The following is a 57032-nucleotide window of genomic DNA, read 5'->3' as shown; positions in this document are numbered from 1 at the left end:
CTTCGGGAAAGACGCAGCTCAGGGTCTGGTGCTCAGAACTCCGGGATCCACCCCGGCCCTTCAGGTCTAGACGTGTGCCCCGCCCACTGTCAAGACTTTGTCCTTACATACGGACGTCATCATCCGGGCCCGTGGGGCGCGTTATCGCCTCGTGACGTCCAGATGAAATGTTGTCATGACAAAGTCTTGACAGTGGCCACCCACGGGGAGAGGCTCCCGTTCTGCAACGGATGAGCTGGCCCAGGTCCGCGGGGTCGATGTGGACGAACTGCCGGAGGAGGTGACGGCGCCAGCTTCCTGATGGACACCTCCTGACGGACGCCATCCCTCCGACGCCTTTCCCTGACAAGACGTCCGAATGTCCTGACGAAGGCTTGACGGCCGCCCGCCCGGCCGGTGAAGCTGCCCAAAACAGTACGACGCGGGCACCCCAGCACACCGAGGAGACCCTCTGCCATGACTGCCGACGCCTCCCCCGCACCCGCCCTGGACCGCATCCGGGTCGGCTCGGCCCCCGATTCCTGGGGGGTGTGGTTCCCCGACGACGATCAGCAGGTCCCCTGGCAGCGCTTCCTCGACGAGGTTACGGAGGCCGGTTACGAGTGGATCGAGCTGGGTCCGTACGGCTATCTGCCCACGGACCCGGCCCGGCTGACCGAGGAGACCGGCCGGCGCGGTCTCACGGTCTCCGCGGGGACCGTGTTCACCTCGCTGCACCGCGGCCCCGAGGTCTGGGACGCCACCTGGGAGCACGTCTCCCAGGTGGCCGAGCTGACCCGGGCGATGAACGCCAAGCACCTCGTGGTCATCCCCTCCTTCTGGCGGGACGACAAGACCGCCGAGCTGATCGAGCCCCCGACGCTCACTGCCGAGCAGTGGCGCCATCTGTCCACCGGGATGGAGCGGCTGGGCCGTGAGGTGCGGGAGCGCTTCGGGCTCGACATCGTCGTCCACCCGCATGCCGACACCCATATCGACACCGAGGAGAACGTGGCCCGCTTCCTGGACGCCACGGACCACGACCTGGTCAACCTCTGCCTGGACACCGGCCACTACGCCTACTGCGGCGGCGACAGCGTCAAGCTGATCGAGACCTACGGCGAGCGCATCGGCTATCTCCACCTCAAGCAGGTCGACCCGGAGATCCTCGCCGATGTGGTCAAGAACGAGGTGCCGTTCGGCCCCGCGGTCCAGCGCGGTGTGATGTGCGAACCGCCGAACGGCGTTCCGGAGCTGGGTCCGGTCCTGACCGCGGCCCAGAACCTGGATGTGGATCTGTTCGCCATCGTCGAGCAGGACATGTACCCCTGCCCGCCCGGCCAGCCCTTCCCCATCGCCGAGCGCACCCGGCGCTTCCTGCGCTCCTGCGGCGCCTGACCCCTCCCCCTTCGCCCCACGGGCCATCGCCCCACAGGCCATCGCCCCACGGGCCTTCGAACCGTCCAGAGAGCAGAGAGAGAAGAGAGAGGTTTATGACCCAGCAGGGAACGCTCGGGGTCGCCGTCATCGGGACCGGCAAGATGGGCGCCGACCATGTCCGCCGCATCAACGACGTGATCAGCGGCGCCCGGGTGGCCGCCGTGGTCGACATCGACGAGGCGCGGGCCAAGGCGGTCGCCGACACCGCCGACGGCTGTCAGGCGTTCACCGACCCGGCCGCCGCGATGGCCGCGCCCGGCGTGGACGCGGTGCTTATCGCCTCGCCCGGGCCCGCGCATGAGGCCGCGCTGCTCAGCGCGTTCGAGCGCGATCTGCCGGTGCTGTGCGAGAAGCCGCTCACCCCGGACTCCGCGTCCGCGCTGCGGGTGCTGGAGGCCGAGCAGCGGCTGGGCCACCGCCGGGTGCAGGTGGGCTTCATGCGCCGCTACGACACCGAGTTCATGAAGCTCAAGGCGCTGCTGGCCGGGGGTGAGCTGGGTCGCCCGCTGCTGCTGCACTGCCGCCACCGCAATGCCTCGGTGCACTCGTACTTCACCAACGAGATGATGATCACCGACTCGGTGGTGCATGAGATGGACCAGTCGCGCTGGCTGCTGGAGCAGGAGATCGCCGCGGTCACCGTGCTCAAGCCGACCCCCAGCTCGCTGTCGCCCGAGCCGCTCAGCGACCCCCAGCTGGTGGTCTTCGAGACCACCGGCGGGGCGATCGTCAATGTGGAGATCTTCGCCACCTGCGGCTTCGGCTACCAGGTACAGGCGGAGGCGGTCTGCGAGCGGGGCACCGCCCGCGTCGGCGATGCCCACGGGATGCTGGTCAACCGGCCCGGCACCTGGGGCGGGGAGATCGCCCCCGACTTCGTGGCCCGCTTCGAGGAGGCGTACGACCGCGAGGTGCAGAGCTGGGTCAACGCCACCCGGCGCGGGGAGGTCGAGGGCCCCAGCACTTGGGACGGCTATGCCGCGACCGCCGTCAGCGAGGCGGGGGTCCGGGCCCAGGCCACGGGTCAGCGCACGGCGGTAGAGATGATCGAGCGCCCCGCTTTCTACAGCTGACGTCCGTCTTCAGCTGACACCCCGTCTCCAGCTGACGCCCCGTCTCCAGCTGACGCCCAGCGGGCCGGCCGTGGCCTTACGGCCGGCCCGCTGTGGTCATGGCGTCCGGGTCTCGTCCGGTGCGTCACCCATGCGTCACAGCGGTCACATCTCCACACGCCTCCGTCACAGATGTTCAACAGCCCCGGGCCGCCCTTCACTCACCGTCGTTGACCGGGCACAGGCTGATGGAATGTGAGCAGGCGCGCCGTGGCTCCCCCGACGGCCCCACCGGGCCGTCACCGCGACGCCCTGCGGAAGGGCATAAGAGATGACCGACCGGAGGCTGTGGTCGTACAAGGAGATCGCCGCGCATATCGGTGTGCAGACCGACACCGTACGGTCCTATCGCAAGCACGGTCTGCTGCCGCCCCCCGATCATGTGGAGGGCGGCAAACCGTATTGGTACGCGGATACGATCCGCTCCTGGGTGCTCCGCAGACCCGGCAACCGCCGCGCCCGGCGTGACGGCGAGGACTAGCGGTGCCGCCACGCCCGCGTGAGGCGTCAGATGCCCGTACTCACCCGGTCCCGCGCCTTCTCCCCCTCCCCTTGAGCCCCGTCCTCACCGTGAGGTCCGCCCTCGCCACCGCACCGGCGATCGTCGGCATCGCCGTCGGTGGCGGCATCCGTGGACTCCCCCTCGTTCAGCCCGAACCGGGTGTGCAGCCGGCGCAACGGGCCCGGGGCCCACCAGGTGGCCCGGCCGGTCAGCTTCATCACCGCCGGCACCAGCAGCCCGCGCACCACCATCGCGTCCATCAGCACGGCCAGGGCGATGCCCAGCCCCAGCATCTTGGTGTTGGTGACCCGCGAGGTGCCGATGCCCACCATCACCACGGCGAGGATCAGCGCCGCCGCCGTGATCAGGCCGCCGGTGCGCCGCAGTCCGAACTCCACCGCCGCCTGATGGTCCCCGGTGCGGTCGTACTCCTCCTTGATCCGGGAGAGCAGGAAGACCCCGTAGTCCATGGAGAGCCCGAAGGCGACGCAGAACATCAGGACGGGCAGGGTGGTCTCGATATCGCCGGAGGTGGTGAAGGCGAGCGGGCCGGACAGATGCCCGTCCTGGAAGACCCACACCACCGCGCCGAACATCGCGGTCAGACTGAGCGCGTTGAGCAGCACGGCCTGAATCGGTATCAGCACGCTTCCGGTGAGCAGGAAGACCAGCAGCAGGGTGACGGCGACGATGATGGCCGCGGCCCAGGGCAGCCGGTCGGCTATGGAGTCCTTGGTGTCCACCAGGACTGCGGCGGTGCCGGTCGCCGAGGTGGTGAACGACGGCTCCTGGGCGCGGATCGTCCGCACCAGGTCCTGGCTGGCGGTGTCCACGGCCTCGCCCTTGGGCTGCACGGTGATCTCCGCCGAGCCATTGGACAGCCGCGCCGCCTCCGCCGGACCCGGCTCGGCCACCCGCCGCCCGTCGGCGAACCGGCCCGCCGGGCTGTCCACCCGCAGCACCTGGGGGAGGGCGGAGACCTTGGCGCTGTAGTCGGCGAGGGCCTTGGTGCTGGTGCCGCCACCCTCGGCGAGGACCTCCACCGCACCCCCGGGGCCGCCGGGGAACCCCTCCCGGATGTGCTGCTGCACCACATGGGACTCGGCGCTCGACGGCAGCTGACGGTCATCCGCGGTGCCGAACTCCACCCTCAGGAACGGCAGTCCCAGCGCCACCAGACCGGCGACGGTGGCCAGCGCGAACACCGGGGCGCGCCGCATCACCAGCCGGGCCAGCCGCGCCCACCCCGCCCCGGACTCACCGCCCCGGGCCGGGCGGCCACGGCGCAGCAGCCGGGTGAGATCCAGGGCGTTGACCCGGTCGCCCAGGAGGATGAGCGCCGCGGGCAGGACCACCAGGGCGGCGGTGGCGGCGATCAGCACCACCGCGATCCCCGCATAGGCGAAGGAGCGCAGGAAGTACTGCGGGAAGACCAGCATGGCGGCGAGCGAGGCGGCGACGGTCAGCGCCGAGAAGAGCACGGTGCGCCCGGCGGTGCGCAGCGTGGCCGCGACGGCGGGCAGCTTCTCCGCGCCCCGGCCCAGCTCCTCGCGGAAGCGGCGCACGATGAACAGGGCGTAGTCGATGGCGAGTCCGAGGCCGAGCGCGGTGGTCAGGTTCTGCGCGAAGACCGAGACATCGGTGAACTCGGTGAGCCCGCGCAGCACCGCGTCGGTGCCGAGGATCGCGATGATGCCGACCCCGAGCGGCAGCAGGGCGGCCACGGCGCTGCCGAAGACCATCACGAGCAGCACCAGAGTGATGGGCAGGGCGATCATCTCGGCCCGCAGCAGATCCTCCTGGATGGTGGTCTGGAGCTCATGGCGGACCGCGACCATTCCGCCGACCCGCACCTCGACCGGGCCGTGGGCGCCCCGGTAGTGGGGCGCTATGCGCTCCAGCGCCTTGCCCGCGGCCGACTCATCGCCCAGGATCCGCGCGGCGATGATCGCCTCGCCCCGATCCCGGGCGCGCAGCGAGGACGCGCCGGTGGTCCAGTACGAGGTGACCCCGGTGACCGCCTTCTCGCCCGAGAGCTTCTTGGCCAGCGCCCGGGCCTCGGCGGCGACGGCCGGATCGTCCACGGTCTTCTTACCGCTGTCGACGAGCAGGATCAGATTGGGCTGGGAGGCGGGGAAGCGCTTCTCCAGCGCCTTGGTGGCATACGCGGACTCGGACGCGGGGTCCTCCCAGCCGCCGCTTCCCATCCGGTCGGCGACTCCGCTCCCGGCTACGACGGCCAGCGCGGTGAAGATCAAAGCGATCAGCAGGGACAGCCGAGGACGCGCCGTGACCAGGCGGGTCCACCCTCCGATCCGGTCCTCGGGTGGGCGGTTGACATCGGTCATGGCGCGGTGTCCCCTTCACCTGTGCCCCATGCCGCCACCAAATGTCCGTAGGCAGCACGGGTCGCTGATTACCATGGGCGGTAAACACGAGCGACCGCTCGCGTTTCTCAAGAATGCGAGCGGGCGCTCGTGTTTGTCAATCGAACACGGAGAGCCGGGGAAAACAGGTGACCGAGAGCAAGGCGGACCAGCCCGACGAGAAGGCGAGGCCGCGCCGCAGACAGGCACGCGGCGAGCGCCGGATCCAGCAGCTGCTCGACGCCGCGGCCAGCGTCTTCTGCCGCGCCGGCTACACCTCCGCGAGCACCAACGCCATCGCCCGCGAGGCCGGGGTCTCCCCCGGCACGCTGTACCAGTTCTTCCCGAACAAGGAGGCCATCGCCGTCGAGCTCGGCGAGCGCCTCAACCGCCGGATGCTGGAGACCCACGGGGTGGTCTTCACCCTGGAGAACGCCGCGCTGCCGCTGCGCGAGCTGATCGACGCGGTCCTCGACCCGATGATCGAGTTCAACTGTGCGAACCCCGCGTTCCTGACCCTGCTCCAGTCCTCCGACGCGCCGGGCCACTTCCTCGAGGAGCACGCCGCCCTGCACGACTCGATCCAGGACCGCATCGGCGAGCTGATCGGCGTCCGCAACCCCGACCTCTCCCCCGAGCGCCGCACCCACACCGCGAACATGGCGTTCGCCCTGTTCAAGGCCGGGCTGGGGCTGATCCTCGGCCATGAGGGCGCCGAACGCGAGGCGTACGTGGCGGAGTTGAAGACCGCCCTGTACGGCTACCTCGCCCCGGTGCTCGGCACCGAGGGAGTCCCCGCCCAGCCCTGACGCCCGCGCCGCACCCAGCCACCCGCCCCTCCCCCGCCCCGCGCAGCGGAGGGGTGCGCGCGGGCGCACCGCACCCGTCACCGACGGCGCACCACCGGCTTCCATCCATACCCCCTAGGGGTATAGAGTGAGGAGTGCCAGGAGACGCTGAGGCATTCCGGTGCCTCCTGCGCACCGACCGTCACGCTCACCCCACACAGGAGAACCCCATGAGCTCCGAGGCAGTCACCACCGTCTACAAGGTGACCGGTATGACCTGCGGCCACTGCGAAGGCGCCGTCACCGAGGAGGTCGGTGCCCTCGACGGCGTCACCTCCGTCAAGGCCGTGGCCTCCACCGGCCAGGTCACCGTGGTCTCGGCCGCCCCGCTGGACGACGAGACCGTCCGCGCCGCCGTGGACGAGGCGGGCTACGAGCTCGCCGGCCGGGCCTGAGCGAGCCCCCCACCAAACCCCCGCCGGACCGTGCCGCCCTGCTCATACAGCCGCCGCACGGCCCGGCCCTCCTCCCAGGAGACCAGACGTAACGGGATCCCCTCCCTGAAAGGAGGGGCTTTCAGCCGAACCGGCTGAGGGCCGCCGTTACCAGACCAAGCCAACACCACATTGGAGGTGAACCAAGTTGGCTACGTTCCGTGCAGGACAGAAGACCCACCCAGCTGTGCTTCCTCAGCAGCTGGCTCTGGAACTGTGGGCAGCAGACATTCCCCGGATCGGGAACGAAACGGGCCCACAGCGCCGCTCTGCGGCACCCGGTACGGAACATGGTCGAGGGGAGACTGCCAGGCGTGCACCTGCGCCTGGCGGCGTCACCACCGAGCCCCCTGCGGGGGCCGGTGCGGGGCCGTGTGAGCGGCATCCCGCCGTGTTCGTCCTGGACAAGCACGGCACACCGCTGCAGCCGACCACGCCCGCGAGGGCGCGGAAGCTGCTGAAGTCCGGCCGGGCCGTCGCCCACCGGCACACACCGTTCGTCATCCGCCTGGGGGACCGCACCGCCGCCGATAGCACGGTGGACGGTGTCGAGCTGGGCGTCGATCCCGGTTCGAAGCACACCGGTGTCGCCGTGTTCACGGCGGTCGCGGGTGAGCGTCGTGGGCGGTACAGCGTGCAGCTCGACCACCGCGGCGCGGTCATCCGCAAGAAGCTGGAGCAGCGGGCCGCCTACCGGCGTGGCCGCCGTACCCGCAACCTCCGCTACCGTGCCCCGCGGTTCCTCAGCCGCACCCGGCCGCAGGGCTGGCTCGCGCCGTCGTTGCGTCACCGTGTGGAGACCACGGTGTCGTGGGTGGACCGTCTCACCCGGTGGGCGCCAGTCCGGGCGGTACACGTCGAACGGGCCGCGTTCGACATCCACGCCATCTCGGCCGGACGGCCCCTCGAGGGCGCCGAGTACCAGCACGGCACCCTCCACGGCACGGAGGTCCGCGAATACCTGCTCGCCAAGTTCGGCCGCGCCTGCATCTACTGCGGCATCACCGGAGTGCCCCTGAACATCGACCACGTCCGACCCCGCTCTCGCGGCGGCTCCGACCGGGTGTCGAACCTCGTCCTGGCCTGCATCCCGTGCAACGAGCACAAGTCGAACCGGCCCGTGGAGGAGTTCGCGCCCAAGCGGGCCGCGGAGGTCCTGAAGCGGGCGAAGGCGCCGCTGCGGGACGCTGCCGCCGTCAACGCCACCCGGTGGGCACTGTGGCGTGCCCTCGACAGCCGGATGCCCACCCACGTGGGCAGCGGCGGCCGGACGAAGTGGAACCGCACCCGCACCAGCCTGACGAAAACCCACACCCTCGACGCCCTTGCCGTCGGCAAGCTCGACACCGTCACCGAGACTGTCGGCCAGGTCCTCGTCGCCGGATGCACCGGACGCGGCACCTACGCCCGTACCCGGACCGACAAGCACGGCTTCCCCCGCCTGCGCCTGCCCCGGCAGAAGCAGTTCTTCGGCTTCCAGACCGGCGACCTTGTCCGCGCAGTCGTCCCCACCGGGAAGTACACGGGCACTCACACCGGCCGCGTCGCAGTCCGCGCCAGCGGGAGCTTCGCCGTCCGCACCACCCACGGCCTCGCCACCGCCAGGCATCGGTACTTCACCGTGCTCCAGCGCGCGGACGGCTACGCCTACACCACCCAACCCGAAGGAGAGCCCCGTGCAGCCCGTCCATAGCGGACGCCGGTCTGCCCTGGCGGCGAACCGGCTTTCCCTGCCCCGCTCCGCGGGAGCTTCGTTTCCTCCCCCGGCTGAAGCCGGGGGCATCCACGAAGGAGAGCCCCCGATGACCAACACGGCACCCCCCGCCGGGTCCGCCGCCGACACCAGGGCGACGGCCGACGGGCCCTCGCAGGTCGAGCTCGCCATCGGCGGAATGACCTGTGCGTCCTGCGCCGCCCGCGTCGAGAAGAAGCTCAACCGCCTCGACGGCGTCACCGCCACGGTGAACTTCGCCACCGAGAAGGCCAAGGTGTCCTACGGCGCGGGGATCGAGGTCGCCGACCTGATCGCCACCGTCGTCAAAACCGGGTACACCGCCGAGGAACCGCGCCCCACCGTGCCCGAGCCCCGCACCCCCGAGGGCGCCGCCGCACCGGAGGCCGACCCGCGCGCCGAGGCCGCGCCGGACTCCCTGCGCCACCGCATGCTCGTCTCCCTCGCGCTGTCCCTGCCCGTCGCGGTGCTGGCGATGGTGCCGTCCCTCCAGTTCGACAACTGGCAGTGGCTCTCGCTCACCCTCGCCGCGCCGGTCGTCGTCTGGGGCGGCGCGCCCTTCCACAAGGCCGCCTGGACGAACGCCCGGCACGGGGCGGCCACCATGGACACCCTCGTCTCCATCGGGACCCTGGCGGCCCTCGGGTGGTCCGCGTGGGCGCTGTTCTTCGGCGACGCGGGCATGCCCGGCATGCGGCACGGCTTCGACCTCACCGTCTCCCGCACCGACGGATCGTCCTCGATCTACCTGGAGGCGGCGGCCGGGGTGACCGCGCTGATCCTCCTCGGCCGCTACCTGGAGGCGAGGTCCAAGCGGCGGGCGGGCGCGGCGCTGCGCGCGCTGCTGGAGCTCGGCGCCAAGGACGTGGCCGTGCTGCGCGGAGGAAAGGAGGTACGGCTCCCCGTCGGCGAGCTGGCGGTCGGCGACCGCTTCGTGGTGCGCCCCGGCGAGAAGATCGCCACCGATGGCACGGTGGTCGAGGGCTCCTCCGCCGTGGACGCCTCGATGCTGACCGGCGAGTCGGTGCCGGTGGACGTGGGGGTCGGCGACGCGGTGGCGGGCGCGACCGTCAACGCGTCGGGCAGGATCGTGGTCGAGGCCACCCGGGTCGGCGCGGACACCCAGCTGTCCCGGATGGCCAAGCTGGTCGAGGACGCGCAGAACGGCAAGGCCGAGGTGCAGCGGCTCGCCGACCGGGTCTCGGGGATCTTCGTGCCGATCGTGCTGCTGATCGCCGTCGGCACCCTGCTGGGCTGGCTGCTCACCACGGGCGACGCTGCCGCCGCCTTCACCGCGGCCGTCGCCGTCCTGATCATCGCCTGCCCCTGCGCCCTGGGCCTGGCCACCCCGACCGCGCTCATGGTCGGCACCGGCCGCGGCGCCCAGCTGGGCATCCTGATCAAGGGGCCCGAGGTGCTGGAGTCCACCCGCCGGGTGGACACCGTCGTCCTGGACAAGACCGGCACGGTGACGGCCGGGCAGATGCGGCTGCGCGGGGCCGTCACGGCGCCCGGAGTGGACGAGCGGGAGCTGCTGCGGCTCGCGGGCGCCCTGGAGGACGCCTCCGAGCACCCGATCGCGCGGGCCATCGCGGACGGCGCGGCCGAGCGGATCGGCGACCTCCCGACGCCCGCGGACTTCCGCTCCGAGCCCGGCCTCGGCGTCCAGGGCACGGTGGACGGCCACGCGGTGCTGGTCGGCCGCGAGAAGCTGCTCGGCGCCTGGGCCATCGAGCTGCCCGAGGACCTGGCGGCCGCCAAGGCGGCGGCCGAGTCCGAGGGGCAGACGGCGGTCGCGGTGGCCTGGGACGGCGCGGCGCGCGGCGTCCTGCTGGTGGCCGACGCCGTCAAGGAGACCAGCGCCGAGGCGGTCGCCCAGCTGCGGGCGCTCGGCCTCACCCCGATCCTGCTGACCGGCGACAACCGGCTGGTCGCGGAGGCGGTGGCCCGCGAGGTCGGCATCGACGACGTCATCGCCGAGGTGCTGCCGCAGGACAAGGTGGACGTGGTGAAGCGGCTGCGGGACGAGGGCCGTACGGTCGCCATGGTGGGCGACGGGGTCAACGACGCGGCCGCCCTCGCCACCGCCGACCTCGGGCTCGCGATGGGCACGGGCACGGACGCGGCCATCGAATCCGGGGATCTGACCCTGGTCCGGGGCGATCTGCGGGTGGCGGCGGACGCGATCCGGCTGGCGCGCCGGACCCTCGGCACCATCAAGGGCAATCTCTTCTGGGCCTTCGGCTACAACGTCGCCGCGCTGCCGCTCGCGGCGGCAGGACTGCTGAACCCGATGATCGCGGGAGCGGCGATGGCGTTCTCGTCCGTGTTCGTGGTGACGAACAGTCTGCGACTGCGGACCTTCACGGCATCCACATAGATTCACCAAGTCCCCATAAGCCGCACAACACCCATACGGCGGAGCCTCGATCTTCAAATCGAGGCTCTTGCCCTTTTATGGCCCTTATGGCAAGAGACGCAGATCACAGACAACCCAACGTAACCATCGAGGGGGGTCGCGAGTCTAATGGGACGGTGGGGATACGTCTTGGGGGACGGATCCTGCTACGCGTAGCCGGGACGACGTACTCGGGGAGCTTTGAGCGGCCCTCCCGTAGGTACGCGTCCCGGCAGATCGCGTCACCAACGGCCCGCAAGGGCCCGTAGACGCCCGGCCGGATCCCGTGGGGGGAATCCGCTCCGGGGCAAGGGAAGCGCCCCGCTCCGACCCGTGGGGGGATCGGCAGTGGGGCGCTTCTCGCTTATTTCTTGAGCTCGGTTCGCCTCCGGGGCGCGCCCCCAGCTACCGCCGGGAGGACCCCCGGCCGGAAGACCCCATGGGACGGATGCGCGAAGGTGCCCGGCTCACATACAAGTGCCCCCGACCGGCCAGGCAGCCAGGACGGGGGCACCGGAGAAGCGAAGGTCAGCGCTCCTCGACCGGGACGAAGTCGCGCTCGACCACACCCGTGTAGATCTGGCGGGGGCGGCCGATGCGGGAGCCCGGCTCTTTGATCATCTCGTGCCACTGGGCGATCCAGCCCGGCAGCCGGCCGAGCGCGAACAGCACGGTGAACATCTCGGTCGGGAAGCCCATCGCCCGGTAGATCAGACCGGTGTAGAAGTCCACGTTCGGGTAGAGCTTGCGCTCCACGAAGTAGTCGTCCGCGAGCGCGTGCTCCTCGAGCTTGAGCGCGATGTCGAGCAGCTCGTCGGACTTTCCGAGCGCGGAGAGGACATCGTGCGCCGCCGACTTGATGATCTTCGCCCGGGGGTCGAAGTTCTTGTAGACGCGGTGCCCGAAGCCCATGAGCTTCACGCCGTCTTCCTTGTTCTTCACCTTGCGGATGAAGGTGTCGACGTCGCCGCCCGCGGCCTGGATGCCCTCGAGCATCTCCAGCACGGACTGGTTGGCGCCGCCGTGCAGGGGGCCCCACAGGGCGTTGATGCCCGCCGAGATGGAGGCGAACATATTGGCCTGCGAGGAGCCGACCAGCCGGACCGTGGAGGTCGAACAGTTCTGCTCGTGGTCGGCGTGCAGAATCAGCAGCTTGTCGAGCGCGGAGACCACGGTCGGGTCGAGCTCGTACTCCTGCGCGGGGACCGAGAAGGTCATCCGGAGGAAGTTCTCGACATAGCCGAGGTCATTGCGCGGGTAGACAAAGGGGTGGCCGACCGACTTCTTGTACGCGTAAGCGGCAATGGTCGGCAGCTTGGCCAGCAGCCGGGTCGTCGAGAGGTTGCGCTGCTTCTCGTCGAAGGGGTTGTGGCTGTCCTGGTAGAAGGTCGACAGCGCGCTGACCACGGAGGACAGCATCGCCATCGGGTGTGCGTCACGCGGGAAGCCGTCGTAGAACCGCTTGACGTCCTCATGGAGCAGCGTGTGGCGGGTGATGTCCTCACGGAAGGCCGCCAGTTCATCGACGGTCGGCAGCTCCCCGTTGATCAGCAGGAAGGCGGTCTCCAGGAAGGAGGCGCGCTCCGCCAGCTGCTCGATGGGGTAGCCGCGGTAGCGCAGGATGCCCTGCTCACCGTCCAGATAGGTGATCGCGGATTTGTACGCGGCGGTGTTGCCGTAACCGGAGTCCAGGGTCACCAGACCGGTCTGGGCGCGCAGCTTGCCGATATCGAAGCCCTTGTCGCCGACGGTGCTGTCGACCACCGGGTAGGTGTACTCGCCGTCCCCGTACCGCAGTACTACAGAGTTGTCGCTCACGTCATCCCTCACCGACGTCTGGTTCTCTTCTTCGAGGTGCCCTGACTCCCCCCACCTTCCCCTACTCGGGTAGCGAACGTGCACTCGGGGTCGGCCGAAGAGCCTTTTGGCGGCACTCAGTGCCGCCTTTCACGGCCATCCTGCCCCGTTCGTCATCGTTCGGAAACCCATCTGACACGCTCGACTGTCACATCGCCGCCGAGTCGGTGATCCAGCGCGGTACAGCGCCTGCCCGCCGAGACGGTGCGCACCGCCTGCCCCAGCGCCCGGCGCGAGCCGACCAGCACCACAAGGCGCTTGGCACGGGTCACGGCCGTGTACAGGAGGTTGCGCTGCAACATCATCCAGGCCCCGGTGGTCACCGGGATCACGACGGCCGGGTACTCACTGCCCTGTGACCGGTGGATGGTCACCGCATAGGCATGAGCCAGCTCGTCCAGCTCGTCGAAGTCGTACGGTACCTCCTCGTCCTCGTCCGTCCGCACGGTCAGCCGCTGCTCATCGGTGTCGAGTGAGGTGACGACGCCAACCGTGCCGTTGAAGACCCCGTTGGCCCCTTTCTCATAATTGTTACGGATCTGGGTCACCTTGTCGCCGACGCGGAAGACCCGGCCGCCGAAGCGGCGCTCCGGGAGGTCCGGGCGGGCCGGGGTGATGGCCTGCTGAAGCAGTCCGTTGAGCGTGCCGGCGCCCGCCGGGCCGCGGTGCATCGGGGCCAGGACCTGCACGTCGCGGCGGGGGTCAAGGCCGAACTTCGCGGGGATGCGGCGGGCCGCGACATCGACCGTGAGCCGCCCGGCCTCCTCGGTGTCGTCCTCCACGAAGAGGAAGAAGTCCGACAGGCCCTGGGTGACCGGCGGCACCCCCTCGTTGATCCGGTGGGCGTTGGTGACCACTCCGGACTGCTGGGCCTGGCGGAAGATCCGGGTCAGCCGCACCGCGGGGACGGGGCTGCCGGGGGCCAGCAGATCGCGCAGCACCTCCCCGGCACCCACGCTGGGCAGCTGGTCCACATCACCGACGAAGAGCAGATGGGCACCGGGCGGGACGGCCTTGACCAGCTTGTTGGCCAGCAGCAGATCGAGCATGGACGCCTCGTCGACCACCACCAGGTCCGCGTCGAGCGGGCGGTCCCTGTCGTACGCCGCGTCCCCGCCGGGCTTGAGCTCCAGCAGCCGGTGGACGGTGGACGCCTCGGCGCCGGTCAGCTCGGACAGCCGCTTGGCGGCCCGGCCGGTGGGCGCCGCGAGCACCACCTTGGCCTTCTTGGCGCGGGCCAGCTCCACCACGGACCGCACGGTGAAGGACTTGCCGCAGCCCGGCCCGCCGGTGAGCACCGCGACCTTCTCGGTCAGCGCGAGCCGCACCGCCTGGCTCTGCTCGGGCGCCAGATCGGCGCCGGTGCGGCCGGCCAGCCAGCCCAGCGCCTTGTCCCAGTCCACGCCCCGGAAGGCGGGCAGCCGGTCCTCATCGGTGCGCAGCAGCCGCAGCACCTGGCCCGCGAGGGAGATCTCGGCGCGGTGGAAGGGCACCAGATAGACGGCGGAGACCGGCTCGCCGCCCTCCGGGCCCGGGACCGGCTCGCGCACCACGCCCTCGTCCTCGGCCGCGAGCTCCCCCAGGCAGTCGATGACCAGGCCGGTGTCCACCTGGAGCAACTTGACCGCGGCCGCGATGAGTTGTTCCTCGGGGAGGTAGCAGTGGCCCTGGTCGGCGGACTGGGACAGCGCGTACTGGAGACCGGCCTTCACCCGGTCGGGGCTGTCATGGGGGATGCCGACCGACTGGGCGATCTTGTCGGCGGTGAGGAAGCCGATGCCCCAGACGTCGGCCGCCAGCCGGTACGGCTCGTTCTTCACGACCGAAATCGAGGCGTCGCCGTACTTCTTGTAGATCCGCACCGCGATGGAGGTGGAGACGCCGACCCCCTGGAGGAAGACCATCACCTCCTTGATGGCCTTCTGCTCCTCCCAGGCGGCGGCGATCATCTTGGTGCGCTTGGGGCCGAGGCCGGGGACCTCGACCAGCCGCTTGGGCTCCTGCTCGATGACGTCGAGGGTGTCGACACCGAAGTGCTCGGTGATCCGGTCGGCGATCCGGGGGCCGATGCCCTTGATCAGCCCGGAGCCCAGATAGCGCCGGATGCCCTGGACGGTGGCGGGGAGGACGGTCTGGTAGTTCTCCACCGTGAACTGTTTGCCATATTGCGGATGGGAACCCCAGCGGCCCTCCATCCGCAGCGACTCGCCGGGCTGGGCGCCCAGCAGCGAGCCGACGACGGTGAGCAGATCGCCGGAGCCACGGCCGGTGTCGACCCGCGCGACCGTGTAGCCGTTCTCCTCATTGGCGTAGGTGATCCGCTCCAGGACCCCTTCCACCACCGCGAGTTTGAGCATGCCCCGACCGTACCGCCGGGAGCCGACAGGCGGTTCGGGCCTGTGGACAACGCCCGTGGGGAAGGAACGCGGATATGTGCCCCACGGCGGAATATCACGATCCGGTTTCACCGGGGGCCGACCCCTTGCCTCCCTCCATGTAATCGATTCCAATCTCATGTAATCGATTCCACAAGGAGGTGGACGATGCCGGCCATCAAAGATGTGGCGCGGCGTGCCGGGGTCTCCGTGGCGACGGTCTCACGGGTGCTCAATGACCACCCCTCCGTCCGCGCGGACACCCGCGAACGGGTGCTCGCCGCGGTCGCCGACCTCGGCTATCGCCCCAACGCGGTGGCCCGCTCGCTGCGCACCGACCAGACCCGGACCCTGGGGCTGGTCATCAGCGACGTGCTGAATCCGTTCTTCACCGAGCTGGCCCGTTCGGTCGAGGACGCCGCCCGCGAGCTGGACTACAGCGTGGTCATCGGCAACGCCGACGAGCGGCCCGACCTCCAGGACCACCATGTGCGTACCCTCATGGACCGCCGCATAGACGGACTGCTGGTCAGCCCCACCGACGGCGGCTCCCCGATGATGCTGGCCGCCGCCCGCGCCGGCACCCCCATGGTCTTCGTGGACCGCTGGATCGAGGGCGAGGGCCTGGACCGGGTACCGGTGATCCGCACCGACGGGCGGGGAGCCATCCGCGCTCTGGTGGCCCATCTGTGCGCCCTTGGCCACCGCCGCGTCGCGATCATCGCGGGCCCGGCGGCCACCACGACCGGCCGCGAGCGGGTGGACGCCTTCCGCTCCGCGCTGCGCGAGTTCGGTCTGGAGCTGCGCGAGGACCACATCGGCCAGGGCGACTTCCAGGCGGACAGCGGCCGCCGGGTGACCGCCCGCTTCCTCGATCTGCCGCACCCCCCGGACGCGATCTTCGCCGCGGACAACCTGATGGCGCTCGGCGCGATGGACGAGATCCGCGCGCGGGGCCTGCGGGTGCCGGACGACGTGGCGCTCGCCGCGTTCGACGACATCCCCTGGTTCGTCCACACCGATCCGCCGATCACCGCCATCGCCCAGCCGACCGGGGCGCTCGGCCACGCCGCCGTGACGGCGCTGATCGATCTCGTCGAGGGGCGGCCCGCCGAGTCGGTGACCCTGTCCGCCCGCCTGGTCACCCGCCGCTCGTGCGGCGAGCCCGAAGGGAGCAAGCCATGAGTGCCGAGTCCGAGCGGCCCTCCCCCGGCCCCGCCGACGCGGGCGCGTCGGCGGCACCGAACGCGGACCCCACGCCCTCGGGCGCCCCGCCCGCCACGGCGGCGGACCCGGCGCCCCGCTCCCACGGCTCGGCGCCGGAAGGCGCGCCCGTGGGTGACGCTGGGGCGGAGCTGCTGCGCATGGAGGGGGTCCGTAAGACCTTCCCCGGGGTGATCGCGCTGGACGGGGTGGACTTCGATCTGCGCCGGGGCGAAGTGCATGTCCTCCTGGGCGAGAACGGCGCGGGCAAGTCCACGCTGATCAAGATGGTCTCCGGCGCCCACCGTCCCGACGGCGGCCGCATCCTGGTCGACGGCGAACCGGTGCGGATCAACAGCGCGCAGGACGCCGAGCGGCTCGGAATCGCCACCATCTACCAGGAGTTCAACCTCGTCCCGGACCTCACCGTGGCCGAGAACATCTTCCTGGGCCGTCAGCCGCGCCGCTTCGGCATGATCGACCGCAAGGCCATGGACGCACGGGCCGCCGAGCTGCTGGCCCGCGTCGGGGTGGATGTCTCGCCCCGGACCCGCGTCCGCGACCTCGGCATCGCCCGGCTCCAGATGGTGGAGATCGCCAAGGCGCTGAGCCTGGAGGCCCGCGTCCTGATCATGGACGAGCCGACCGCCGTGCTCACCACCGAGGAGGTCGACAAGCTCTTCCGGATCGTGCGCACCCTGCGCGCGGACGGTGTGGGCGTCGTCTTCATCACCCACCACCTGGAGGAGATCGCCGCCCTGGGCGACCGGGTCACCGTGCTGCGCGACGGCCGCAGCGTCACGCAGGTCCCGGCCAGCACCGACCAGGACGAGCTGGTGCGGCTGATGGTGGGCCGCTCCATCGAACAGCAGTACCCGCGTGAGCGCGGGGACGCCGGTGAGCCGCTGCTGAAGGTCCGGGGGCTCAGCCGGAACGGCAGCTTCCAGGACATCGGGTTCGAGGTGCGGGCCGGGGAGGTGGTGGGCCTGGCCGGGCTGGTCGGCGCGGGCCGTACGGAGGTCGTCCGGGCGCTGTTCGGCACCGACCCGTACGACTCCGGCTCCGTCGAGGTGCTCGGCCGCCCGCTGCCCGGCCATGACGTGGTGGCCGCCATGCGGGCCGGGATCGGCCTCGTCCCCGAGGACCGCAAGGGCCAGGGCCTGGTCCTTGACGGCTCCGTGCAGGAGAACCTGGGCCTGGTCACACTGCGCGCCGCCACCCGCGCCGGGCTGGTCGACCGGGCCGCCCAGCGGCGCTCGGCGGCCGGTGTCGCCGAGCGGCTGGCCGTCCGGATGGCCGGTCTCGACCAGCGGGTGCGCACCCTCTCCGGCGGCAACCAGCAGAAGGTCGTCATCGGCAAGTGGCTGCTCGCCGACAGCAAGGTGCTCATCCTCGACGAGCCGACCCGCGGCATCGACGTGGGCGCCAAGGTCGAGATCTACCAGCTCATCAACGAGCTCACCGCGTCCGGCCACGCCGTGCTGATGATCTCCAGCGATCTGCCCGAGGTGCTGGGGATGAGCGACCGGGTGCTGGTCATGGCCCAGGGCCGGATCGCGGGCGAGCTGACCGCGCGGGAAGCGACCCAGGACGCCGTGATGGCCCTGGCAGTGAAGGACGTCAAGGACGCCGACGAAGGGGTCGGCGGCAAGGAAAAGGAGGGCTCCCGTGGCCACTGACACGATTGACGCCACGAAGGACCCCGGGAGCTCGGCGGCGCTGCGCCGCGTGCTGCTCGACAACGGCGCGCTGAGCGCCCTGGTACTGCTGGTGGCCGCCATGGCGCTGCTGTCCGGCGACTTCCTCACCACCGACAATCTCCTCAACGTCGGCGTCCAGGCGGCGGTCACCGCGATCCTCGCCTTCGGCGTCACCTTCGTCATCGTCTCCGCGGGCATCGACCTCTCGGTCGGCTCGGTGGCCGCGCTGTCCGCCACCGTGCTCGCGTGGTCCGCGAGCTCACAGGGGCTGCCGGTCTGGTTCGCGGCGCTCCTGGCGCTCACCACCGGTGTCGCCTGCGGTCTGGTCAGCGGGGCGCTGGTCTCCTTCGGGAAGCTGCCGCCGTTCATCGCCACGCTCGCGATGCTGTCGATCGGCCGCGGTCTGGCCCTGGTGATCTCCCAGGGCAGCCCGATAGCCGTGCCCGACTCGGTGTCCGGCCTCGGCGACACCCTCGGCGGCTGGCTGCCGGTGCCGGTGATCGTGATGGTCGTGATGGGCCTGATCACCGCGGGTGTGCTGGGCCGTACGTACCCGGGCCGGGCGATGTACGCGATCGGCGGCAACGAGGAGGCGGCCCGGCTCTCCGGGATCCGGGTGACCCGTCAGAAGCTGGTCGTCTACGCGCTCTCCGGCGGCTTCGCGGCCGTCGCGGGCATCGTGCTCGCCTCCCGGCTGTCCTCCGCGCAGCCCCAGGCCGCGGTCGGCTACGAGCTCGACGCGATCGCCGCGGTGGTCATCGGCGGCGCGAGCCTGTCCGGTGGCGTCGGCAAGGCGTCCGGCACGCTCATCGGCGCGCTGATCCTCGCGGTGCTGCGCAACGGGCTCAACCTGCTGGAGGTGTCCGCCTTCTGGCAGCAGGTCGTCATCGGTGTCGTCATCGCGCTCGCGGTGCTGCTGGACACGGTGCGCCGACGCGCCGGGGCCGGTCCGGGCGCGCCCGGGGCCGCGGCGGGCGGGCCGTCCGGTGGCGGCCGTAGGAAGGCCGTCAACGCGGGCAAGTTCGCGCTGGCCGCCGTGGTCGTCGCCGCCATCGCCTTCGGCGCCTCCGTGTGGCGCTCCGGCTCCTCCGGCGGCGCGTCCACCAAGGTCGGGCTCTCGGTCTCCACCCTGAACAACCCCTTCTTCGTCCAGCTGAAGGCGGGCGCCCAGGAGGAGGCCAAGCGCGCCGGTGTCAGCCTTACGGTCACCGACGCCCAGAACGACGCCTCCCAGCAGGCCAATCAGATCCAGAACTTCACCAGCCAGAACATGAAGTCGATCATCATCAACCCGGTCGACTCCGATGCCGCGGGCCCGTCCGTCCGGGCCGCCGACAAGGCGGGCATCCCGGTGCTCGCCGCCGACCGCGGCGTCAACAAGGCGAAGATCGCGACCCTGGTGGCCTCCGACAACATCACGGGCGGCAAGCTGGCCGCGAAGACGCTCGCCGAGCGGCTCGGTAAGAAGGGCACGATCCTGGTGCTCCAGGGCACCCCCGGTACCTCGGCCTCGCGTGAGCGCGGTAAGGGCTTCGCGGAGGGCCTCGAGGCGTACCCGGGCATCAAGGTCGTCGGCAAGCAGACCGCCGACTTCGACCGGGCCAAGGGACTGGATGTGACCACCAATCTGCTCCAGGCCCACCCGGGCATCGACGGGATCTTCGCCGAGAACGACGAGATGGCGCTCGGCGCGGTCAAGGCGCTCGGCTCCAAGGCGGGCAAGTCCGTCGCGGTCGTCGGCTTCGACGGCACCCCGGACGGACTCAAGGCCGTCGAGAACGGCACCCTCGCCGCGACCGTCGCCCAGCAGCCGAAGGAGTTGGGCCGGATGGTGGTGGAGAACGCCGTCAAGGCCGCCAAGGGGCAGAAGATCGACGGCACGGTGAAGGTGCCGGTGAAGGTCGTCACCACGAAGTGACAAACGAAAGGACGTGCGGATGCACGACTACGACCTGCTGGTCGTGGGGTCGGCCAATGCCGATCTGGTGATCGGAGTCGACCGCCGCCCCGGGGCCGGGGAGACCGTCCTCGGGTCCGACCTGGTGGTCCACCCGGGCGGCAAGGGCGCCAACCAGGCCGTCGCCGCCGCCCGGCTGGGCGCCCGGACGGCCCTGCTGGCCCGGGTCGGCGACGACGACTACGGCCGGCTGCTGCTGGACTCGCAGCGGTCGGCCGGGGTCGACACGGCGGGCGTGCTGGTCGGCGGCGCGCCCACCGGGGTCGCGCTGATCACGGTGGACCCCTCGGGCGACAACAGCATCGTGGTCTCCCAGGGGGCCAACGCCCGGCTGACCCCCGACGATGTCCAGGCCTCGCTACGTCTGCTGGCCGCGGCGCGGGTGGTCTCCTTGCAGCTGGAGATCCCGCTGGAGTCGGTCGCCGAGGTGGTCCGTACGGCGGCCGCGGGCTTCGACGGCCGCCCCGGGCCGCGGGTGGTGCTCAACCCCTCGCCGGTCGCGCCGCTGCCCACCGATGTGCTGGCCGTCTGTGACCCCCTGGTGGTCAACGAGCACGAGGCGCGGTTCCTGCTGAGCGACGACTCGGTGGGCTCCTCCGACGACCCCGAGGAGTGGGCCGACGCCCTGCTCTCGCGCGGTCCGCGCTCGGTCGTGGTGACCCTGGGCGGCGAGGGCGCGCTGGTCGCCGATGGCGACCGTACGGTGCTCGTGCCCAGTCCCGCGGTGACGGCCGTGGACACCACGGGCGCCGGGGACGCCTTCACCGGCGCGCTCGCCTGGCGCCTCGGCGTGGGCGACGACCTGGTGACGGCGGTGCGGTTCGCGGTGCGCGTGGGCGCGGCCGCGGTGACCCGGGCCGGGGCGCAGGCGTCCTTCCCGAACGCCGAGGAGGTGGCGGCGCTGTGAAGCGGTCCGGGGTCCTCAACCGCCATCTGAGCGCGGGCATCGCGCTGTTGGGCCACACCGACACGGTGATGGTGTGCGACGCGGGCTTGCCGATACCGGACGGGCCGTTCGTGGTGGACCTCGCCTTCACGGCCGGGGTGCCGTCCTTCGAGCGGGTGCTCACCGGGCTGCTGGACGAGCTGGTGGTCGAACGGGCCACGGCGGCGCGGGAGGTACGCGACCACAACCCCGGGGCGACCGCCCTGCTCGACCGCCTCTTCCCGGCTCCCGCGCTGGAGCTGGTCCCGCACGAGGAGCTGAAGACGCTGACGGCGGGGGCGCGGCTGGTGGTCCGTACGGGCGAGGCGCGGCCGTACGCGAATGTGCTGCTGCGGTGCGGGGTGCCGTTCTGAGGGTGTGACGAGGGAGTGGTATTTCGAGGGGCCCGGCCGTGGTCCGGGCCCCTCGCTTTCCCCTCCCGAAGGCTCCCTCTGGAATCCCCCCCCGGAATCCCCCCCAGGAAGCCCGATGCCAGGTACGACCCGCAAAGGGCCGGAACGGTTGCACGGCGATCGGCGAAAGATTTTTCCGGCGCGCGACAACCTCGGGTGGGGCCGCACGTCTGGTGGGTTGAAGGCGGGCTCCGGAACGGGTCCTCGGATCCTCGGCGCACGCCTCGCCCATCAGCGTTCGCTCAATCCTTTCGGGAGTCGTTCCGTATGCAGCACGTCCGCGCCAAGAAGCCGAACCGCCGTCTGCGCCCCTGGATCGTGGGGGCGGCCGCCGGAGTCGCCCTGATCGTGGGCGGGGGCATCGCCGCCCAGGCGGCCACCTCCGACCACTCCCGCCCGGCCAAGCCGGCCCCGGCGGCGACCTCGAAGCCGGAGCCCACCAAGCCGCCCACCAGCGTGCCGGAGCCCACGAAGCCGCCGACCAGCAAGCCCGAGCCCACCAAGCCTCCGACCAGCAACCCGGAGCCCACCAAGCCCCCCACCAGCAAGCCCGAGCCGACCAAGCCCGCGCCCACGCTGCCGCCCACCACCGCGCCCGAGCCCACCAAGCCGGGGCCGACGCCGCCGCACACCAGCGTGCCGGAGCCCACCAAGCCCGCGCCCACCAAGGCCAGCCGCTAGCCCGACCACGGGTGGGGCGGGACCGGATCCGGAGCCGGTCCCGCCGCACCGATGAGGTGAACGAGGACGATGCAGCTCACCCTTGTCCTGCCCTGGTGGGCCCGGCTGCTCCGCCGTGCCCGGACGACCGCCTCGACGCCACCGGTGGAGACACCGCGCGCCGGGCGTCGGCTGCGGGCGCTGCGGCCGGTGGGCGGCCGGGGCGACGGCGAGCCCGGCCCGACCCTGGACGACCTGTACCGGGCCCGGCGGCTGGACATGATCCGGCTGGCGGTCTTCCTGGTGGACGACCTGCACACCGCCGAGGACGTCGTCCAGGACGCCTTCGCCGCCGTCTGCCGCCGGCACGGCTCACGGCTGGACAGCCTCCAGGACGCCCACGCCTATCTGCACACCGCCGTGGTCAACGCCGCCCGCTCGGTGCTGCGCCGACGGCGTACGGCACGCGCGTACACCCCGCCGTACCAGGGGCCGGGAGCGCCGGTGGACGAACCGCTGCTGCTCGCCGAGGAGCACCGCCAGGTCCTCGACGCGCTGGCGCGGCTCACCGCGCGCCAGCGCGAGGTGCTGGTGCTGCGCTACTGGTCGGAGCTGACCGAGGCCCAGATAGCCGAAACGCTGGGCGTCTCCCGAGGCACCGTGAAGTCGACCGCGAGCCGTGCGCTCGCCACCCTGGAAAAGCTGCTGGAGGCGGCCCGATGAGCACCCCCTCCCCCGTCGAGCCCATCGAGGAACGGCTGCGCACCGCGCTCGACGCCCGTGCGCGGCTCATCGACGCCCACGATCTGTCCCCGTACCGGCCTCCCACCGGCCCGGCCTGGGGCAGGCGGCGGGTCCGGCGGGTCGTATCCGCCGTCGCCGTGACGGTGGCGGCAGCGGCGGCCGTCGCCTTCCTGCTGCTCTCCGGCTCCCCGGAGCGCCCGCGTCCGGCACCGCCCGCGCGGGACCCCAGCACCTCCCCTCCGGCCACCTCGGTCCCGTCGACGCACGGCTCGCCCACGTCCGAGCCCTCCCCCACCTCACCTCCCGAAACCCCGCCCTCGACCTCCACGGCCACCCAGCGCTGACCGGCGGCCCCGCACGCGCTGGGTGATACGCCACGCTCTCGGTCAGTCCCGGGTAGCCCCCTCCGGCCAGATCACCCGAGACCGGACACCGGTGCGCTCGGCGTAGGCCACGACATCGGCCGTGCCGCCGTATCCGCGGGCCGGCTGCCCGTCCCACACAGCGACCAACTCGTCCACCAGACCCACCAGGATTTCGCTTCCGGCCATGTGCGCCTGGGAGTCCGACTCCGCCATGCCCGTGCGGTGGATGTCGGCGGCCTGCTGGATGAGACGGTCATAGGTCTGGTGGTCGTCGCCCGGGTCCCGGACAATGCGCAGATCGCCTTCGACGACGGCCGCCTGCGGCCCCTCCGGGACAAGCGCGCGGCCGACGACCAGTGAGGCCCTTGGCTCAGAGGGCGGTATGCGGGGCGAGGAGGCTGGTGCCGCACCAGTTCTGCTGACGGAGGTGGTCGAGCACGGCCGCCTCCGCCGAACCTGGGTGGCGGCGTGTACCGACGATGACGGGTTCGGTCAGGGAAGGCAGGAACGGGCGGGCTAGCTGTTCGAAGCTTTCGGGTACGGCCGATGCCGGAACCACGGTGACGCCCAAGCCCTGGGCTGCCAGTCGCACGGCGGTGGAGATCTGTGACGCTCGGGCCACCGTGGGCGGGCTGATGCCCGCGTCGGCGAGCAGGCGGGCGAGGTATTCGTCGAGCAGGCTGGCGCGGCGGAAGCGCACCCATCCCTGTGTCGCAAGGTCTGCCATGCGCAGGGCCCTGTCGCCGGCGAGGAGCGGGTGTCCCTCGGGCAGGACGGCGACGTAGGTCTCCTCGCCCAGGGGATGGATGTCGAAGGTGCAGCCGGTGGGGATGCGGTGGACGAGGACCATGTCGAGCGTTCCCTGGCGGGCCAGCCGTTCCATATCCGCTGGATCGGGCTCCTCGTGGAGAATGACCTGGAGTTTCGGGTGGCGGTGGCGGAGCCGGCCCAGTGCCAGAGGGAGCTGTCGTGCTCCCAGGCCCATGTGGACGGCGATGATGAGTTCACCGGCCAGTTCCCCGGAGGCGGCACGGGCAGCCAGGACGGCTCTGCGGGACGCGGTGGTCGCGATCTCTGCCTCGGCGAGGAAGGCGCGTCCGGCCATGGTCACTGTGACCCCGCCCGATGTCCGAGTGAACAGCTGCACACCGAGGTGCTTTTCCAGAGCGCCGATCTGCTGCGACAAGGACGGCTGCGTGACGCGCAGACGCTCAGCAGCCGCTGTCATGGAGCCTTCTTCGGCCACAGCCAGAGCGTATTCGTATTGCCGCAGGTTCATCCGCTTCCACTTTCCGGTGACATAGGCAATGCCAATCTCGCGTATGCGTTGACACTATTTGTCTCTATGTCTCGCGGATCCTACCGTGGTGCATGTCCGGTCGATCGCCGCCGCCGAAAGCGGTGGCCATCAGGGCGGGAGCCGGTACGGGCGTGCCTGCGAGAGGCCCGTGGCGGCGAGGCCGCCCGGCGGGTTCTGTTCGACAACGCATCGCCCCGATCCCGGGCGGTTGCCCCGGAGGCCCGCGTCACCCGGACGCTCACCAACATGGACGGGAGTGGCAATCATGGCAAATCAGACAGGTGTTGGCCGCGGCGACGGAGTATCGCCGAAGAACGCCGATTCGAGACTGGCGGGAAAGGTCGCGCTCGTGACGGGTGCTTCCAAGGGCATCGGGGCGGGCATCGCGCGGGAATTCGCTGCGGCCGGAGCGTCGGTCGTGGTCAACTACGCCTCCAGCGCCGCCGACGCCGAGCGGGTGGTGCAGGACATCCAGGCGCGAGGAGGGACCGCGATCGCCGTGCAGGGCGACGTGTCGGTGCCTGGGGATGTTGAGCGCCTCTTCGCCAGGACCGTAGACGCGTACGGCCGGTTCGACATCCTCGTCAACAATGCCGGTGTCTATCACCCACAGCCGCTGGAGACCGTCACGCAGCAGGAGATCGACCATCAGCTTTCCGTCAACGTGACCGGACCGATCCGTACGATCCAGGAAGCCCTTAAGTACTTCGGGTCCGACGGCGGGTCGGTCATCAACATCGGATCGCTGGACAGCGCCCGCGCGGTGCCGGGGATGTCGGTGTACGCCGCGACGAAGGGCGCCGTCGATGCCTTGACGCGAGTCCTGGCCGCCGAGCTCGGCCCTCGCGGGATCCGAGTGAACACCCTGGCCCCTGGCGGTGTGGAGACGGAAGGCATCCACGCGGCCGGTTTCATCGGCAGTGACGCCGAGACGGACATGATCGGGCGCACCCCCCTGGGCCGTATCGGTCAGCCCAAGGATCTGGCGCGGGCGGCGGTCTTCTTCGCCTCCGACGACGCCGCATGGGTCACCGGAGAGCGCCTCACCGCCTCTGGCGGCCTGCGAAGCTGACACACCCTGACAACGCCGGAGTCAGACCCGCTCCGGCGGGACGAAAGGCCGTCACGCCCGACAGGCCGAAGCCTGGTGGCAGTTGGTTCCAGGTACAGCCCGAGGTGGCCACGAAGATGATCGCGGCCAGCACCTCGCGGTCCCCCCGCCGACGATGCCCTCCACCCTGCGGGCGGACCGGCGCCGGCGGCACCACCCACTGGAACAACGTCCACAGGTCTTCCGGTGCCATCCGCTCGACAAGCGCGGCAGTCATCACTCCAGACCGACGCGAGCTCACGCCAACCGAAATGGCGTTTCAACACCGTCTCAGGACTCCCCGCGCCGGGGTGCGTTCGGCCGCCTGGACGCACGCCTGCCCCACACACCCCGCAGCAGCCCCTACAGCACCAGCGTCCGGTACCGGTCGGCGACCTCCGCCAGGACCTCCGCACCGTCCCGGGCCCATAGGTCCGGGTTGAAGATCTCCACCTCGATCGGACCGGTGTAGCCCGTCGCGTCGACCCGCTCGCGGAACCAGCGGAAGTCCACCGAGCCGTCGCCGAGTTGGCCCCGGCCCAGCAGGACGCCCTCCGGCAGCGGGGTGACCCAGTCGGCGAGCTGGAAGGCGGCGATGCGGCCGCCCGCGCCCGCGCGGGCGATCTGGGCCGCGACGGTGTCGTCCCACCACAGGTGGTAGGTGTCCACGACCACGCCCACCTGCTCCGCCGGGAAGCGCTCGGCCAGGTCGAGGGCCTGGGCGAGGGTGGAGACCACGCAGCGGTCGGACGCGTACATGGGGTGCAGGGGCTCGATGGCCAGGCGGACGCCGTGGTCGGCGGCGTACGGGGCGAGCTCACCCAGCGCGTCGGCGATGCGCTCGCGGGCGGCGAAGAGGTCGCGGCTGCCGGTCGGGAGGCCGCCGGAGACCAGGACCAGGGTGTCGGTGCCCAGGGTGGCGGCCTCGTCGATGGCCCGGCGGTTGTCGGCCAGGGCCGTGGCGCGCGCCTCGGGCTCGCTCGCGGTGAAGAAGCCGCCCCGGCACAGGCTGGTGACCGTCAGGCCCGCGCCGCGCACCAGCTCGGCGGCGGCCGCCACGCCGTACTTCTGGACCGGTTCGCGCCACAGGCCCACGCCGGTGACGCCCGCCTTGGCGCAGCCCTCCGCCAGCTCGGGCAGCGACCACTGCTTGATCGTTTCCTGGTTGAGGCTCAGCCGGGGCACAACGGGGCTCATTGGGTGACTCCGTACACGGACAGCAGGTGTTTCATACGGGACTCCGCCAGCGCCGGGTCCGGGAACAGGCCCAGCCCGTCCGCCAGTTCGTACGCCCGCGCCAGATGCGGCAGCGAACGGGCCGACTGGAGGCCGCCGACCATGGTGAAGTGCGACTGGTGGCCCGTCAGCCAGGCCAGCAGCACCACACCCGTCTTGTAGTAGCGAGTCGGGGTCTGGAAGAGGTGGCGGGAGAGTTCCACGGTGGGGTCCAGCAGTGCGCGGAAGGCCCCCACATCGCCGGTGTCGAGCCTGCGCACGGCCTCCGCCGCCAGCGGGCCCAGCGGGTCGAAGATGCCGAGCAGGGCGTGGCTGAAGCCCCGGTCGTCGCCCGCGATCAGCTCCGGGTAGTTGAAGTCGTCGCCCGTGTAGCAGCGCACCCCGTCCGGCAGCTTGCGCCGCAGGTCGATCTCGCGCTGGGCGTCGAGCAGGGAAACCTTGATGCCGTCGACCTTGTCGGGGTGGGCGGCGATGACGTCGAGGAAGGTACGGGTGGCGGCGTCCAGGTCGGTGCTGCCCCAGTAGCCCTCCAGGGCCGGGTCGAACATCGGGCCCAGCCAGTGCAGGATCACCGGCTCGGCGGACTGGCGCAGCAGATGGCCGTAGACCTCGAGGTAGTCCTCGGGGCCCTTGGCCACGGCGCACAGGGCGCGCGAGGCCATCAGGATGGCCTGGGCGCCGGACTCCTCGCAGACGGCCAGCTGCTCCTCGTACGCCGCCCGGACCTCGTCCAGGCCGTACGGATAGCCGATCTCGGTGGCGGACAGCTGGTCGGTGCCCACTCCGCAGGCGATCCGGCCGCCGACCGCCTTCGCCTCGGCCGCCGAGCGGCGGATCAGCTCGGCGGCGCCCGCCCAGTCCAGGCCCATACCGCGCTGGGCGGTGTCCATGGCCTCGGCCACGCCCAGCCCGTGGGACCACAGATGGCGGCGGAAGGCCAGGGTGGCGTCCCAGTCCACGGCGGCCGGGCCGTCGGGGGTCACATCGGCGTACGGGTCGGCGACCACATGGGCGGCCGAGAAGACGACGCGGGAGGTGAAGGGGGCCCCGGGGTCCGTCGACAGCGGCTCGGTGCGGGGTTCGTAGGGGCGGGTCGTACCGCCCGGCGCGGGAAGGTGGATGGTCACAGGCTCAGCTCCGGTACGTCCAGGCGGTGGAGGGTCAGGCTCAGCTCCAGTACGTCCAGGCAGTGGAGGGTCACAGGCTCAGCTCCGGTACGTCCAGACGGCGGCCCTCCGCCGACGACTTCAGGCCCAGCTCGGCGAGCTGGACGCCGCGCGCGCCGGCCAGCAGGTCCCAGCGCCAGGACTCGTCGAGCGCGACATGGCGCAGGAAGAGCTCCCACTGCGCCTTGAAGCCGTTGTCGAACTCCTCGTTGTCCGGCACCTGCTGCCACTGGTCGCGGAACGCCTCGGTGGCGGGCAGATCGGGGTTCCAGACCGGCTTGGGGGTGTGCGAGCGGTGCTGGACGCGGCAGTTGCGCAGCCCCGCGACGGCCGAGCCCTCGGTGCCGTCGACCTGGAACTCCACCAGCTCGTCGCGGTTCACCCGGACCGCCCAGGAGGAGTTGATCTGGGCGATGACGCCGCCCTCGAGCTGGAAGACCCCGTAGGCCGAGTCGTCGGCGGTGGCCTCGTACGGCTTGCCGCGCTCGTCCCAGCGGGTCGGGATGTGGGTGGCGGCCTGCGCCTGGACGGTACGCACGGGGCCGAACAGCTCGTGCAGCACATACTCCCAGTGCGGGAACATGTCGGAGACGATGCCGCCGCCGTCCTCGGCGCGGTAGTTCCAGGAGGGCCGCTGGGCGGCCTGCCAGTCGCCCTCGAAGACCCAGTAGCCGAACTCCCCGCGTACGGAAAGGATTCTGCCGAAGAAGCCGCCGTCGATGAGGCGCTTCAGCTTCAGCAGCCCCGGCAGGAAGATCTTGTCCTGGACCACCCCGTGCTTGACGCCCGCCGCCTCGGCGAGCCGGGCCAGCTCCAGGGCTCCCTCCAGACCGGTGGCGGTCGGCTTCTCGGTGTAGATGTGCTTGCCCGCCGCGACGGCCTTCTTGATGGCCTCCTCGCGGGCGGCGGTGACCTGCGCATCGAAGTAGATGTCGACGCCGTCGTCCGCGAGCACGGCGTCCAGGTCGGTCGAGACGTCCGCGACCGGGTCGAGGCCGTGGCGCTCGGCGATCTCCTTGAGCGCGTGCTCCCGGCGGCCGACGAGCAGCGGCTCGGGCCAGAGCACGGTGCCGTCGCCGAGGTCCAGGCCGCCCTGTTCGCGAAGGGCGAGGAGAGAGCGGACGAGGTGCTGGCGGTAGCCCATCCGGCCGGTCACACCGTTCATGGCGATCCGCACTGTCTTGCGTGTCACGTGGGTTCTTCTCCTCACCGCGAGTGATAGTAAGCGCTTTCTAAGGCTCAACGCTAGCCGCCCCGCCCCACCCCTGTACAGAGGACCGAACACAGGGGCGGGGGCGGTCAGCGCTTCAGCGCAGTGTCAGCCGGTAGCGCAGCGGCGAACGCCCGGTGATCAGGACGCGCTGTCCCGCCGGGGTCAGATCGCCGCCCATCCAGCTGTAGCGCTCGCCGGAGTCCACGACGGCGGGCTGGCGGGGGCCGCTGCCGTTGCCGGGCCCGAAGGTGATCACGTCATCGCCGGACGTATAGGTCCCGTACCCCTTGACCAGCTGATACGTGTCCTTCTGGCCGGGCACGGGGTCGACCCCGGTCAGCTTTCCGCCAGAGCGGAAGCACAGTTCGAGGGCGAGCGGGACCTCGGACTCGCCGATCTCGACGTCCAGGTTCCAGCCGCCGTCGGCCTCCGCGATCCGCACCTCGGTGCGCAGGGTGCGCCACTCCTTCGGGCGGTGCGGGAAGTCCATCGCGGACCAGAACCGGCCGTCGTCGGTCAGCGGATACCGCCCGTCGGGACGCCGGTGCTGGGGCGGCAGCGGGAGGTGGAACCCGGCCCGCACCTCGGCCCACAGCCGCCAGCCGTCCGCCGTGCGCGCCACGTCCTCGGCCCGGAAGTGGCCGAGCGAGAAGAACTGCGGGGACAGCCGGAGCGAGTCCAGGATGGCCGCGCCCTTGCGCCACTTGAAGAACGTCGGGTTGGTGGACAGACCCGAGGAGATCGCGTGGACATCGGGGAAGTCGGTGCCGCCGAAGATCGTGGTCCGGGTCCTCCCCCTGGCGATCCGGACCAGCCCGCAGTCCTTGTCGCGCCAGGTGAACTCGTCCGGAACCCCGGTGGCCTCGGGCAGCGGCGCGGCCAGCTCCGGATGGTCCAGCACCTCGGCCAGGAAGTCCCCGAGCGGGGTCTCGTCGAAGGTCTGGTCCGCTCCGCGCCGCTGGATGGTGGCGGACACGTCGGCGAACCGCCCGTCCCGCTCCCGCAGCGCCAGGGCCCGGAACTGCATCCAGTACTCGGACAGATGCTTGAGGGTCTTCTGGTCCTGGCGGCGCGAATGCACCGTCTCCACCTCGCCGTCGGGCTCCAGGAGGTGGAGGGTGGCGTCCAGGTTGCGGCGTACGTGCGCGTAGAGGGCCGGGCGCTCGGTGAGCCGGGCCAGGGTCAGCAGCGAGGGGTTGGTGACGATGGGCGCGTAGGTGGCGCTGCGCTCGCTGTACTGGCCGCTGTCGTACTGGTCGACGCCCTCGGCCAGCCAGGCGTCGATACGGCGGGTGTAGCGGGCGTCGGGCCAGAAGGAGTTGATCCGGGCCAGCGCGGCGCACACCTTCCAGCGGTGGTTGGGGGTGTGCACCCCGCCGGTGGACAGGCCCTTGCCCGCCTTGAGCAGGATCTTCTTCAGGGTGGCGCGGATCGCCCGGGTACCGGTGTGGCCGTCCGCGTCCAGCAGCCCGTACACCAGCCCCAGATCGACGATCGAGAAGGCGGTGTCCGGGGGCGAGTGGACCGCGCCCTGGTCGTAGAGGCCGTCGTCGAACTGAGCGGCGGCCAGCGCGTCCACGAGCCGGGTCATCGGCGCGAGCAGCGCGCCGTCGTGGTGGTGGGCGGCGTCGCCCCAGACGTGGACGGAGGTGAGCAGCCGCAGGCTGCGGGCGGCGGGGCGGGCCTGGCCGAGGTTGTTCAGCTGGCCCAGGACCGTATCGACCCCGTCCGCCACCTCGGCCACCCGGGCGTCGGCCGCCTCGGTGAGCAGGGCCAGGAACGGCTTGTCGACCCGGCCCCCGGCCGAGGCACCACCCGGGGCTGCCTCGGCCGAGGCGCCGCCCGGGGCGCCGACGGCCAGCAGTCCGCCCGCCACGGCGGTCCCGGCGAGCAAGTGACGGCGGGGCAGGGGTGTCATCGGTGGTGCTCCGTTGCTCTCATAGGTGGTGCTCCGTGGCTCGGGCCGCCAGGGCGAGGGGGCCGGGGACGAGGAAGGCGAGTGGCGGATAGGCCCAGGCGCAGACGGCGGCGGTGGCCACGGCCAGCAGCAGTACCCCGCTCCCCCGGGGCCCGCGCACGCTGTCGTACGCCGCCGAGCGCAGCGCCACCCGCCAGCTCGTCGCCGACTCGGGGCGGGCGCAGGCCCGCAGCAGCACGACCGCGAGCAGCCCGCCCGCGATCAGCAGGACGGGCCGGAAGACCACCGCGCCCGGCAGCCCCGCCCCCGCCGCCAGCGCGTTGAACAGCAGCAGGGCGCCGCCGGCCAGCAGCCCCGCCCCGGCCAGCAGGTCGCCGGTGCGCAGCCGGGCTCGCAGGGCGCGGAGGTAGCCGCCCGCGGTGGCGGGGGCGTCCTCCCGTACCCGCCGGTCGAGGACGGCGCAGGCCGTGGACATGGCGGCGGGGGCGGTGATCAGCGGGAGCGAGGCGGCGGCGGTGGCCAGGCCCACCGCCAGGACATCGGCGAAGAGGGCGAAGCGGGGGCCGGTCAGCTCGCCCGGTTCACGGGTGGTCGCGGAGGACGGCATGGCGTCTCATCCCTTCAATCCGGAGCTCGCCATGCCCTCGACCAGGAACCGCTGGAAGGCCAGGAAGAAGAGCACGATGGGCAGCAGCGCGAACACCGACATCGCGAACATCGGGCCGAAGGCCGACTGGCTGGAGGCGTCCACGAAGGACCGCAGGGCCAGGGTCAGGGTGAACTTCTCCGGCTCGAAGAGATAGATGAGCTGGGTGAAGAAGTCGTTCCAGGTCCAGATGAAGGTGAAGATCGCGGTGGTGATCAGCGCGGGCCTGGTCAGCGGCAGGATGACGCTGAAGAACGAGCGGAACGGCCCGCAGCCGTCGATCCGCGCCGCCTCCTCCAGCTCACGCGGCAGTCCGCGCATGAACTGCACGATGAGGAAGACGAAGAAGGCGTCGGTGGCCAGGAACTTCGGCAGGATCATCGGCCAGTAGGTGTTCACCATGCCGAGCTGGTTGAAGATGATGTACTGCGGAATGAGGATGGCGTGGTGCGGCAGCATGATCGTCGCGATCATGAACGCGAAGAGCGGGCCCCGCATCCGGAACCGCAGCCGCGCGAAGGCGTACGCGGCGAGCGAGCAGCTGATGACGTTGCCGAGCACCGCGCCGCACGCGATGAGCAGCGAGTTCCACAGCAGCCGTCCGACGCTGACCTCGTTGACCCCGTCCAGCGCGGTGGAGTAGTTGCCCCATTCGAAGTGGCTGGGCAGCAGCTTGAGGCTGGCGATGACCTCGTCGGCGGGTTTGAACGAGGTGGCCAGCAGCCAGGCCAGCGGATAGAGCATCACCAGCAGCACGGCGATCAGGCAGATGTGCAGCACGATCCGGCCGGTGGGGCGCCGCCGCGCCGCCGGGGCGGTGGTGATCGGGGCGGTGGTCATCGGGCCCCCTCGTTGTTGTCGTTGGCGTAGAAGACCCAGGCCCGGGAGGTGCGGAAGAGCACCGCGGTGACGACCCCGATGGCCAGCAGCAGCGCCCACGCCATGGCGGAGGCGTAGCCCATGTGGGAGGCGGTGAAGCCGCGGTCGTAGAGGTAGAGCGTGTAGACGAGCGTGGAGTCGGCGGGTCCGCCCTTGCCCGCGCTGACCGCGAAGGCGGGGGTGAAGACCTGGAACGCCTGGATCATCTGGAGCACCAGGTTGAAGAAGAGCACCGGGGAGAGCATCGGGATGGTGATCGAGCGGAACTGCCGCCACCAGGAGGCCCCGTCCACCGCGGCCGCCTCGTAGAGCTCGACGGGTATCTGCTGGAGCCCGGCCAGGAAGATCACCATGGGCGCGCCGAACTGCCAGATGGTGAGCAGCGCGACCGACAGGATGGCCCAGCCCGGTTTGTTGATCCAGCCGCCGATGTCGATGCCCATGCCGGAGAGCAGGTTGTCGACCGAGCCGCCGTCGTTGAAGATCGCCCGCCAGACCAGGGCGATGGACATCGACGCGCCGAGCAGCGAGGGGGCGTAGAACGCCGAGCGGTAGAAGCCCTTGCCGCGCTTGACCGACTTCAGCGCGATCGCGACGGTCAGCGCCAGCAGGAGCTGGAGCGGCACCGCGATCACGACGTAGGTCAGGGTGGTGATGACCGACCGCCAGTAGCGGGGGTCCTCGGTGAACATCTGGGTGTAGTTGCGGAAGCCGATCCACCGGGGCGCGTCGAACATGTCGTAGTCGGTGAACGACAGATACAGGGACACGGCCATGGGCAGCAGCGTCAGCACGGCGGCGCCGAGCACCCATGGGGACAGGAACACCCAGGCGGCCCCCTGCCGCTCACGCTTGGGCGCCCGCTTGGCGCCGGTGGCGGGGGGCGCGGCGTCCGGGGGGCGGGTCGCGGTCGCGGTCATTGCCTCAGCTCCGCCTTCGCCTCGGTGATGTAGTTCTCCGCCGCCTCACGCGGCGACATGCGCTCGTAAGCGACCTGGTCGTAGTCGCGGGAGAAGGTGGACTGCAAGGAGGCGTCACCCTTGGGCGGCGCGGGCGGCGGGTCCTTGAGCTTGCCCTCGAACTGCTTCTGGTAGGTGGAGATGACCTGGTCGAAGCCCTCCAGCTTGGGCAGTACGTCCTGCCGGATGGCGTCGTTGGCCGGGATGCCGCGGGTGGCGCCGAGGATGGCGCCCGCCTTCTTGTCGTTGAGCAGGAAGTCGATGAACTGGGCCGCCTGCTCGGGGTGTGCGGTCTTGGCCGAGGCGCCGAAGAACATCGACGGTTTGAAGTACTGCCCGGGGGTGCCGTCCTCGCCCACCGGCAGCGGCGCCAGCTTCAGCCCCTCGCCGACGATGGGCGCGAAGCCGCTGGAGGGGGCGTCCCAGTTGAAGTCGGATACGGACTTGAGCCGGCCCAGCGGGGTGTTCTCCACCGTCCCGTCCATCTGGGTGGTCTGCTCGGCGGGCACGACCGCGCCCTCCTTGCGGAGCCCCGTGCACCACTCCCAGTAGCGGGTCAGGTCGTCGGCGGTGAAGCCGAGCTTCTCGTCCTTGGTGTAGAGGGACTTGCCCCGGCTCCGCAGCCAGATCTCGAAGACGTCCTCGCTCTGGCCCGGGTCGGTGGAGCCGAGCCGCCCCTTGGTCGCCTTGGACGCCGAGAGCTTGCGCATGGCGTCGGCCCAGTCGTCCCAGGTCCAGGTCAGGGTGGGTGCGGGGACGCCCGCCTCGCGCCACAGCGCGGCGTCGTACGCCACCGTCTCGGTGCCGCGGGCCACCGGGAGCGCGTACTGCTTGCCGTCGACCACGCCGGTGGCCAGCAGCCCCTTGTCGATCTCCGCGGTGCGCAGCTCGGAGTACTTGCCGAGGTCCAGCAGGATGCCGGAGGTCGCGTACTGGTTGATCTGCCGGTAGTCCAGCTGCATCACATCGGGGGCGTCACCGCCCGCCGCCTGGGTGGCCAGCTTCGCCTTGTAGGTGTCGAAGCCCGCGAAGGACGTCGCGATGTCGATGTCGGGGTGGCGCTGCTCGAAGAGCTTGACGGCCTGCTCGGTGCGGGCGGCCCGGTCGGGGTTTCCCCACCAGGTGAACCGCAGGCTGACCTTGCCGCCCGAGCCGCCGCCGCCATCGCCGCCGCAGCCCGTGAGGGTCCCTGCGAGCGTGAGCACAAGGGCCAGGGCGCAGGACCTCGTTGTCCTCTTTCCGCGCATACCGGAGCCGACCTCCCTCCATGATCATTTCGTTGAGCGTGCGTGGTGGTGCCTAAGCTCTGCTGGAAGTGTCGCAATGGGTCGTCGGCCGACCGCGGCGCCGTCGTGGCTGGTCGCGCCCGCGCGGCGGAGCCGCATATCGATACAGCCCCGCGCCCCTTCGGGGCGCCTCCCAGCGGTAGCTGGGGGCGCCGTGCCAGGCGTCGCGAGCCCGCGAAGGTCCGCCGGACATGGCCCACGACTATTCGCCGTAGTACGGGAGCGTGACGCCGGGCAGTTCGTACTCGTCCCGGCGGCCGCACATGCCGTAGCCGCCCCGGCGGCTGGGCCCGGTCGCGGTGACCCGCGCCTCGGCGAGATGCGCGGGGTCGCCCGCGGCGAGCGCGGTGAGCTGCTCACCGGTGCGCCGCGCGGCGGCCAGCGCCCCGTCCCGCCAGCGCGGCTCCCACTCCTTCACCTTGGGCGCCACGATCCGCGCCGCCGCCTCGTGGAAGGCGCGCAGCGGTGCGTCGTCGCCCTTCTCGGCGGCGGCCCGCAGCGTCAGATAGCCCTCGATCGCGAGGTCCCGGCGGCGCCGGGCGGCCGCGTCGGCCTCCGGCCCCTCCTTGGCGGGCAGCGCGGCGGCGGCCGCGTAGCGCTCGGGGTCGGCCAGCACCTCGGGCGGGAAGGTGAAGACGGCGTCCCCGGCCTCCGGCAGCCCGCTGTTCTGCATCAGCACGGTCACCCTGAGTCCGCCGCCCTGCACCATGCGGTGGATGGTGCCGGGGGTGAACCACACCACCGAGCCCGGCTCCAGCGGGGTCTCGGTGAAGCCGTCCGCGAGGGTCAGGGTCTGCACCGCGCCCCGTCCGGCGGTGACCACATACGCCTCGGTGCAGGCGAGGTGGAGATGGGGGCTGCCGCCGCACACCCCGTCGGCGGCCTCCCACTCGTACGCACTGATGTGGGAGAGCCCCACACCGCCCGGCAGCGGGGCGGACATCTCGGACGACGCGGTCATCCTCCTCACCACCCGTGGTTCTTGAGGTAGTTCTCGGCCCGCGCCCGGTCCCAGGCGCCGTCCGCGACCACCACCCGGTAGCGGTAGCCGAAGGACTCACCCGGCGGAAGCTCGAACTCCTCGAAGAACGCCCAGGACGGGGCCACCGAGGGGATCGGCTCGGAGCGCACGAACCAGTGGGAGGCGTGGATGGAGTCGGCGTTCTCCGGGGCGTGCGCGAACAGCAGCGTGGAGTGCCCGTCCACGTCGTCGTGCTCCCCGGTGAAGGCGACCCAGGGGGCGTCGGCGGCCGGGGTGCCCATCAGGTCCGACGCGCCCTTCTCGCCGTCGCCGCCGCGCCCGTCCGGGCCGATGACATCGCCGCCGGTGAAGTCGCGCGGGCCGCGCCAGTTGAGCCCGGTGTACCCGGCCATCTCCCGGCCCGCGGTGGTCGGGGAGCCGAAGTGCAGGGCCTCGCTGCGGATGTTGGTGAGGTGGATGGACCAGTCCAGGGCCCAGGTACCCTCCTCCGGCTCCACCGAGTGGAGTTCGATGGTGCGCCGCTCCCGCGCCCACTCCTGGCCGCCGTTCTCGACCCAGGTCAGGGTCTCCACGAAGCGCAGCCGGTCGTCGGCGACGGTGAACTCCTCGAAGCCGTCGTGGCGCATCGAGCCGACGAGCTCGTCCACCCGCTGGTAGCCCTTTTCGGGGCCGAGGTAGCAGTTGCCGCCCCAGAAGTTCTGGCCGGACAGATGGCTGGAGGTCATCTGGAGGCCCTTGTGCCAGCGGTGGTCGTTGGGCCGGTAGCCGGAGACCGGGTTCCCGGCGAGGGTGCGCAGCGGGTGGGCGTAGGGCTTACGGGCCTCGAAGGCGTCCGGATCGGGCTTGTAGACGTAGGCCATCAGCTCGACGCCGCCGGCGGCGACCGAGATCCGGCTCCCGTGGGTGTGGGTGACGGTGATGCGCTGGGTCATGGCGGCCTCAGCTCTCCTTCGTGGTGGCGGTCGCTGCCTTCGGCGCCCATGCGGGGTGGTCGCCGTGCATGGCGTCGTAGTACGGGTCCCCGGGCACGATCTCGCCCGCGCGCACGGGCTGCCCGGTGAAGGCCGCCTTGTAGAGCGCGGCGATGAACTCGAGGGTGCGGCGGGCGTCCTGCCCGCTGCCGGGCGGCCGTACCCCGTCACGCATCGCGTCCAGCAGCCCGGTCAGCTGGGCCCCGTGGGAGCTGGGCAGATCGGCGGCCGGGGTGCGCCAGCGCCGCTGCCGGTCGGGCTCGTCGCGGACGTGCGGGGCGGGGGTGTAGACCCAGTCGTCGTTGCGGTGACCGTAGAGGTGGGTCAGCTCGACGGTGGCGTCCGCGCAGTCGATACGGATCCGGCTGACCTCGTCGGGCGAGAGCACGCTGTTGACGACGGTGGCCATGGCGCCGCTCGCGAACCGCACCAGCGCGGTGGAGACGTCCTCGCTCTCCACGTCGTGGACCAGCCGTCCGGCCATGCCGCGGATCTCGGTCCAGTCGCCGAGGAGGTGGAGCAGCAGATCCATCTGGTGGATGCCGTGACCCATGGAGGGGCCGCCGCCCTCGGTCTCCCAGCGGCCGCGCCACGGCACCGCGTAGTAGGCGGTGTCGCGGTGCCAGGTGGTCTGGCAGTGGGCCACCAGCGGCTGCCCCAGGGCGCCCTCGGCCAGCAGCTCGCGGGCGTGGACGGCGCCCGAGCCGTAGCGGTGCTGGAAGACCACCGAGGCGTACGGGCCGCCCGCCTCCTTCTCGGCCCCGGCTATCTCGTCGTACTCGGCGAGCGTGAGGCACAGCGGCTTCTCGCACAGCACCCAGGCACCGGCCTCGAGGGCGGCCACCGTCTGCTCGCGGTGCAGGGAGGGCGGGGTTCCGATGAGGACCAGATCCGGGCGCTCGGCCTCCAGCATGGCGGCCACATCGGAGTAGCCGGTGACGTCGAAGGTGCCGCCCTCGGCCGCCGCGGCGCGGAAGGCATCGAGCCGGTCCGCGGCCACGTCGACGGCGGCGACGAGGTCGACGCGGTCGGCGTGATCACGCAGTGCGGGCAGATGGCTGCCGCTGACGATTCCTCCGGTGCCGACCACTGCGGCACGGATACGGGCGGTGGCTGCTGCGGCCATGGGCTGAGGTCTCCTCGCCGTCGCCTGGGGTAAGCGCTTGCTGGTGAGGACCCTAGGCATGGTCCGGATGACAGGACAAGACCCTGGAGTGCGGAATCGCGCCGCTCATGGAGTGAGAACATGGGGGCGCCCAACCAGCGCGCACGGTGTTCCAGAAGGTGACCACCCAACGGAGGAAATATGGCAGTGACCCTGGCCGATGTGGCGGCACGGGCTCGGGTCTCGGCGGCCACCGTGTCGCGCGTCCTGAGCGGCAACTACCCGGTCGCGGAGTCGACCCGGACCCGGGTGCTGCGTGCGGTCGACGAGCTGGAGTACGTGGTCAACGGCCCGGCAAGCGCTCTCGCCGCCGCCACTTCCGATCTGGTCGGGGTGCTCGTCAACGACATCGCGGACCCCTTCTTCGGGATCATCGCGGGTGCCGTCCAGGCCGAAATGGTCACCCCGGCCGGGGAGTCGGGCCGGGGCGGCGAGAAGCTCGCGGTCATCTGCAACACCGGTGGCTCGCCCGAGCGCGAGCTCAACTACCTCACCCTGCTCCAGCGGCAGCGCGCGGCCGCCGTCGTGCTCACCGGCGGCGCGGTCGAACACCCCGACCACGCCGCCGCCGTGGCCACCAAGGCGTCCCGGCTGGCCGCGTCCGGCACCCGGGTGGTGCTGTGCGGCCGCCCGCCGATCGAGGACGCCACCACCCTCGCCTTCGACAACCGCGGCGGCGCCCGCCGGCTCACCGAACATCTGCTGACCCTAGGCCACCGCCGGATCGGCTATGTGGCGGGCCCCGCCGAGCGCACCACGACCCGCCACCGGCTGGAGGGCCACCGGGCGGCGCTGGCCGCCGCCGGGGTGGACCAGGACGCGGAGCGGCTGACCGTCCACGGCCTGTACGACCGCGCCTCCGGCTACGACGCGACCCTCGAACTGCTGCGCCGCGACCGGAGTCTGACCGCCATAGTCGCCGCCAACGACACCATCGCGCTCGGCGTCTGCGCGGCCCTGCGCGACCAGGGGCTGCGGATCCCCGAGGACGTCTCGGTGGCGGGCTTCGACGACCTCCCGTTCAGCGCGGACGCGGTCCCGGCCCTCACCACGATGCGGCTGCCGCTGCACGAGGCGGGCGCGCGGGCCGGGCGGTTGGCCCTGGGCCGCGAGCCGCAGCCGCCGGGCGGGGTGGCGATGGTCCGGGCCGAGCTGATGGCCCGCGCCTCCACGGCGCCGCCGCGCGGCTGAGCGCTTCGGCGGAGCCGAGCCCGTGGGTGTGGGCCCGCCCCGTCTATGCCCCGGTCCGCCGGCGGGGCGCGCGGATCACCGGGTGGTCGCCGTCCGGCAGGACGGCGCGCTGTGCGGCGCGGGCCGCCTCGCATGCGGCGCGGGCCGTCTCACACGTGGGGGCGCAGACGTACAGCTGGTACGTCTCGGTGACGCTGCCGTACTCCACCTCCACCGTGCAGATCGGCCGGTCCGCGTAGAGGCGTGCCGCGCACAGGGCGCAGTTCCAGCCCTGGAGCTGGCCGAAGACCCACTTCCGGCCCGGGGTCCGCAGTTCCGCTATCCGCTCCCGCTCGGTGCGCTCGTCCTCCGTCACCGCGCGTGCCCCCGTTCGCGGGCGCGGCGCATGGCGGCGGCCTCGGCGACCGGGTCGCGCCGGTGGGCCAGGGCGTGGGTCGGGCAGGCGTACACCGTGCGGCCGGGTCCGCTGCCGCCGTGCTGGACGTCCACGATGACGGGCTCGTCGGTGGGCAGCTCGCAGCGGTAGCAGGTCTGGCGCCCCTGGGGGACGGGGCCGAGTTCGACGCGGTCGGCCTCGGCCAGCGCTCCCCACAGCTTCCAGGCGTCGGTCAGGTAGTGGTCGGCGGAGAGCGGCACGCGCCAGTGGGTGCCGGGCGGCGTGGTCCAGGAGTTGGGCGGCACGCCCAGGTAGGTGCACTCGTCCGCCAGCTCGGTCAGGACCCGCACCTGCCGCAGCTGCCAGCTCGTGGCGGAGCCCACCGCGACGAGCCAGTACAGGGTGCCGTACTTGTCCTGGATGACGGCGCCGTTCTCGTCACCGAGGAGCTTCAGGGCACGTTCCCCGACCGTCGGCGCGGCCCGTACGGCATCCCACCACTTGCCTGCGGGTAACGCTTGGACGTCTGCGGCGGGCGGCGGTGTCCACGGTAAGGCTCTGGTCGTCACGTCGGGCTCCCTTGCTGATCCGCGAAGGGCGGCGCCGAACACGTCGTTCCTGGCGGGAGCAAGGGTCGACGCCGCCGCGATACGGATCACGCTAGGTGTGCGTGCGATCACGCCCCAGTGACGAAGCGCCGTAGTCCAGCCTCAGTTTTCGGCGGGACTGCGGCAGTTGTTCATGCCGCCGGGTCCACACCCAGCCGCACCGCCAGCTTTCGCAGGTCTCGGTCGCGGCGCCGCCCGGCCTCCAGCAGTCCCCCCACCGTGGAGGCGGCGAGCACCTGATGGGTCAGCCACTCGGGATGCTCCTCGTCGAGGGTGAGCAGCACATCACGGGCGCCCTCGTCGTCATGCGTCTGGTAGCGGGCGAATGCCAGATCCAGCCGGTGCCTGGCGCGCGAGATCTTCCACGGCAGCTCATCCACGTTGACTCCACTGGCCGTGGCCAAAGCCTTGTCCGGGTGGCCGAGCGACACCTGGACGGTGGTGGCCTGCATGCCCACGCTCGCCGGGCCGAAGGCGGTGCCTCGCACCCGTACCGGCCCGGACAGCGCGGCCGCCGCCTCCGCCTGCCTGAGGAAGGTGAGCGCGTCATCCTTCGTGCTGTCGGACTCATCGCGGTTCGCCCGTGCCGCCGAGACGGCACCGGACAGCAGCAGGATCCCGAACATCGCGAACTTCTCGGGGCTGCGGTCGGAGAACCGCGGCTCGATCTCGGCCGCCCTGCGGGTCGCCACCTGCTGGGCATCGCTCCATCGACCTTGCCGCAGGAGTACCAGCGAAAGCGCCGAGACGGCGAGAGCGTGCCGCAGCTCGTCGCTCGCGCGCGCCGTGGCGTGCATGGCTCGCTCCACCGCGGTGTAGGCCAGATCGGTCTGCCCCAACTGCGCGGCCACGTCGGCGACGATGATGTGCGCGGCGGCGGACATCGACCACACCGTGTCGTGGTCGGGGCCGCCCTCGGCCTCGTGGGTGGCCGCCTTCAGATCGGTCACGAGCCCGGGCAGCATGCCGACCAGGTCGGTGAACTGGCCGAGCCGATAGTGCCGCTGGGCCTGCTCCATGACCGGGCGGAGATCGTCCGGGCCAGGCACGTCACTGTCCGCGCCGCACAGGTCCAGCCCCGGCAGATCGCTCGGGGCCTGGATGGCGGCCCGCAACGCGATGACTCCACCGTCGGGCGCGAGGGATCGCGTCATGGTGGACTGGCCCAGCAGGCGGGCGAGTTCGATGTCGAGTGCGCCCGCCAGCTTCTGATACATGGCGATTCTCGCTCCCCGCTGGGCGCCCTGCTCCAACCTGCGGATGGTGTCGACGGACACGCCGGCACGGTCGGCGAGTTGCTCTTGCGTGAGGTCGCGAATGTCGCGAAGTCGGGCCAGTCGCTTGCCAACGGACAGATCAGTCATCTGATACACCACCGCCAGAAGGTCTTTGGGCCACGGTACGCCGGGAGGGGGGAGCCGTGGGAAGCCCAGCAGGCATCGGGTACACGAAGGAGCGCTCGCCAGCCCCACGGGCCGGGACGAACCCGAAGGGCATTGGCGTCGCGGTCGCCGCCGACACCTCTCTCCCCCGGGAGGAGCCCCCCCCTTCCCAAATACTTGATCTGGCGCAACTATAAGGTCAAGCAAAATCGACACAGGGGTACGGAGGGGTGCCGGATGGACCCGCGCGACAATCTCGATCTGGCCGTGGACGAGGTCCGCGACTTCAACCGGATGTACACCCGCCTGATCGGCGTCCTCGACTACCCCGGCCAGCTCAACACCCCGTACACGCTGGGCGAGGCCCGCATCCTCTACGAGCTGGCCCAGCGCGAACGCACCCACGTCTCCGCCCTCCGGGAGCATCTCGGGGTCACCGCCGCACATCTGAGCCGGACGCTCAGCCGGTTCGAGGAGCGCGGGCTGGTGACGCGCGAGCGCCACCACCGGGACGCCCGCTTCCAGGAGGTGCTGCTCACCGCCGAGGGCCGGGCGGCGGCCGACGATCTCGACCGGCGGTCACGCGAGGCGGTGACCAGGTTGCTGGCCAAGTTCCCCCGGAACGAGCTGGGGCGGCTGCGGGAGGCGCTGGCGACCGCGCGGCACGCGCTCACCGGTCCGGCGGAGCCCGAGGTGCGGCTGCGCGGGCCGGAGCCGGGGGACCTGGGCTGGATCGTGCAGCGCCACGGCGCCGTGTACGCCCGGGAGTTCGGGTGGAACGCCGAGTTCGAGGCCCTGGTGGCCCGGATCGTCGGGGAGTTCGGCGCGAGCCATGACCCGGTCCGTGAGCGGGTGTGGATCGCGGAGCTCGACGGCCGCCGCGTCGGGTCGGTGATGTGCGTACGGGACGAACGGCCCGATACGGCCCGGCTGCGGCTGCTGCTCGTGGAGCCGGAGGCGCGGGGGCGGCGGCTCGGCGAGCGGCTGGTGGCCACGTGTATCGACTTCGCGCGCGAGGCGGGCTACCGCGAGCTGGTGCTGTGGACCAACGACGTGCTGACCTCCGCCCGCCGGATCTACGAGCGGGCCGGGTTCGAGCTGATCGCCGAGAAGCGGCACGGGGGCTACGGTTCGCCGCTGGTCGGCCAGGACTGGCGGCTCGCGCTCCAGGGCTCGGCGCACGACTGACGGCCTGCGGTGGGCGCGACCAGCCACGACGGCGCCGCAGACGAACGACGGCACACCCGGCGGAGCGCCGAGCATCACCACACTATGACGCAGATCACCGGCAGCGCGGTGCGCGCGGCGGACAGGGAGGAGTGTGGAGACTTCACTGCGCGCACATGTGCGGTCCGGAGATCCGGATGCCTTCGGGCAGCTCTTCGACGAGTACGCCTCGGTGATCTACCGGCACGCCGTCCGGCTGACCGGCGGCTGGGTCATGGCCGACGACATCGTGTCGCTGACCTTCCTGGAGGCGTGGCGGCTGCGTGAGCGGCTGCTTCCGGGCGACGGCAGCCTGCGCCCATGGCTGCTGGGCATCGCGACGAACGTCACGCGCAACACCGCACGGGCGGCCCGAAGACACCAGGCGGCACTCGCCAAACTCCCGCCCCCGGACCCGGTGCCGGACTTCGCCGACGAGGTGACCCAGCGGCTGGCCGACACCGAGGAGCTGGCCGCCGCGCAGCGGGCGCTGCGCGGGATGCGGCGCGGGGAGCGCGAGGTGTTCACGCTCTGCGTATGGGAGGGCCTGGACGCCGCCACGGCGGCCGAGGCCCTGGGCGTGGCCGTCGGCACCGTACGGGCCCGGCTCTCGCGTGCGCGAAAGCGCCTGCGCAAGCTCACCGAACTCGAGCTCATCGGCGGCGCGGACGGCAACCAGGACGCGGACGGCGGCGCCGGGCAGGGCGCGGTGCAACGCCCGGCCACGGTCGGACAGTTACCGGTCAGCCGCCAGCAGGCGGCTCGGTCCACGCAGGAGAAGAAGCGATGAACACCAACCCGCGACGACCCGATCAGCCGGTCGACCACCAGGAACTGGCCGAGTTGCTGCCCGCGCCGGGCCGTCCGGTGCTCCGGCGGGACCGCCACCGCGTCCTGAGGGAACATCTGATGGAGCACATCGGCAACAGCGACAAGACCGTCCACGAGCGGTCCGGTACGACGAGCACCTCCCCCGCATCCCGCGCACGCCGCCGCCTCGTCCTCATCGCGGCGCCGCTTGCGCTGGCCGCCGTCGTGGGCGTGGGAGCGGTGGCGGTGGACGCCGTACGGGACGACGGCAAGGGCGGCGCCACCGCCACCGGCGTCGGCGGCACCACGGCCGAGCACCGGCAGGCCGCGCAGCTGCTGGACCGGATCGCCGTGGTGGCGGCCGCCCGACCCGCGGTCACGGTCCGCGACGACCAGTTCATCTACACCAAGTCCCGGGGATCCTCGGCCGTATGGGGCGGCCCCACGAAGCCCGTAAGGGACGCCAAGGGGGACATCACCGGCACCAGGACCTACAAGGGGACCGTCCAGAGCGACGAGTGGCAGCCCGTGACCGGTAAAACGGACGGCCTCCGGCGCCTCACCGCGCTGACCCCGGACGACGGATTCACCCCCTCCCGGAAGCAGGACATCACCATGGCGCCGGGGGCCGGATATCTGACCTTCCGGGAGCTCCAGGCCCTCCCCACCGATCCCGATGCCCTGCTGAGGAAGCTCGAGAGCGGCAACGGGGTGGTGAAGTCCCGGCTGACGGAGACCGTCTTCGAGAACGTCGGAGCCATCCTCGATCAGGCCACGCTGCTGCCCGATCTCAGCGCCGCGCTCTACCGTGCCGTGGCCAAGCTGCCGGACGTGCGCGTCGTGAAGAACGTCAAGGACGGCGCGGGCCGTACCGGGATCGGCCTCACGTACACCAACCGCGGGAACCCCTCGAAGACCACGAAGGGCTACTGGGTCTTCGACCCGAAGAGCCTGGCCTACCTCGGGACGGACCGGAGCGCGCTCCTGGACGTCGCCGTCACCGACGACAAGGGGAAGGTGACGGCGGTCGGCGCGTCCTGAGCCGACCGTCAGCCGATCACAGGGCGCCCGCTCCGGCGGGCGCCCTTCTCCGCTCGATAGTTGACGCGGCGTCACCTCGACCGGAAAACCGCTCGCGCGAAGGGCCCGGTGGCGGAAGGATCCACTCACACACGTCGGCCCGTACAGCGCGTCGGAACGGCACAAGAGCAAAGGGCGTACCCCTGAGTACCCAGCAGGTCATCGAGTGGACCGAGGACGGCCGGACCCGTACCGCCCAGTGGCGCTCCGAGAGCGGCACGCCGCCGCCCCGGCGGGTCGCGATCGCGGACGACCGGATGACCGCCGACACCGCCCACCGCCTCGTCTGCGAGGGCACCACGCTGCTGTGGCGCGGCGACTACCAGGGCGCCCGTCAGCTGCTGACGGCGCTGGCGCGCCGGATCGACCGGGGCCCGCGCCGGGCCAAGGAGCGACGGCCACCGGCGGCGTCCCCGGCCGAGTCGTTCCACCGGCACCGCCAGGCCCAGTCCCGGCGGGCCCGGCTGCTGGGGATGGTGCTGGTGCCGCTGGAGGCGGACTTCGGCGTCCCGCTGCGCCGGGCGCCGGACGTACGGCAGGCGTGCACCGAGGCGTACGGCCCGGCGCAAGGCCCCTCGGTGGTCTCGCTCCGCGAGTTACTCGGACTGATCGGCGCGCATGAGTGGCGGGAGAAGGGCGTCAAGGTGCGGGCGCTGGGCGGGGACCGTATCCATCCGCACTACGGGGTCTTCTCGCCGGTGCGCGGCGAGTACGTCGACCTGGTGGCCGAGGCCCCGCTGCCGTCGCACCAGCTGGCCTTCGACATCGGCACCGGAAGCGGCGTCCTGGCCGCCGTCCTCGCCCGGCGCGGCATCGAGCGGGTGGTGGCCACCGACCAGGACGCGCGGGCGCTGGCGTGCGCCCGGGAGAACATGGCCCGGCTGGGCCTGGCCGAGCGGGTCGAGGTGGTCGAGGCCGACCTCTTCCCACCGGGCCGCGCCCCGCTGGTGGTCTGCAACCCGCCCTGGGTCCCGGCCCGGCCCTCCTCACCCCTCGAATACGCCGTCTACGACCCGGCCGGCCGTATGCTGCACGGCTTCCTGAACGGGCTGGCCGGGCATCTGGTCCCCGGCGGCGAGGGCTGGCTGATCCTCTCCGACCTCGCCGAACACCTGGGACTGCGGCCGCCCGCCGAGCTGCCGGCCGCCTTCGACACGGCGGGCCTGAGGGTCCTGGACCGGCTGGACGTCCGCCCCGTCCACCCCCGCGCCTTCGACCCCGCCGACCCCCTCCACTCGGCCCGCGCGGCGGAAGTGACGTCGTTGTGGCGGTTGACGGCGAGATGAGCGGACATGCGGCTCCGCCGCGTGCCAGGGGCTTCGCCCCTGGTCCCGGGGCCTGGGGCAGAGCCCCACCTTCCAGCCCCTCCGGCAATTGAGGAGCAGGGCCTGGGGCAGAGCCCCAGTTCGTACACCTCGTAGGGCCACGACGGCCGAGCCACCCGACAAGACACGCCGCAGGCGTGATCGGCACGGCAGGATTGATTCGGCCCGTGCCCCTGCTTAGCGTCCCGGATGAAGGGCAAGAAGATCCCCACGTCCCGCACGACCCCTACCAAGGGAGCCCGTATGAAGCTCGCCTTCTCCACCCTCGGCGTCCCCGGTATGCCCGTCCCCGACGTGGCCCGGCTCGCCGCCGGGACCGGGTATCACGGCGTCGAGCTGCGCGCCCACCCCGAGGAGCCGGTGCACCCGGGGATCGGGGCGGACGAACGGGCCCGGGTGGCGGCGGAGTTCCGGGACGCCGGGGTCGAGATCCTCACCGTCGCCGGATATGTGCGCGCCGCCCAGGCCGGACCGGACGAGCCGGTGCTGACCGGGCTCGGGGAGCTGCTGGAGCTCGCCCACGACCTGGGCGCCCGCAATGTGCGGGTCTTCCCCGGCGGCGGGGAGCAGAGCGCCGAGGAGGCCGACGCCACGGCCGCCCGGCGGCTCGCCGCGGCCGCGCCCCGCGCCGCCGACCTCGGCGTACGGCTGCTGCTCGAAACCCACGACTCGCACCGGACGGGCGCGGACGTGGCCCGGGTCCTCGGGCTCGTGGGCCACGGCAGCGTGGGGGCGATCTGGGATGTGATGCACACCTGGCTGGGCGGCGAGGACCCGGCCACCAGCTATCCGGCGCTCTTCGCGCATCTGGGCTGTGTGCAGGTCAAGGACATCGCCTCGGCCGAGGACACCACCCCGCTGCCGCTGGGCGAGGGGGTGCTGCCGCTGACCGAGTGCGTGGAGCTGCTCAGCCGCGAGGGCTGGGACGGCTGGCTGTGCTGGGAGTACGAGAAGCGGTGGTATCCGCAGGCGCGAGCGTTCCCGGAGCTGCTGGCCCCGGGCCGGGAGCATCTGCTGCGGCTGCTCGCCGACGCGGCCTGAGCCCGGGGCTCGGGATCATCCGGCTCGGGATCATCCGGCTCAGCCTCCCGGCCGGGAGCGATGTCAGCGCCACGCCGCCCACCAGCAGCGCCGCCGCCAGCCAGCGCGGTCCGCTGATGCCCTCCCCCAGCACCAGCGCCGCCGAGGACATCCCGAAGACCGGCACCAGCAGCGAGAACGGGGCGACCGCCGAGGCGTCGTAGGTGCGCAGCAGAAAGCCCCAGATCCCGAAGCCGAACACCGTGGTGACCCAGGCGACATAGACGATCGCGCCCACCCCGGCCCAGTCGAGCCGGCTCAGCGCGGCCAGATCGGGTCGCGCGCCCTCGAACATCAGCGAGAGCAGGAGCAGCGGCGCCACCGGCACCAGGCTCACCCACACCATGAAGTTCAGGGCGTCGGGCGGCGCCGCCTTGCGGGTGAGGACGTTGGAGACACCCCAGAAGGCCGCCGCCGCGACGACGAGGACGAAGCCGAGGAGCGGCCCCGAGGTGCCCTCGTCCACGGCGGCCACGGCGATCCCGGCCAGGGCGACGGCCATGCCCAGCAGCCGCCGCCGGCCGGGGCGTTCGGCGAGGACGACGGCGGCGAACAGCGCGGTGAACACCGCCTGGACCTGGAGCACCAGCGAGGACAGCCCGGCGGGCATCCCCTCGTGCATCCCGATGAACAGCAGCCCGAACTTCGCCACGCCCAGCGCCAGCCCCACGCCCAGGATCCATCGCCAGGCGACCCTCGGCGGGCCGACCAGGAAGACGGCGGGCAGCGCGGCCACCAGGAACCGCAGGGCGCAGAAGAGCAGGGGCGGGAAGTGGTCGAGGCCCACCTCGATGACCACGAAGTTGACCCCCCACAGGGCCGTGACCAGCACGGCGAGGGCTATGTGCACAGGTCGCATGGGTTGCGTCGATCGCATGCGTCGAGGATCGGCCGCCCGGACCTTGTAGCACCAGCGCGGATGTCTTCATGCTTGGATGCAGCAACGGTTAAAGATGTTCAGGAGGAGGCCGGACTGTGCTGGATCTGGGTCGACTGCGGGCTCTGCACGCGGTGTCCGTGCACGGCTCGGTCAGCGCCGCCGCGATCGCGCTCGGCTACACCCCGTCCGCCGTATCGCAGCAGATCGCCAAGTTGGAGCGGGAGACCCGGACGACCCTGCTGGAGCGGCAGGGCCGGGGCATCGCGCTGACCGACGCGGCCCGGCATCTGGCCGCCACCGCCCAGCAGCTGCTCGCCATCGTCGAGGAGGCCGAGACCACGCTGGAGGAGCGGCGCGGTCAGCCGACCGGCCGGCTGGTGATCGGCGCCTTCGCCTCGGCGGCGCGCGGGCTGATGCCCGTGGTGCTGGCCGCGCTCATGGCCGAACACCCCTCCCTGGACGCCCGGTTGCTCGAAGTGGACCCGCATCTGTCGGTGGACCTGGTGGCGCAGGGGGTCATCGACCTGGCGGTGGCCCATGACTGGGACATCGCCCCGCTGCCCGCCCCGGAGGGGCAGGAACGGGCGGTCATCGGGGAGGATCTGTGCGATCTGCTCGTCCCGGCCGGACATCCGCTGACCCGGGTGGCCGCACGGCGCCCGCTGCGCCGCGAGGACCTGCCGGGCCAGCGGTGGATCTGTCAGCCGCCGGGTTCGGTGTGCCACGACTGGCTGGTCCGTACGCTGCGCGCCTCGGGCCATGAGCCGGACCTGGCGTACCAGGCGGCGGAGAACCACACCCAGATCGCCCTGGTGGCGGCCGGTCTCGGCGTCGCGCTCATGCCCCGCCTGGGGCGCGGTCCGCTGCCGGACGGGGTGCTGGCGCTGCCCCTGGAGCCGGTCCCGGTGCGGCGGCTGTACGCCCTGTGGCGCCCGGGCGCGGCCCGCCGCCCCGCCATCACCGAGACGGTCCGCCTGCTGGGCGGCCTCTGGCCGCACCGCATGAACTGAACGGCCCCGGGCCGCCGACGCTCTGGGAGGGGTGTCGCGTCGGCGGCGGGTGCTGCTGGCCGCGGGCGGCGGAGAGGGTGGTCGGTGACGCAGCCAGCGGCGAGGCCGACTACCGCCGTGCGGAGACTCCCCATCAGCACACCGCTTCGACGCGCGGCGGCCCGCGCCGGTTCCGCACAGGGTGCGCATTTCGCGAATCGGTGATGAGAGGGGCGCGGGCGGCCGAAGTGGGGGCGCCCGGCGGACGCGCACGGGGGCCACCCCGCGGCTCTCAAACGGGCAGCTCCGCCTCGATCAGGTCCGCCGCCCGGTCCGGCCCGCCCTCCGCGGCCATCCGCGCCTTGAGCGCGGCGCACCGGGCGGCCACCTCGGGGTCGTCCACCAGATCGAGTACCGCCTTGCGCAGCGCCTGCGCCGTGGCCTCCTCCTTGGGCAGATGGCGGCCGACCCCGAGCCCTTCGAGCGTGTCCGCGTTGCGGAACTGGTCGACGGCCTGCGGTACGGCGACCATCGGCACCCCGCAGGCCAGCCCCTCCTGGGCGCCGCCCGCCCCCGCGTGGGTGACGAAAGCGTCGGCCTTCCGCAACACGCTCAACTGCGGAATCCACGTGTGCACTTCGACATTGGGCGGGATCTCGCCGAGGTCGGCCGGGTCGACGAACTCGCCGATCTGGAGCACCACGTACCAGCCCGGCAGATCGCCGAACGCCGCGACGCACGCGCGGTAGAAGCCGGGCTCCCTGGTCCAGGTGGAGCCCAGCGAGATCAGCAGGATCCGGTCGGTCTCGGCGGCCCGCTCCGGGCGACGCCACTCCGCCACCTCGCGGCGGGCGCTCTGGCAGCCGCCGACGAAGCTGTAGACGGAGGTGTCGACGCGGTCGGCGTTGGGCTGGAGCAGTTCGGGGATGAGGGCCACACAGCGGCTGGGGCGGCCGATGAGCCGGTCGGGGTCGGTGTCGGCCAGGCCGTTGCCCTCGAGCCAGGCGCGGTAGCGCGCGTAGTAGGCCCGGCCGCGCTCCGACCGCCGCAGATGGGCGTACATCGGCTCGAAGACCTCTTCGCGGTAGCCGTCCCAGGGCACGAAGCTGGGCGCGAGTTCGACGGCGGACACGCCCCACCGATGGGCGAGGACATGCGCCGGGTAGGCGGTGACGTCGTACATCACCAGATCCGGCTCATCGCCCTCGTAGGCCGCCAGATGCTGCGGAAGTGCCTGCTCCGCCTCGGTGAGAAACGGCTCGATGTAGTCGATCAGATCGGAGCCTCTGGCGCCCGGCACATTCTCACCGTGGAGGATCGAGGTGTAGGTCTTCGGCTCGGCGCCGGTTTCGGCCACCTTCTCGGCGAACGACTCGGGGATGGCGTAGGTAACCCGGTGGCCGCGGGCCACCAGCTCGCGAATCACCTCCAGGCTCGGGTTGACGTGCCCGTGTGCCGCGATGCCGAACATGGCTATGTGTGTGGGGGGCTTGGCACCCGTCGGTGGGGTCATGAAAACGGAACATAAGCGAGAACAGATGCCTCATACAAATACCGCGCATACCCGGTCGAGAGTTTAGTACCGGTTTCGTGTGGACACCAGATCACGGTCTTTAACCAGTCTTTTCCTTTACGCTTCCGGACCACGCGGCGGAACCGCATATCGATGCTGTGGGAAAGACCAACTTTCCTTGACCCGGCCGCGGTTTGTGTCCCAGCGTGTCCTGCACACCTATGGCCGCCCCCTCCGAACGTCCCATGGAAGGAGTGCGGGTGCACACGACGTCTCGCCGCGCCCTGCTCACCGCCACCCTGGCCGCCGCGGCGGCCGGTGCGTGCAGCGGACCGACGAACAGCTCCGCCGCGCCCGCGGCGCCCGCGCGCCGCACCGCCGCCGGTTCCGGCAGCCCGTCCGCGACCGCCGCCCGGCCCACCACGGAGCCCGGCCGGGACCACGAGCGCGACCGCCGGCGGATCGACGAGCTCATCGGGCGGATGACGCTGGACCAGAAGATCGGCCAGCTCTTCGTGATGCGGGTGTACGGCCATTCGGCCACCGACCCCGACCCGGCCGATGTCGCGGCCAACCGCAAGGAGATCGGGGTCGACAACGCCGCCGAGCTGATCGCGAAGTACCACGTGGGCGGGGTGATGTACATCGGATGGGCACACAACATCCGCGATCCCCACCAGGTGGCCGCGCTCTCCAACGGCATCCAGAAGGCCGCGCTGGCCACCTCCGCGCCCGTCCCCGTCCTGCTCTCCACCGACCAGGAGTACGGCACCGTCGCCCGGGTCGGCGCGCCCGCCACGCTGTTCCCGGGCGCCATGGCGCTCGGCGCGGGCGGCAGCGCGGCCGACGCCCGTACGGCGGCCCGCACCGCGGGGGCGGAGCTGGCCGCGCTCGGCATCCGGCAGGACTACGCCCCGATCGCGGACGTCAACGTCGACCCCGCCAACCCGGTGATCGGCGTGCGCTCCTTCGGCGCCGATCCGAAGGCCGTGGCCCGGATGGTGGCGGCACAGGTGGAGGGCTATCAGAGCGCCGGGGTCGCGGCCACCGCCAAGCACTTCCCCGGCCACGGCGACACCAGCGTGGACAGCCATGTGGGGCTGCCGCGGATCACCCACTCCCGGAAGGAGTGGGAACGGCTGGACGCACCGCCGTTCCGGGCCGCGATCGAGGCCGGAATCGACTCGATCATGACGGCCCATCTGCTCTTCCCCGCGCTCGACCCGGCCGACGACCCCGCCACGCTCTCCCGCCCCATCCTCACCGGTGTGCTCCGCGAGGAGCTGGGCTACGACGGGGTCGTGGTCACCGACTCGCTCGGCATGGCGGGGGTGCGGAAGAAGTACGGCGACGACCGGGTGCCGGTGCTGGCGCTCAAGGCGGGTGTGGACCAGCTGCTCAACCCGCCGAGCCTGTCCCTCGCCTTCGAGGGGGTGCGCAAGGCCGTCCGGGCGGGCGAGCTCGACGAGGACCGCATCGACCGCTCGCTGCGGCGCGTCCTCGAACTCAAGGTGCGCCGGGGCCTGTTCGACGATCCGTACACCAGCGACCGCGCGGTCAACCGCACGGTGGGCACCCGGGAGCACCGCGCCACCGCCGACCGCATCGCCGAGCGCACCACCACCCTGATCACCAACCGCGGCGGACTGCTGCCGCTGTCGCCGCGCCGCCACCGCGATCTGCTGGTGGTGGGCGTGGACGCGGCGGCGCCCTCCGGCACCGGTGGCCCGCCGACGTCCGTCCTGGCCCGCGCCCTGTCCGGCCTCGGCTTCCGCACGGAGGCGCTGACCACCGGCACCGGCAGCTCCCCCGGTCCCTCCCCGCAGCGCGTCGAGGCGGCGGTCGCCGCGGCGCGGGAGCGGGACGCGGTGATCGTGACGACGTACGACATCGCCTCCGGCTCCGCCCAGCGCACCCTGGTGGCACGGCTGGTGGCCACCGGCGTGCCGGTGGTGCACCTGGCCCTGCGCAATCCGTACGACATCGCGCGTCTGAACGACCGCGACACGGCCCCCGGCGCCTCGCTGGCCGCCTACTGCTGGACGGATGTGGAACTGCGCGCCGCCGCCCGCGTCATCGCGGGCCGGACCGCCCCGCGCGGCAAACTGCCGGTGGCGGTCCGGCACGCGGACGACCCGTCCCGGGTGCTGTACCCGATCGGACACGGGCTGAGCTACTAGCCCGAGCCCGATCGGGCCCGCGGACGCGCCCTACGGGCGCAGCGTCACCGGCTCGCGCTCGATCTCGCGGCGGTCGAGCTTCGCGTCGTGCGGGGCGAGGGGCTTGCTCGTGGGGCTGACGCCCGCCCAGCGCTGCACCGCGGCGGTGGCCTTGGCCTTCTGGTCGCCCGCCAGCTGGGCGATGCTGGAGCCGTGGTTGCCGCCGGCCACCGTGTAGACGTACGCGTCCTTGGCGCCCTTGCCGACCTGGAAGCGCTCGGCGCCCCACGGGTCGTTCTGGCCGTAGACGAAGAGCATCCGGTGGGCGTCGTGCCGGACCCAGCGGTCGATGTCCCGCATCACGCCCCGCTTGAAGCGCATCGGGATGTCACGCGGCACATAGTTGCGCGGGGCGTAGATGCCGGGGTAGCGCAGCAGCCCGGCCAGGTGCGGGGTCTTGAAGGTGGGCGAGCCGAGCTCGGTGCCCGCCTGGTAGTAGTACGGCGTGTAGGTCTCCAGGCCCTGGTCGGTGTAGGCGGAGAAGCCCGAGATCTCGTCGATGAAGCCGTACAGCTCGTCGGTGGACGCGGTCGGGGCCGGGACGTCCGCGCAGTCCTTCAGCAGGTGGTACTGCCAGAAGGCCCACACCAGGTCCAGGACCACGTTCTCGTACGCCTTGTCGGCGCTGCCGACGACCGTGAACGTCTGCTTCTCGTCGTCCGCCCACTTCTGGTAGCGCTTCACGATCTCGTCGCGCCGCACCAGCGCCTCGCGCTGCACCGCGTTGAGCTTGGTGCGGCATTCGGCGGTGCCGACGTGTCCGAAGAAGCGGTCGTAGGCGGAGTCCTCGTCGTTGACGACGTCGTTGGGCGCGACGTAGGCGATCGTGCCCGCCATGTCGTTCGGGTAGAAGCGGCGGTAGTAGGTGGCCGTCATCCCGCCCTTGCTGCCGCCGGTGGCCAGCCACTTCTCGCCGTAGATGGGCTTCAGGGCCCGGAACAGGCGGTGCTGGTCGCTCGCGGCCTGCCAGATGTCCAGCTTGGACCAGTCGGCGGGCTGGGGCCGGGAGGGAGTGAAGAAACGGTACTCCATGGACACCTGGTTGCCGTCCACCAGCTGCGTGGGCTCACTGCGGCGCGGTGCGGTGGTGACGTTGTAGCCCGAGGTGTAGAAGACCGTGGGCCGGTCGGTGGCCTTGTGCAGCAGCGTGAACCGCTGCGGATAGGTGCCCTTGGAGGGATGCCGGTGGTCCACCGGCTGGGCGTAGCTGAAGACGAGGAAGCGATAGCCCTCGTAGGGCTGCTCCTCCACGAAACGCATTCCGGGAATCGCCAGGACACGTTCCTTGATGTCCGGCTGGGCGGGGGCGGCCGGCGCCGCGGACGCGCCTCCGGCGCCCGCGCCGACCGCCCCCACCAGTATCGCGAGCGACAACAGCCATCTGAGCATCTTGCGCATGCACCCTCCCCTTGTTCCCGGGTTGACCCTTTGTCCCGTGAATTCGCACAGGTCGCCGAGAACCTATCCGGGCACACACTCGCGTCGCCAGATGCCGTCAACGCTCCAACCCGAGGCCGAATACGGAGAGTTGTTACCCCCGCCCTCTTTCGTAGCGGGCTGTGATGGCTCATGCTGCCTGTATGGACCGAGACGAACGGCACGACCGGAGTGAACGGGCCGAGCGGCTGACGCGGTATCTGAACGAATTGCAGGAACGGATCGATCCTCGCTCGCTCGAGCTGCTGATGCGGCTGCTGCGCGAGTTGAGCACCTCACCGGCCGTCCGCGGGGGGACGTACGAGCTCGGGATGGGGCCGGAGGAGAAAGAGCTGTTCACCCCCGCTCTCCAGGCCGAGCTGCTGGTGTTGTTCGGCCTGCTCACCTCCCAGGACGAGCGTGTGGTGGTCGACCTCGGCGACAGTCCGCACGCCAAGGGCATGAAGGTGCTGGTGCCTCAGGAGCGGGCCGGGGACCCCGACTTCCTGCACCGCCACAAGCAGCGGGTGGCGGCCGAGGCGGAGCAGCGGGAGCGGGACCGGCGGGAGGTGGAGGGCATAGCGAGGGCCAGCGGCATGGAACCGTGACGTTACCGTACGTAACAGGGAACGAACGCTGAGCGTTACCGGCCGTACGGCGGCTGCCCGGTGCGGAAGAAGTCCGCTGCGGTTCGACAGCGCCCCGCAGGGGCGCGGGGAACTGCGCGATCAGCCACGACAAAGCCGCAGACGGCCAAGCACCGGTTACGCCACGGCGGGCACCGTCTCCCCCATGAACGTGCGCCACAGCGCGGCATACCGGCCGTCCCGCGCCACCAGCTCCTCATGGGTGCCGTCCTCGACGACCCGGCCGTGGTCCAGCACCACCACCCGGTCCGCACGGGCGGCGGTGGTCAGCCGGTGGGCGACGACCAGTGTGGTGCGCCGTCCCGTCAGACGATCCGTGGCCTGGTTCACCAGGGCCTCGGTGGCCAGATCGAGCGCGGCCGTGGCCTCGTCGAGCAGCAGGATGTCCGGGTTCACCAGCTCGGCGCGCGCCAGCGCGATCAACTGCCGCTGACCGGCGGAGAGATTGCGCCCGCGCTCGGAGACCTCGTGCAGATAGCCACCGTCGAGCGACGCCACCATGGCATGGGCGCCGACCGCCCGCGCCGCGGCCTCCACCTCCGCGTCGCTCGCACCGGGCCGTCCGTAGGCGATGGCGTCGCGCACCGTCCCGGCGAAGAGATACGGCTCCTGCGGGACCACCCCGAGGTGACGGCGGTATCCGGTGAGGTCGAGTTCGCGCAGATCCACCCCGTCCACCCGCACGGCGCCCCGCGTCGGGTCGTAGAACCGCGCCACCAGCTTGACCAGAGTGGACTTACCGGCCCCGGTCTCCCCGACGAACGCCACGGTCTGCCCCGAGGGGATCGTGAGCGAGATGCCCGCCAGCGCCTCCTCGCCGTCCCCGTACCGGAACCGCACATCGTCGAAGGCGATCTCGCCACGCATCGCGCGCACCTCGCGCGGGGCCTCGGCCACCGGTGTGGTGGTGGGCTCGCGCAGCAGCTCCTGGATCCGGCCCAGCGACACGGTGGCCTGCTGATAGCCGTCGAAGACCTGGGAGAGCTGCTGGACGGGGGCGAAGAACAGGTCGATGTAGAGGAGATACGCCACCAGCGCGCCCGCCGTCAGCGTGCCGTCCCCGACCCGCCCGGCGCCCACGATGAGCACCAGCGCGGAGGCCACGGACGACAGCAGCTGGACGAACGGGAAGTACACCGAGATCAGCCGCTGGCCGCGGATCCGCGCCTGGCGGTAGGAGTCGCTGCGCGCCGCGAACCGCTCCCGGCCGGACCGCTCGCGCCGGAACGCCTGCACGATCCGCAGCCCCGCCACGCTCTCCTGGAGGTCCGCGTTGACCACGCTCACGCGCTCGCGGGCCAGTTCGTACGCCTTGACGCTGCGGCGCCGGAACACCACCGTGCCGATGATGAGCGGCGGCAGGGTCAGGAAGACCACCAGCGCGAGCTCCACGTCGATGATGAGCAGCGCCACCAGGATGCCGAAGAAGGTCAGCAGGCTGACCACGGCGGTGACGAGGCCGGTCTGGAGGAACGTGGACAGCGCGTCGACGTCGGTGGTCATCCGCGTCATGATCTTGCCGCTCAGCTCGCGCTCGTAGTAGTCGAGACCGAGCCGCTGGAGCTGGGCGAAGATCTTCACACGGAGTGCGTAGAGCACCCGTTCACCGGTCCGCCCGGTCATCCGGGTCTCGCCGATCTGGGCGGCCCACTGCGCGAGGACGACGAGGAGCGCGAGCCCGGAGGCGGCCCACACCGCGCCGAGCGAGAGCCGCTGGACGCCCTGGTCGATCCCGTGCCGGATGAGCACGGGCAGCAGCAGCCCGGCGATCGCGTCCACGGCCACGAGCGCCAGCGCGACCAGGAGCGGCGCCCGGAAGCCGCGCAGCAACCGCCGCAGTCCGTACGCCTCCTCGGGGCGGGCGGCCCGCTCCTCGTCGATGTCGGGGGTGTCGGTGGCGGGCGGCAGCGCGGCGACCTTGGCGAGCAGCTCGGGGGTGGCCGGCATCCCGGACAGCGCCCCCGCGATCCCGGGCCCGGCCACGGCCCCGGTCCCCGCGCCCGCGCCCGCCGCCGTGTCGTCCTTACGGCCGTCACCATCGGGCCGCACCCATAGCTCCGGGGTCACACCACCGGGCCGCCGTCCATGCGCCGGGCCCGCCCCGGGGCCGCCCTCCGCGCCGACGGCGCGGCGCACCGCCGGAGCGGTGCGCGCGGGGTCGTCGCCGCCGTGGGGTCGGCCGCGCGCCGCCTCCGTGGCCACGTCGCAGTCGTCGCCGCGCCCGTCCTCGTCCACACCCCCGTCCCCGGGGGGCGGTGCCCAGGGCTCGGGCGTCAGCCCGTCGCGGCCCGTCTCCCCGGTGGCGTGTGCCGGGTCGTCCCCGCCACGCGGCCACCACCGCGCGGTCGGGTCCGCCACCGCGCCGCCCGGCTCGTCGCCGTCGGCCATCGCGGCCGAGCCGTCGGCCCGGTCCCAGCCCGAGGACAGGCCACGGCCCGCCACGGCGGCCTCCCCGCCGAACCCGCCGACGACACCCGGCACGTACGCGG

At 71.7% G+C, this 57032-nt stretch carries 48 protein-coding genes and 2 pseudogenes; 26 read left to right on the top strand and 24 right to left on the bottom strand.

The annotated features are described in order from the left end of the window. Positions 1 to 456 precede the first annotated feature (456 nt). From ABD329_RS36315 to ABD329_RS36305, 3 genes are all read left to right on the top strand, one after another. The gene (locus tag ABD329_RS36315) at positions 457 to 1377 is read left to right on the top strand and encodes a sugar phosphate isomerase/epimerase family protein (RefSeq protein ID WP_198278651.1); all 921 of its coding nucleotides are present in this window, start codon (positions 457 to 459) and stop codon (positions 1375 to 1377) included. Positions 1378 to 1472: 95 nt separating this feature from the next. Then, positions 1473 to 2492 (top strand): Gfo/Idh/MocA family protein, encoded by a 1020-nt coding sequence (locus ABD329_RS36310; RefSeq protein WP_198278652.1) that lies wholly within the window; start codon positions 1473 to 1475, stop codon positions 2490 to 2492. A 310-nt stretch (positions 2493 to 2802) separates the two neighbouring features. After that, positions 2803 to 3012 (top strand): helix-turn-helix transcriptional regulator, encoded by a 210-nt coding sequence (locus tag ABD329_RS36305; RefSeq protein ID WP_198278653.1) that lies wholly within the window; start codon positions 2803 to 2805, stop codon positions 3010 to 3012. A 26-nt stretch (positions 3013 to 3038) separates the two neighbouring features. Here ABD329_RS36305 and ABD329_RS36300 read toward each other — a convergent pair whose 3' ends face one another. After that, entirely contained in the window at positions 3039 to 5381 is a 2343-nt protein-coding gene (locus tag ABD329_RS36300) for an MMPL family transporter (protein ID WP_198278654.1), read from the bottom strand. Positions 5382 to 5548: 167 nt separating this feature from the next. Here ABD329_RS36300 and ABD329_RS36295 point away from each other — a divergent pair, with 167 nt between their 5' ends. From ABD329_RS36295 to ABD329_RS36280, 4 genes are all read left to right on the top strand, one after another. Further along, the gene (locus tag ABD329_RS36295; protein ID WP_309142790.1) at positions 5549 to 6208 is read left to right on the top strand and encodes a TetR family transcriptional regulator; all 660 of its coding nucleotides are present in this window, start codon (positions 5549 to 5551) and stop codon (positions 6206 to 6208) included. Positions 6209 to 6375: 167 nt separating this feature from the next. Beyond that, entirely contained in the window at positions 6376 to 6642 is a 267-nt protein-coding gene (locus ABD329_RS36290; protein ID WP_086881363.1) for a heavy-metal-associated domain-containing protein, read from the top strand. Positions 6643 to 7072: 430 nt separating this feature from the next. Continuing rightward, complete coding sequence (gene iscB / locus ABD329_RS36285) at positions 7073 to 8374, top strand: RNA-guided endonuclease IscB (RefSeq protein ID WP_309142778.1); 1302 nt, start codon at positions 7073 to 7075, stop codon at positions 8372 to 8374. A gap of 109 nt (positions 8375 to 8483) precedes the next feature. Then, entirely contained in the window at positions 8484 to 10793 is a 2310-nt protein-coding gene (locus ABD329_RS36280) for a heavy metal translocating P-type ATPase (RefSeq protein WP_198278290.1), read from the top strand. A gap of 546 nt (positions 10794 to 11339) precedes the next feature. On the opposite strand, the gene ABD329_RS36275 is transcribed toward ABD329_RS36280, so the two are convergent. Next, positions 11340 to 12629: a citrate synthase gene (locus ABD329_RS36275; protein WP_198278291.1), complete on the bottom strand. Its 1290-nt coding sequence runs from the start codon at positions 12627 to 12629 to the stop codon at positions 11340 to 11342. A 152-nt stretch (positions 12630 to 12781) separates the two neighbouring features. Then, complete coding sequence (gene recD2 / locus ABD329_RS36270) at positions 12782 to 15025, bottom strand: SF1B family DNA helicase RecD2 (protein WP_198278292.1); 2244 nt, start codon at positions 15023 to 15025, stop codon at positions 12782 to 12784. Between the two features lie 186 nt (positions 15026 to 15211). On the opposite strand from recD2, the gene ABD329_RS36265 reads away from it, so the two are divergent. The 8 genes from ABD329_RS36265 to ABD329_RS36230 all read left to right on the top strand — a co-directional run bounded on the left by ABD329_RS36265 (position 15212) and on the right by ABD329_RS36230 (position 22989). Continuing rightward, positions 15212 to 16228 carry a LacI family DNA-binding transcriptional regulator gene (locus ABD329_RS36265; protein WP_198278293.1) on the top strand — a complete coding sequence of 339 codons (1017 nt, stop codon included), beginning with the start codon at positions 15212 to 15214 and terminating at the stop codon, positions 16226 to 16228. A 179-nt stretch (positions 16229 to 16407) separates the two neighbouring features. Then, a complete protein-coding gene (locus ABD329_RS36260) occupies positions 16408 to 17925 on the top strand; it encodes a sugar ABC transporter ATP-binding protein (protein ID WP_198278297.1) in 1518 nt (505 codons plus the stop codon). Continuing rightward, entirely contained in the window at positions 17915 to 19864 is a 1950-nt protein-coding gene (locus ABD329_RS36255; protein WP_198278294.1) for an ABC transporter permease/substrate-binding protein, read from the top strand. The genes ABD329_RS36260 and ABD329_RS36255 overlap by 11 nt, the downstream gene beginning before the upstream one ends. A 19-nt stretch (positions 19865 to 19883) precedes the next feature. After that, positions 19884 to 20810 carry a ribokinase gene (gene rbsK / locus ABD329_RS36250; RefSeq protein ID WP_198278295.1) on the top strand — a complete coding sequence of 309 codons (927 nt, stop codon included), beginning with the start codon at positions 19884 to 19886 and terminating at the stop codon, positions 20808 to 20810. Beyond that, on the top strand, positions 20807 to 21202 hold the full coding sequence (gene rbsD, locus ABD329_RS36245; RefSeq protein ID WP_198278296.1) for a D-ribose pyranase: 396 nt from the start codon (positions 20807 to 20809) through the stop codon (positions 21200 to 21202). The genes rbsK and rbsD overlap by 4 nt, the downstream gene beginning before the upstream one ends. 306 nt (positions 21203 to 21508) lie before the next feature. Beyond that, the gene (locus ABD329_RS36240) at positions 21509 to 21922 is read left to right on the top strand and encodes a hypothetical protein (RefSeq protein ID WP_344317478.1); all 414 of its coding nucleotides are present in this window, start codon (positions 21509 to 21511) and stop codon (positions 21920 to 21922) included. A gap of 69 nt (positions 21923 to 21991) precedes the next feature. After that, positions 21992 to 22624 carry a SigE family RNA polymerase sigma factor gene (locus ABD329_RS36235; RefSeq protein WP_198282439.1) on the top strand — a complete coding sequence of 211 codons (633 nt, stop codon included), beginning with the start codon at positions 21992 to 21994 and terminating at the stop codon, positions 22622 to 22624. Continuing rightward, positions 22621 to 22989 (top strand): hypothetical protein, encoded by a 369-nt coding sequence (locus tag ABD329_RS36230; protein WP_344317477.1) that lies wholly within the window; start codon positions 22621 to 22623, stop codon positions 22987 to 22989. The genes ABD329_RS36235 and ABD329_RS36230 overlap by 4 nt, the downstream gene beginning before the upstream one ends. A gap of 42 nt (positions 22990 to 23031) precedes the next feature. On the opposite strand, the gene ABD329_RS36225 is transcribed toward ABD329_RS36230, so the two are convergent. Further along, entirely contained in the window at positions 23032 to 23223 is a 192-nt protein-coding gene (locus ABD329_RS36225) for a hypothetical protein (protein WP_425574424.1), read from the bottom strand. 9 nt (positions 23224 to 23232) lie between these two features. Between ABD329_RS36225 and ABD329_RS36220 the strand changes: the two genes are divergently transcribed. Continuing rightward, positions 23233 to 23370, top strand: coding sequence for a hypothetical protein (locus ABD329_RS36220; RefSeq protein WP_198276768.1), 138 nt, complete (start codon positions 23233 to 23235; stop codon positions 23368 to 23370). Between the two features lie 10 nt (positions 23371 to 23380). Here ABD329_RS36220 and ABD329_RS36215 read toward each other — a convergent pair whose 3' ends face one another. Next, positions 23381 to 24289 (bottom strand): LysR family transcriptional regulator, encoded by a 909-nt coding sequence (locus ABD329_RS36215; RefSeq protein ID WP_020871177.1) that lies wholly within the window; start codon positions 24287 to 24289, stop codon positions 23381 to 23383. A 286-nt stretch (positions 24290 to 24575) separates the two neighbouring features. Between ABD329_RS36215 and ABD329_RS36210 the strand changes: the two genes are divergently transcribed. Further along, the gene (locus ABD329_RS36210) at positions 24576 to 25382 is read left to right on the top strand and encodes an SDR family NAD(P)-dependent oxidoreductase (RefSeq protein ID WP_198276767.1); all 807 of its coding nucleotides are present in this window, start codon (positions 24576 to 24578) and stop codon (positions 25380 to 25382) included. Between the two features lie 40 nt (positions 25383 to 25422). Here ABD329_RS36210 and ABD329_RS36205 read toward each other — a convergent pair. From ABD329_RS36205 to ABD329_RS36150, 12 genes and pseudogenes are all read right to left on the bottom strand, one after another. Continuing rightward, positions 25423 to 25638: pseudogene (locus tag ABD329_RS36205) on the bottom strand (transposase); the annotation flags it as partial. A 125-nt stretch (positions 25639 to 25763) separates the two neighbouring features. Continuing rightward, the gene (locus ABD329_RS36200; RefSeq protein WP_198276766.1) at positions 25764 to 26597 is read right to left on the bottom strand and encodes a sugar phosphate isomerase/epimerase family protein; all 834 of its coding nucleotides are present in this window, start codon (positions 26595 to 26597) and stop codon (positions 25764 to 25766) included. Continuing rightward, positions 26594 to 27763, bottom strand: a complete 1170-nt coding sequence (locus ABD329_RS36195) for a dihydrodipicolinate synthase family protein (protein WP_198276765.1) — start codon at positions 27761 to 27763, stop codon at positions 26594 to 26596. The genes ABD329_RS36200 and ABD329_RS36195 overlap by 4 nt, the downstream gene beginning before the upstream one ends. A 70-nt stretch (positions 27764 to 27833) precedes the next feature. Next, positions 27834 to 28994, bottom strand: a complete 1161-nt coding sequence (locus tag ABD329_RS36190; protein ID WP_198276764.1) for a Gfo/Idh/MocA family protein — start codon at positions 28992 to 28994, stop codon at positions 27834 to 27836. Positions 28995 to 29109: 115 nt separating this feature from the next. Beyond that, positions 29110 to 30933 carry a hypothetical protein gene (locus tag ABD329_RS36185; RefSeq protein ID WP_198276763.1) on the bottom strand — a complete coding sequence of 608 codons (1824 nt, stop codon included), beginning with the start codon at positions 30931 to 30933 and terminating at the stop codon, positions 29110 to 29112. A 19-nt stretch (positions 30934 to 30952) separates the two neighbouring features. Beyond that, entirely contained in the window at positions 30953 to 31540 is a 588-nt protein-coding gene (locus ABD329_RS36180; RefSeq protein ID WP_198276762.1) for a hypothetical protein, read from the bottom strand. A gap of 6 nt (positions 31541 to 31546) precedes the next feature. Beyond that, positions 31547 to 32419, bottom strand: coding sequence for a carbohydrate ABC transporter permease (locus tag ABD329_RS36175; RefSeq protein ID WP_037953065.1), 873 nt, complete (start codon positions 32417 to 32419; stop codon positions 31547 to 31549). Then, positions 32416 to 33378, bottom strand: a complete 963-nt coding sequence (locus ABD329_RS36170; protein WP_198276761.1) for a carbohydrate ABC transporter permease — start codon at positions 33376 to 33378, stop codon at positions 32416 to 32418. Before ABD329_RS36170 ends, ABD329_RS36175 begins: the two co-directional genes overlap by 4 nt. Then, positions 33375 to 34664 carry an ABC transporter substrate-binding protein gene (locus ABD329_RS36165; RefSeq protein ID WP_198276760.1) on the bottom strand — a complete coding sequence of 430 codons (1290 nt, stop codon included), beginning with the start codon at positions 34662 to 34664 and terminating at the stop codon, positions 33375 to 33377. The genes ABD329_RS36170 and ABD329_RS36165 overlap by 4 nt, the downstream gene beginning before the upstream one ends. 241 nt (positions 34665 to 34905) lie before the next feature. Beyond that, the gene (locus ABD329_RS36160) at positions 34906 to 35664 is read right to left on the bottom strand and encodes a cupin domain-containing protein (RefSeq protein ID WP_198276759.1); all 759 of its coding nucleotides are present in this window, start codon (positions 35662 to 35664) and stop codon (positions 34906 to 34908) included. Positions 35665 to 35669: 5 nt separating this feature from the next. Continuing rightward, the gene (locus ABD329_RS36155) at positions 35670 to 36617 is read right to left on the bottom strand and encodes a DUF6807 domain-containing protein (protein WP_198276758.1); all 948 of its coding nucleotides are present in this window, start codon (positions 36615 to 36617) and stop codon (positions 35670 to 35672) included. 7 nt (positions 36618 to 36624) lie between these two features. Next, positions 36625 to 37782, bottom strand: a complete 1158-nt coding sequence (locus ABD329_RS36150; protein WP_198276757.1) for a Gfo/Idh/MocA family protein — start codon at positions 37780 to 37782, stop codon at positions 36625 to 36627. Positions 37783 to 37962: 180 nt separating this feature from the next. Here ABD329_RS36150 and ABD329_RS36145 point away from each other — a divergent pair, with 180 nt between their 5' ends. Further along, positions 37963 to 39012 (top strand): LacI family DNA-binding transcriptional regulator, encoded by a 1050-nt coding sequence (locus tag ABD329_RS36145; RefSeq protein ID WP_037953075.1) that lies wholly within the window; start codon positions 37963 to 37965, stop codon positions 39010 to 39012. A gap of 43 nt (positions 39013 to 39055) precedes the next feature. Here ABD329_RS36145 and ABD329_RS36140 read toward each other — a convergent pair whose 3' ends face one another. The 3 genes from ABD329_RS36140 to ABD329_RS36130 all read right to left on the bottom strand — a co-directional run bounded on the left by ABD329_RS36140 (position 39056) and on the right by ABD329_RS36130 (position 41360). Beyond that, entirely contained in the window at positions 39056 to 39367 is a 312-nt protein-coding gene (locus ABD329_RS36140) for a hypothetical protein (RefSeq protein ID WP_198276756.1), read from the bottom strand. Further along, entirely contained in the window at positions 39364 to 39957 is a 594-nt protein-coding gene (locus tag ABD329_RS36135; protein WP_198276755.1) for a hypothetical protein, read from the bottom strand. Before ABD329_RS36135 ends, ABD329_RS36140 begins: the two co-directional genes overlap by 4 nt. A gap of 170 nt (positions 39958 to 40127) precedes the next feature. Beyond that, on the bottom strand, positions 40128 to 41360 hold the full coding sequence (locus tag ABD329_RS36130; RefSeq protein ID WP_198276754.1) for a helix-turn-helix domain-containing protein: 1233 nt from the start codon (positions 41358 to 41360) through the stop codon (positions 40128 to 40130). Positions 41361 to 41615: 255 nt separating this feature from the next. Here ABD329_RS36130 and ABD329_RS36125 point away from each other — a divergent pair, with 255 nt between their 5' ends. The 5 genes and pseudogenes from ABD329_RS36125 to ABD329_RS36105 all read left to right on the top strand — a co-directional run. Next, positions 41616 to 42566, top strand: coding sequence for a bifunctional helix-turn-helix transcriptional regulator/GNAT family N-acetyltransferase (locus tag ABD329_RS36125; protein WP_246618397.1), 951 nt, complete (start codon positions 41616 to 41618; stop codon positions 42564 to 42566). A 133-nt stretch (positions 42567 to 42699) separates the two neighbouring features. Then, positions 42700 to 43374, top strand: a complete 675-nt coding sequence (locus tag ABD329_RS36120) for an RNA polymerase sigma factor (protein WP_198276753.1) — start codon at positions 42700 to 42702, stop codon at positions 43372 to 43374. After that, positions 43371 to 44435: a CU044_5270 family protein gene (locus tag ABD329_RS36115; RefSeq protein ID WP_198276752.1), complete on the top strand. Its 1065-nt coding sequence runs from the start codon at positions 43371 to 43373 to the stop codon at positions 44433 to 44435. Before ABD329_RS36120 ends, ABD329_RS36115 begins: the two co-directional genes overlap by 4 nt. Positions 44436 to 44617: 182 nt before the next feature. After that, the gene (locus ABD329_RS36110) at positions 44618 to 45760 is read left to right on the top strand and encodes a methyltransferase (protein WP_344317480.1); all 1143 of its coding nucleotides are present in this window, start codon (positions 44618 to 44620) and stop codon (positions 45758 to 45760) included. Positions 45761 to 45988: 228 nt separating this feature from the next. Beyond that, positions 45989 to 46723 (top strand): annotated as a pseudogene (locus tag ABD329_RS36105) (sugar phosphate isomerase/epimerase family protein); the annotation flags it as partial. Here the strand turns inward: ABD329_RS36105 and ABD329_RS36100 are convergent. Beyond that, complete coding sequence (locus tag ABD329_RS36100) at positions 46707 to 47738, bottom strand: EamA family transporter (RefSeq protein WP_425574426.1); 1032 nt, start codon at positions 47736 to 47738, stop codon at positions 46707 to 46709. The pseudogene ABD329_RS36105 and the gene ABD329_RS36100 sit on opposite strands and share 17 nt — an antisense overlap. Positions 47739 to 47854: 116 nt before the next feature. Between ABD329_RS36100 and ABD329_RS36095 the strand changes: the two genes are divergently transcribed. Then, complete coding sequence (locus ABD329_RS36095) at positions 47855 to 48769, top strand: LysR family transcriptional regulator (protein ID WP_344317472.1); 915 nt, start codon at positions 47855 to 47857, stop codon at positions 48767 to 48769. Positions 48770 to 49040: 271 nt separating this feature from the next. Here ABD329_RS36095 and ABD329_RS36090 read toward each other — a convergent pair whose 3' ends face one another. Continuing rightward, the gene (locus ABD329_RS36090; RefSeq protein WP_344317471.1) at positions 49041 to 50261 is read right to left on the bottom strand and encodes a macrolide family glycosyltransferase; all 1221 of its coding nucleotides are present in this window, start codon (positions 50259 to 50261) and stop codon (positions 49041 to 49043) included. Between the two features lie 245 nt (positions 50262 to 50506). Here ABD329_RS36090 and ABD329_RS36085 point away from each other — a divergent pair, with 245 nt between their 5' ends. Continuing rightward, positions 50507 to 52441, top strand: coding sequence for a glycoside hydrolase family 3 protein (locus tag ABD329_RS36085; RefSeq protein ID WP_425574425.1), 1935 nt, complete (start codon positions 50507 to 50509; stop codon positions 52439 to 52441). A gap of 30 nt (positions 52442 to 52471) precedes the next feature. Here the strand turns inward: ABD329_RS36085 and ABD329_RS36080 are convergent, their stop codons facing one another. Further along, positions 52472 to 53878: a S28 family serine protease gene (locus tag ABD329_RS36080; RefSeq protein ID WP_344317469.1), complete on the bottom strand. Its 1407-nt coding sequence runs from the start codon at positions 53876 to 53878 to the stop codon at positions 52472 to 52474. 182 nt (positions 53879 to 54060) lie between these two features. On the opposite strand from ABD329_RS36080, the gene ABD329_RS36075 reads away from it, so the two are divergent. Continuing rightward, positions 54061 to 54504, top strand: coding sequence for a hypothetical protein (locus ABD329_RS36075; RefSeq protein WP_020871152.1), 444 nt, complete (start codon positions 54061 to 54063; stop codon positions 54502 to 54504). 156 nt (positions 54505 to 54660) lie between these two features. Here the strand turns inward: ABD329_RS36075 and ABD329_RS36070 are convergent. Further along, the coding region (locus ABD329_RS36070) for an ABC transporter ATP-binding protein (RefSeq protein WP_344317468.1) at positions 54661 to 57032 on the bottom strand (2372 nt) is incomplete at its 5' end.

The sequence above is a fragment of the Streptomyces javensis genome (genome assembly GCF_039525925.1).
In the GTDB taxonomy this organism is placed as follows: domain Bacteria; phylum Actinomycetota; class Actinomycetes; order Streptomycetales; family Streptomycetaceae; genus Streptomyces; species Streptomyces asiaticus.
Note: the sequence above shows the minus strand (reverse complement) of the source record. Positions and strands in the feature narration are given on the sequence as shown.

What these genes read in the sequence shown, in the direction of transcription:
- ABD329_RS36225 (WP_425574424.1), bottom strand. Translation starts at nt 23,223, where the DNA reads ATGGCGGAGTCGGACTCCCAGGCGCACATGGCCGGAAGCGAAATCCTG.
- ABD329_RS36200 (WP_198276766.1), bottom strand. Translation starts at nt 26,597, where the DNA reads ATGAGCCCCGTTGTGCCCCGGCTGAGCCTCAACCAGGAAACGATCAAG.
- ABD329_RS36180 (WP_198276762.1), bottom strand. Translation starts at nt 31,540, where the DNA reads ATGCCGTCCTCCGCGACCACCCGTGAACCGGGCGAGCTGACCGGCCCC.
- ABD329_RS36125 (WP_246618397.1), top strand. Translation starts at nt 41,616, where the DNA reads ATGGACCCGCGCGACAATCTCGATCTGGCCGTGGACGAGGTCCGCGAC.
- ABD329_RS36115 (WP_198276752.1), top strand. Translation starts at nt 43,371, where the DNA reads ATGAACACCAACCCGCGACGACCCGATCAGCCGGTCGACCACCAGGAA.
- ABD329_RS36175 (WP_037953065.1), bottom strand. Translation starts at nt 32,419, where the DNA reads ATGACCACCGCCCCGATCACCACCGCCCCGGCGGCGCGGCGGCGCCCC.
- ABD329_RS36305 (WP_198278653.1), top strand. Translation starts at nt 2,803, where the DNA reads ATGACCGACCGGAGGCTGTGGTCGTACAAGGAGATCGCCGCGCATATC.
- ABD329_RS36165 (WP_198276760.1), bottom strand. Translation starts at nt 34,664, where the DNA reads ATGCGCGGAAAGAGGACAACGAGGTCCTGCGCCCTGGCCCTTGTGCTC.
- recD2 (WP_198278292.1), bottom strand. Translation starts at nt 15,025, where the DNA reads ATGCTCAAACTCGCGGTGGTGGAAGGGGTCCTGGAGCGGATCACCTAC.
- ABD329_RS36310 (WP_198278652.1), top strand. Translation starts at nt 1,473, where the DNA reads ATGACCCAGCAGGGAACGCTCGGGGTCGCCGTCATCGGGACCGGCAAG.
- ABD329_RS36315 (WP_198278651.1), top strand. Translation starts at nt 457, where the DNA reads ATGACTGCCGACGCCTCCCCCGCACCCGCCCTGGACCGCATCCGGGTC.
- ABD329_RS36160 (WP_198276759.1), bottom strand. Translation starts at nt 35,664, where the DNA reads ATGACCGCGTCGTCCGAGATGTCCGCCCCGCTGCCGGGCGGTGTGGGG.
- ABD329_RS36145 (WP_037953075.1), top strand. Translation starts at nt 37,963, where the DNA reads ATGGCAGTGACCCTGGCCGATGTGGCGGCACGGGCTCGGGTCTCGGCG.
- ABD329_RS36080 (WP_344317469.1), bottom strand. Translation starts at nt 53,878, where the DNA reads ATGCGCAAGATGCTCAGATGGCTGTTGTCGCTCGCGATACTGGTGGGG.
- ABD329_RS36090 (WP_344317471.1), bottom strand. Translation starts at nt 50,261, where the DNA reads ATGACCCCACCGACGGGTGCCAAGCCCCCCACACACATAGCCATGTTC.
- rbsK (WP_198278295.1), top strand. Translation starts at nt 19,884, where the DNA reads ATGCACGACTACGACCTGCTGGTCGTGGGGTCGGCCAATGCCGATCTG.
- ABD329_RS36280 (WP_198278290.1), top strand. Translation starts at nt 8,484, where the DNA reads ATGACCAACACGGCACCCCCCGCCGGGTCCGCCGCCGACACCAGGGCG.
- ABD329_RS36100 (WP_425574426.1), bottom strand. Translation starts at nt 47,738, where the DNA reads ATGCGACCTGTGCACATAGCCCTCGCCGTGCTGGTCACGGCCCTGTGG.
- ABD329_RS36075 (WP_020871152.1), top strand. Translation starts at nt 54,061, where the DNA reads ATGGACCGAGACGAACGGCACGACCGGAGTGAACGGGCCGAGCGGCTG.
- ABD329_RS36085 (WP_425574425.1), top strand. Translation starts at nt 50,507, where the DNA reads ATGGAAGGAGTGCGGGTGCACACGACGTCTCGCCGCGCCCTGCTCACC.
- ABD329_RS36235 (WP_198282439.1), top strand. Translation starts at nt 21,992, where the DNA reads ATGCAGCTCACCCTTGTCCTGCCCTGGTGGGCCCGGCTGCTCCGCCGT.
- ABD329_RS36215 (WP_020871177.1), bottom strand. Translation starts at nt 24,289, where the DNA reads ATGAACCTGCGGCAATACGAATACGCTCTGGCTGTGGCCGAAGAAGGC.
- ABD329_RS36155 (WP_198276758.1), bottom strand. Translation starts at nt 36,617, where the DNA reads ATGACCCAGCGCATCACCGTCACCCACACCCACGGGAGCCGGATCTCG.
- ABD329_RS36230 (WP_344317477.1), top strand. Translation starts at nt 22,621, where the DNA reads ATGAGCACCCCCTCCCCCGTCGAGCCCATCGAGGAACGGCTGCGCACC.
- ABD329_RS36150 (WP_198276757.1), bottom strand. Translation starts at nt 37,782, where the DNA reads ATGGCCGCAGCAGCCACCGCCCGTATCCGTGCCGCAGTGGTCGGCACC.
- ABD329_RS36210 (WP_198276767.1), top strand. Translation starts at nt 24,576, where the DNA reads ATGGCAAATCAGACAGGTGTTGGCCGCGGCGACGGAGTATCGCCGAAG.
- ABD329_RS36300 (WP_198278654.1), bottom strand. Translation starts at nt 5,381, where the DNA reads ATGACCGATGTCAACCGCCCACCCGAGGACCGGATCGGAGGGTGGACC.
- ABD329_RS36185 (WP_198276763.1), bottom strand. Translation starts at nt 30,933, where the DNA reads ATGACACCCCTGCCCCGCCGTCACTTGCTCGCCGGGACCGCCGTGGCG.
- ABD329_RS36170 (WP_198276761.1), bottom strand. Translation starts at nt 33,378, where the DNA reads ATGACCGCGACCGCGACCCGCCCCCCGGACGCCGCGCCCCCCGCCACC.
- ABD329_RS36265 (WP_198278293.1), top strand. Translation starts at nt 15,212, where the DNA reads ATGCCGGCCATCAAAGATGTGGCGCGGCGTGCCGGGGTCTCCGTGGCG.
- ABD329_RS36260 (WP_198278297.1), top strand. Translation starts at nt 16,408, where the DNA reads ATGGAGGGGGTCCGTAAGACCTTCCCCGGGGTGATCGCGCTGGACGGG.
- ABD329_RS36240 (WP_344317478.1), top strand. Translation starts at nt 21,509, where the DNA reads ATGCAGCACGTCCGCGCCAAGAAGCCGAACCGCCGTCTGCGCCCCTGG.
- ABD329_RS36130 (WP_198276754.1), bottom strand. Translation starts at nt 41,360, where the DNA reads ATGACTGATCTGTCCGTTGGCAAGCGACTGGCCCGACTTCGCGACATT.